This is a genomic window from Zobellia uliginosa, assembly GCF_018860745.1.
GTDB lineage: Bacteria > Bacteroidota > Bacteroidia > Flavobacteriales > Flavobacteriaceae > Zobellia > Zobellia uliginosa_B.
This window is the reverse complement of the sequence record NZ_JAHKPY010000005.1, coordinates 1-57,671: the sequence shown is the minus strand read 5'-3', so window position 1 is coordinate 57,671 and position 57,671 is coordinate 1. Positions and strand designations below refer to the sequence as shown.

Annotated in this window: 48 protein-coding genes (1 of these 48 running past the window's edge); 20 read left to right on the top strand and 28 right to left on the bottom strand. The window is 37.4% G+C overall.

What is annotated here, in order from left to right:
• Both KO521_RS09785 and der read left to right on the top strand, forming a co-directional pair.
• On the top strand, positions 1–1,513 hold the 3' portion of the coding sequence (locus KO521_RS09785) for a choice-of-anchor I family protein (RefSeq protein WP_215939748.1). The gene continues 20 nt to the left of window position 1, outside the view; the window shows 1,513 of its 1,533 coding nt (coding positions 21–1,533); its start codon lies beyond the left edge, outside the window; its stop codon occupies positions 1,511–1,513.
• Positions 1,514–1,656: 143 nt separating this feature from the next.
• Positions 1,657–2,961, top strand: coding sequence for a ribosome biogenesis GTPase Der (gene der, locus KO521_RS09780; RefSeq protein ID WP_215939747.1), 1,305 nt, complete (start codon positions 1,657–1,659; stop codon positions 2,959–2,961).
• A 254-nt stretch (positions 2,962–3,215) separates the two neighbouring features.
• Here der and KO521_RS09775 read toward each other — a convergent pair whose 3' ends face one another.
• From KO521_RS09775 to KO521_RS09750, 6 genes are all read right to left on the bottom strand, one after another.
• Complete coding sequence (locus tag KO521_RS09775; RefSeq protein ID WP_215939746.1) at positions 3,216–3,488, bottom strand: hypothetical protein; 273 nt, start codon at positions 3,486–3,488, stop codon at positions 3,216–3,218.
• Between the two features lie 68 nt (positions 3,489–3,556).
• Positions 3,557–4,354 carry a TPM domain-containing protein gene (locus KO521_RS09770; protein ID WP_215939745.1) on the bottom strand — a complete coding sequence of 266 codons (798 nt, stop codon included), beginning with the start codon at positions 4,352–4,354 and terminating at the stop codon, positions 3,557–3,559.
• Positions 4,335–4,772, bottom strand: coding sequence for a TPM domain-containing protein (locus tag KO521_RS09765; protein WP_215939744.1), 438 nt, complete (start codon positions 4,770–4,772; stop codon positions 4,335–4,337). The genes KO521_RS09770 and KO521_RS09765 overlap by 20 nt, the downstream gene beginning before the upstream one ends.
• 3 nt (positions 4,773–4,775) lie before the next feature.
• On the bottom strand, positions 4,776–5,375 hold the full coding sequence (locus KO521_RS09760; RefSeq protein WP_215939743.1) for a LemA family protein: 600 nt from the start codon (positions 5,373–5,375) through the stop codon (positions 4,776–4,778).
• 83 nt (positions 5,376–5,458) lie between these two features.
• The gene (locus tag KO521_RS09755; RefSeq protein ID WP_215939742.1) at positions 5,459–5,788 is read right to left on the bottom strand and encodes a MerR family transcriptional regulator; all 330 of its coding nucleotides are present in this window, start codon (positions 5,786–5,788) and stop codon (positions 5,459–5,461) included.
• Positions 5,788–6,765, bottom strand: coding sequence for a M23 family metallopeptidase (locus KO521_RS09750; RefSeq protein ID WP_215939741.1), 978 nt, complete (start codon positions 6,763–6,765; stop codon positions 5,788–5,790). Before KO521_RS09750 ends, KO521_RS09755 begins: the two co-directional genes overlap by 1 nt.
• A gap of 101 nt (positions 6,766–6,866) precedes the next feature.
• Here KO521_RS09750 and alaS point away from each other — a divergent pair, with 101 nt between their 5' ends.
• Both alaS and KO521_RS09740 read left to right on the top strand, forming a co-directional pair.
• Positions 6,867–9,482, top strand: coding sequence for an alanine--tRNA ligase (gene alaS, locus KO521_RS09745; RefSeq protein ID WP_215939740.1), 2,616 nt, complete (start codon positions 6,867–6,869; stop codon positions 9,480–9,482).
• Between the two features lie 78 nt (positions 9,483–9,560).
• Entirely contained in the window at positions 9,561–10,487 is a 927-nt protein-coding gene (locus KO521_RS09740; RefSeq protein WP_215939739.1) for a hypothetical protein, read from the top strand.
• A 232-nt stretch (positions 10,488–10,719) separates the two neighbouring features.
• Here KO521_RS09740 and KO521_RS09735 read toward each other — a convergent pair whose 3' ends face one another.
• The gene (locus tag KO521_RS09735) at positions 10,720–13,983 is read right to left on the bottom strand and encodes a ligand-binding sensor domain-containing protein (protein WP_215939738.1); all 3,264 of its coding nucleotides are present in this window, start codon (positions 13,981–13,983) and stop codon (positions 10,720–10,722) included.
• A gap of 511 nt (positions 13,984–14,494) precedes the next feature.
• Here KO521_RS09735 and KO521_RS09730 point away from each other — a divergent pair.
• From KO521_RS09730 to KO521_RS09720, 3 genes are read left to right on the top strand one after another with little or no spacing between them, the layout of a single operon-like run.
• Positions 14,495–14,947, top strand: a complete 453-nt coding sequence (locus KO521_RS09730; RefSeq protein WP_215939737.1) for a tetratricopeptide repeat protein — start codon at positions 14,495–14,497, stop codon at positions 14,945–14,947.
• On the top strand, positions 14,944–15,921 hold the full coding sequence (locus KO521_RS09725) for a GSCFA domain-containing protein (protein WP_215939736.1): 978 nt from the start codon (positions 14,944–14,946) through the stop codon (positions 15,919–15,921). The genes KO521_RS09730 and KO521_RS09725 overlap by 4 nt, the downstream gene beginning before the upstream one ends.
• Positions 15,922–15,971: 50 nt before the next feature.
• Positions 15,972–16,586: a DUF4230 domain-containing protein gene (locus KO521_RS09720; RefSeq protein ID WP_215939735.1), complete on the top strand. Its 615-nt coding sequence runs from the start codon at positions 15,972–15,974 to the stop codon at positions 16,584–16,586.
• Positions 16,587–16,603: 17 nt separating this feature from the next.
• On the opposite strand, the gene KO521_RS09715 is transcribed toward KO521_RS09720, so the two are convergent.
• The 4 genes from KO521_RS09715 to KO521_RS09700 form a co-directional block, all read right to left on the bottom strand.
• Positions 16,604–17,860: a glucuronyl esterase domain-containing protein gene (locus KO521_RS09715; protein ID WP_354668199.1), complete on the bottom strand. Its 1,257-nt coding sequence runs from the start codon at positions 17,858–17,860 to the stop codon at positions 16,604–16,606.
• A 37-nt stretch (positions 17,861–17,897) separates the two neighbouring features.
• A complete protein-coding gene (locus tag KO521_RS09710) occupies positions 17,898–19,661 on the bottom strand; it encodes an aromatic amino acid hydroxylase (protein ID WP_215939734.1) in 1,764 nt (587 codons plus the stop codon).
• Positions 19,662–19,803: 142 nt separating this feature from the next.
• Positions 19,804–20,364 carry a DUF4136 domain-containing protein gene (locus tag KO521_RS09705; protein WP_215939733.1) on the bottom strand — a complete coding sequence of 187 codons (561 nt, stop codon included), beginning with the start codon at positions 20,362–20,364 and terminating at the stop codon, positions 19,804–19,806.
• 80 nt (positions 20,365–20,444) lie between these two features.
• The gene (locus KO521_RS09700; protein ID WP_215939732.1) at positions 20,445–20,603 is read right to left on the bottom strand and encodes a DUF5522 domain-containing protein; all 159 of its coding nucleotides are present in this window, start codon (positions 20,601–20,603) and stop codon (positions 20,445–20,447) included.
• A 205-nt stretch (positions 20,604–20,808) separates the two neighbouring features.
• On the opposite strand from KO521_RS09700, the gene KO521_RS09695 reads away from it, so the two are divergent.
• From KO521_RS09695 to hemL, 4 genes are all read left to right on the top strand, one after another.
• Positions 20,809–21,144, top strand: a complete 336-nt coding sequence (locus KO521_RS09695; protein ID WP_215939731.1) for a hypothetical protein — start codon at positions 20,809–20,811, stop codon at positions 21,142–21,144.
• A 67-nt stretch (positions 21,145–21,211) separates the two neighbouring features.
• Positions 21,212–22,123, top strand: coding sequence for a 1-aminocyclopropane-1-carboxylate deaminase/D-cysteine desulfhydrase (locus tag KO521_RS09690; protein ID WP_215939730.1), 912 nt, complete (start codon positions 21,212–21,214; stop codon positions 22,121–22,123).
• Positions 22,120–22,977 (top strand): glucosaminidase domain-containing protein, encoded by an 858-nt coding sequence (locus KO521_RS09685; RefSeq protein ID WP_215939729.1) that lies wholly within the window; start codon positions 22,120–22,122, stop codon positions 22,975–22,977. Before KO521_RS09690 ends, KO521_RS09685 begins: the two co-directional genes overlap by 4 nt.
• The gene (gene hemL / locus KO521_RS09680) at positions 22,978–24,258 is read left to right on the top strand and encodes a glutamate-1-semialdehyde 2,1-aminomutase (protein WP_215939728.1); all 1,281 of its coding nucleotides are present in this window, start codon (positions 22,978–22,980) and stop codon (positions 24,256–24,258) included.
• A gap of 6 nt (positions 24,259–24,264) precedes the next feature.
• Here the strand turns inward: hemL and KO521_RS09675 are convergent, their stop codons facing one another.
• From KO521_RS09675 to KO521_RS09650, 6 genes are all read right to left on the bottom strand, one after another.
• Complete coding sequence (locus KO521_RS09675) at positions 24,265–24,507, bottom strand: DUF1059 domain-containing protein (protein ID WP_215939727.1); 243 nt, start codon at positions 24,505–24,507, stop codon at positions 24,265–24,267.
• Between the two features lie 29 nt (positions 24,508–24,536).
• Positions 24,537–25,025, bottom strand: a complete 489-nt coding sequence (locus tag KO521_RS09670; RefSeq protein ID WP_215939726.1) for a MepB family protein — start codon at positions 25,023–25,025, stop codon at positions 24,537–24,539.
• Positions 25,026–25,130: 105 nt separating this feature from the next.
• Positions 25,131–25,574, bottom strand: coding sequence for a hypothetical protein (locus KO521_RS09665; RefSeq protein WP_215939725.1), 444 nt, complete (start codon positions 25,572–25,574; stop codon positions 25,131–25,133).
• Positions 25,575–25,750: 176 nt separating this feature from the next.
• A complete protein-coding gene (locus tag KO521_RS09660) occupies positions 25,751–25,906 on the bottom strand; it encodes a hypothetical protein (RefSeq protein WP_215939724.1) in 156 nt (51 codons plus the stop codon).
• Between the two features lie 399 nt (positions 25,907–26,305).
• Positions 26,306–27,292 (bottom strand): DUF6252 family protein, encoded by a 987-nt coding sequence (locus KO521_RS09655; RefSeq protein ID WP_215939723.1) that lies wholly within the window; start codon positions 27,290–27,292, stop codon positions 26,306–26,308.
• A gap of 97 nt (positions 27,293–27,389) precedes the next feature.
• Positions 27,390–29,885, bottom strand: coding sequence for a zinc-dependent metalloprotease (locus KO521_RS09650; RefSeq protein ID WP_215939722.1), 2,496 nt, complete (start codon positions 29,883–29,885; stop codon positions 27,390–27,392).
• 460 nt (positions 29,886–30,345) lie between these two features.
• Between KO521_RS09650 and KO521_RS09645 the strand changes: the two genes are divergently transcribed.
• Positions 30,346–30,753, top strand: coding sequence for a hypothetical protein (locus KO521_RS09645; RefSeq protein WP_215939721.1), 408 nt, complete (start codon positions 30,346–30,348; stop codon positions 30,751–30,753).
• 93 nt (positions 30,754–30,846) lie between these two features.
• On the opposite strand, the gene KO521_RS09640 is transcribed toward KO521_RS09645, so the two are convergent.
• Both KO521_RS09640 and lysS read right to left on the bottom strand, forming a co-directional pair.
• Positions 30,847–32,277 carry an SLC13 family permease gene (locus KO521_RS09640; RefSeq protein ID WP_215939720.1) on the bottom strand — a complete coding sequence of 477 codons (1,431 nt, stop codon included), beginning with the start codon at positions 32,275–32,277 and terminating at the stop codon, positions 30,847–30,849.
• Positions 32,278–32,434: 157 nt separating this feature from the next.
• On the bottom strand, positions 32,435–34,126 hold the full coding sequence (gene lysS, locus KO521_RS09635; RefSeq protein ID WP_215939719.1) for a lysine--tRNA ligase: 1,692 nt from the start codon (positions 34,124–34,126) through the stop codon (positions 32,435–32,437).
• A 218-nt stretch (positions 34,127–34,344) separates the two neighbouring features.
• On the opposite strand from lysS, the gene KO521_RS09630 reads away from it, so the two are divergent.
• From KO521_RS09630 to lipB, 3 genes are read left to right on the top strand one after another with little or no spacing between them, the layout of a single operon-like run.
• The gene (locus tag KO521_RS09630) at positions 34,345–34,500 is read left to right on the top strand and encodes a YqaE/Pmp3 family membrane protein (protein ID WP_081889202.1); all 156 of its coding nucleotides are present in this window, start codon (positions 34,345–34,347) and stop codon (positions 34,498–34,500) included.
• A gap of 11 nt (positions 34,501–34,511) precedes the next feature.
• On the top strand, positions 34,512–35,249 hold the full coding sequence (locus KO521_RS09625) for a hypothetical protein (RefSeq protein WP_215939718.1): 738 nt from the start codon (positions 34,512–34,514) through the stop codon (positions 35,247–35,249).
• 27 nt (positions 35,250–35,276) lie between these two features.
• On the top strand, positions 35,277–35,993 hold the full coding sequence (lipB, locus tag KO521_RS09620) for a lipoyl(octanoyl) transferase LipB (protein WP_194551318.1): 717 nt from the start codon (positions 35,277–35,279) through the stop codon (positions 35,991–35,993).
• 40 nt (positions 35,994–36,033) lie between these two features.
• Here the strand turns inward: lipB and KO521_RS09615 are convergent, their stop codons facing one another.
• From KO521_RS09615 to KO521_RS09600, 4 genes are all read right to left on the bottom strand, one after another.
• Positions 36,034–37,218, bottom strand: a complete 1,185-nt coding sequence (locus tag KO521_RS09615; RefSeq protein WP_215939717.1) for a Kelch repeat-containing protein — start codon at positions 37,216–37,218, stop codon at positions 36,034–36,036.
• Between the two features lie 127 nt (positions 37,219–37,345).
• Positions 37,346–38,659, bottom strand: coding sequence for a Kelch repeat-containing protein (locus tag KO521_RS09610; RefSeq protein ID WP_215939716.1), 1,314 nt, complete (start codon positions 38,657–38,659; stop codon positions 37,346–37,348).
• Between the two features lie 126 nt (positions 38,660–38,785).
• The gene (locus KO521_RS09605) at positions 38,786–39,451 is read right to left on the bottom strand and encodes a collagen-like protein (protein ID WP_215939715.1); all 666 of its coding nucleotides are present in this window, start codon (positions 39,449–39,451) and stop codon (positions 38,786–38,788) included.
• Positions 39,452–39,568: 117 nt separating this feature from the next.
• Positions 39,569–41,302, bottom strand: a complete 1,734-nt coding sequence (locus KO521_RS09600; RefSeq protein ID WP_215939714.1) for a hypothetical protein — start codon at positions 41,300–41,302, stop codon at positions 39,569–39,571.
• A 482-nt stretch (positions 41,303–41,784) separates the two neighbouring features.
• Here KO521_RS09600 and KO521_RS09595 point away from each other — a divergent pair, with 482 nt between their 5' ends.
• The gene (locus KO521_RS09595; RefSeq protein ID WP_215939713.1) at positions 41,785–42,354 is read left to right on the top strand and encodes an RNA polymerase sigma factor; all 570 of its coding nucleotides are present in this window, start codon (positions 41,785–41,787) and stop codon (positions 42,352–42,354) included.
• On the top strand, positions 42,354–43,097 hold the full coding sequence (locus tag KO521_RS09590; RefSeq protein WP_215939712.1) for a tetratricopeptide repeat protein: 744 nt from the start codon (positions 42,354–42,356) through the stop codon (positions 43,095–43,097). The genes KO521_RS09595 and KO521_RS09590 overlap by 1 nt, the downstream gene beginning before the upstream one ends.
• A 1-nt stretch (position 43,098) precedes the next feature.
• Here the strand turns inward: KO521_RS09590 and KO521_RS09585 are convergent, their stop codons facing one another.
• The 5 genes from KO521_RS09585 to KO521_RS09565 all read right to left on the bottom strand — a co-directional run bounded on the left by KO521_RS09585 (position 43,099) and on the right by KO521_RS09565 (position 50,382).
• Complete coding sequence (locus tag KO521_RS09585) at positions 43,099–45,801, bottom strand: CHAT domain-containing protein (protein WP_215939711.1); 2,703 nt, start codon at positions 45,799–45,801, stop codon at positions 43,099–43,101.
• 236 nt (positions 45,802–46,037) lie between these two features.
• A complete protein-coding gene (locus KO521_RS09580; protein WP_215939710.1) occupies positions 46,038–47,429 on the bottom strand; it encodes a S8 family serine peptidase in 1,392 nt (463 codons plus the stop codon).
• Between the two features lie 71 nt (positions 47,430–47,500).
• Positions 47,501–48,199, bottom strand: a complete 699-nt coding sequence (locus KO521_RS09575) for a TapB family protein (protein WP_215939709.1) — start codon at positions 48,197–48,199, stop codon at positions 47,501–47,503.
• 17 nt (positions 48,200–48,216) lie between these two features.
• Positions 48,217–49,557, bottom strand: a complete 1,341-nt coding sequence (locus KO521_RS09570; RefSeq protein ID WP_215939708.1) for an OmpA family protein — start codon at positions 49,555–49,557, stop codon at positions 48,217–48,219.
• 234 nt (positions 49,558–49,791) lie between these two features.
• Positions 49,792–50,382 (bottom strand): ribonuclease HII, encoded by a 591-nt coding sequence (locus KO521_RS09565; RefSeq protein WP_215939707.1) that lies wholly within the window; start codon positions 50,380–50,382, stop codon positions 49,792–49,794.
• 220 nt (positions 50,383–50,602) lie between these two features.
• On the opposite strand from KO521_RS09565, the gene KO521_RS09560 reads away from it, so the two are divergent.
• The 3 genes from KO521_RS09560 to KO521_RS09550 all read left to right on the top strand — a co-directional run bounded on the left by KO521_RS09560 (position 50,603) and on the right by KO521_RS09550 (position 57,383).
• On the top strand, positions 50,603–53,707 hold the full coding sequence (locus KO521_RS09560; protein WP_215939706.1) for a SusC/RagA family TonB-linked outer membrane protein: 3,105 nt from the start codon (positions 50,603–50,605) through the stop codon (positions 53,705–53,707).
• Between the two features lie 11 nt (positions 53,708–53,718).
• The gene (locus KO521_RS09555; protein WP_215939705.1) at positions 53,719–55,224 is read left to right on the top strand and encodes a RagB/SusD family nutrient uptake outer membrane protein; all 1,506 of its coding nucleotides are present in this window, start codon (positions 53,719–53,721) and stop codon (positions 55,222–55,224) included.
• 158 nt (positions 55,225–55,382) lie between these two features.
• Positions 55,383–57,383, top strand: a complete 2,001-nt coding sequence (locus KO521_RS09550) for a putative porin (RefSeq protein ID WP_215939704.1) — start codon at positions 55,383–55,385, stop codon at positions 57,381–57,383.
• Positions 57,384–57,671 lie beyond the last annotated feature (288 nt).

Below are 57,671 nucleotides of genomic sequence, written 5' to 3'. Positions count from 1 at the left end.
TCCGCTTATTCTTATTGCATTGGCTATTTTTTCTTGCGAAAAGCTAGAAGATGTAGTAGGTCACCCAATTGAAGATGAAATCGTAAATCCGTCAGAACTTACCTTTACAAAAATAGGTGGGTTTGTAAATGGTTCCGGTGATGAGGGTTTTGCTGAGATCAGTGCTTACGATGCCAAGACCGGCAAACTATTCGTAGTAAATCCTGTTGAAGGTGAAGTTTCCGTTTGGGACATCAATCAACCTTCTGTCCCGTCAAAACAAGCATCTATCGCTTTAAGCGGTATTCCAAATAGTGTAGCGGTTCATGATGGACTTTTGGCTATCGCTGTAGAGAACGAGAACAAGCAAGCAGATGGTACAGTTGAAGTTTATGATACGGCCACTATGACATTGGCCAATTCGTATCCGGCGGGGGCATTACCGGATATGGTTGCTTTTAGTCCTAATGGAAGATATATTGTTGCCGCTAATGAAGGGGAGCCAAATGATGATTATACAGTAGATCCAGAAGGATCCATTTCCGTAATCGATGTAGAGAATAATGAAGTGAACACCTTGTTTTTTACCAATTATAATGGGCAAGTTATCGGAAACGACTTCCGGGTTTTTGGGCCTAATGCGTCCGTGGCACAAGATATAGAGCCAGAATATGTAGCTATTTCCGATGATAGTAAATATGCATACATCAGTTTACAGGAAAATAATGGTATGGCCGTGGTTGATTTAACTACAATGACCTTAACGGATGTTTTTGGATTGGGTGTTAAAGACCATTCTCTTGTTGAAAATGCTATAGATGCCAGTAATAAGGATGATATGGTAGGGAATTTCCAGACTTGGCCCGTTCTTGGCTTCTATATGCCGGATGCTATTACCTATGCTAAAATAGGTGGTGCAGGTTACATCATTTCTGCCAATGAAGGAGATTCTCGTGATTATGATGGATACTCCGAGGAAGAAAGGGTAAAAGATTTGGAATTGGATGCAACGGCTTTCCCTAATGCAGAAGAACTTCAGGCAGATGAAAACTTGGGTCGTTTGAAGACAACAACAGCAAATGGCGATACGGATGGCGATGGAGACTTTGATAAAATCTACTCCTACGGAGCTCGTTCGTTCACTATTTGGAGTCCTCAAGGGCAGATCGTTTATGACAGTGGAGATGAAATTGGAAGAAAAACATTGGAAATTGCTCCAGCTTTATTCAATAACGATGAAGGTGAGGCAGATGATAGAAGTGATGATAAAGGGGCGGAACCAGAGTCCGTAACTACATTAAAAATAGGAGAGTCTACCTTATTGTTCGTAGGTCTTGAGAGAACCGGAGGTGCTATGGTGTATGACATTACCAACCCATCTGCTCCTGAATTTCTAAAGTGGATTTTCAATACACAAGATGTTGCCCCAGAAGGTCTTTTGGTAATACCGGCAGATGAATCGCCTAACGGAGAAAATCTTTTGGTAATTACCAATGAGGTATCCAATACAGTTTCTATTTATGAGATAAGATAGTTGGTTCTAGAAGATTAAAATATGTAAATCCCCAAATCTCAGTATGAGATTCGGGGATTCTCTTTTTAATTTACTTACGATTAGTTGTTTAGAATTACGATAGCATCGGGATTAATACTATTTTTGCAGCAAATTTAGGAAGTATGAGTGCTATTGTTGCCGTTGTAGGGAGGCCAAATGTGGGAAAATCAACGTTTTTCAATCGATTGATTCAAAGAAGAGAAGCTATTACCGATGCTGTTAGTGGGGTTACGCGTGACCGTCATTACGGAAAAAGTGATTGGAACGGAAAAGAGTTTTCGTTGATAGATACGGGTGGTTACGTACAAGGTAGTGATGATGTTTTTGAGCAGGAAATAGATAAACAGGTAGAGCTTGCCATTGATGAAGCTGATGCCATTATCTTTATGGTAGATGTAGAAAGTGGTATTACCGGAATGGATGAGGATGTAGCCAAATTGCTACGCAGGGTTAAAAAACCAGTTTTCTTAGTGGTCAATAAAGTGGACAATGCCAAACGTGCCGAAGATGCGGTTGAGTTTTACGCTCTAGGGTTAGGAGACTACTATACGCTATCTAGTGTAAATGGTAGTGGCACCGGTGATTTGCTGGATGATCTGGTCAAAGTACTTCCAGAGAAAGAAAAAGAAGAAAGCGAGTTGCCAAGATTTGCTGTAGTAGGGAGGCCAAATGCCGGTAAATCATCATTTATAAATGCGCTTATTGGTGAAGACCGATATATTGTTACTGATATAGCCGGTACCACAAGAGATAGTATTGACACTAAATACAACCGTTTTGGCTTTGAATTCAATATTGTTGATACGGCAGGTATCAGGAGGAAGGCCAAGGTAAAGGAAGATCTGGAGTTTTACTCCGTAATGCGTTCCGTGCGTGCTATTGAACATTGTGATGTTTGTATTTTGATGTTCGATGCCACTCGTGGGTTTGATGGTCAAGTAGAGAATATCTTCTGGTTGGCTCAAAGAAACAATAAGGGTATTGTTGTTTTGGTGAACAAGTGGGATTTAATAGAGGACAAGGAGACCAATACAATGAAGCAGTATACCCAACGCATTCAAAAAGCTATGGAGCCTTTTGTAGATGTTCCTATTCTGTTTGTATCCGCATTAACCAAGCAACGTATCTATAAAGCTATTGAAACAGCTGTTGAGGTGTATCAACGTCGTTCCAAGAAAATAAAAACGCGTCAGCTTAATGATGTTATGTTATCCGTTATTGAGCGTACGCCGCCACCGGCGTATAAGGATAAATACGTTAAAATCAAGTATATTACTCAGCTACCTACCAACTATCCGCAGTTTGCATTCTTTTGCAATTTACCGCAGTATGTTCGTGAGCCGTACAAAAGATTTTTAGAGAACAAATTGAGAGAAAATTTTGATTTCACAGGGGTCCCTGTAACTATTTACATGAGAAAGAAGTAAGTGAAGTTTTAAACTTCCATTTTCTTCGTAAGCATTATTATCCCTATAAGTAATTTAGACTAGTCTATGTTATTTATAGGGATTTTATATGTTAGATATGTATCTTCTTCTTGAACTTTTCCATCAATCTCAAAAGAATCTAGCAAAAGGGTGTTTGAGCAGCAACCTTCACCGCCTGACCGTTCTAATTTTAAAGTTAGGTCAAGACTATTTTCATTTCCAATAGATAAAACATAATCATAGGTTCCAGTATCTCATTCGGAATCGGAAAGGGTCAAAACTGATTTTTCGGATACAACTTGAATTGAAAATTCTATAGTTTCATTTCCCGATATTGTAATATCGGAAGTGGGATAAGTTTCGTTTGCTAGGAGATTTTCACCGCTTTCATTATCTATAAGCTCTAAGTATAGATTAGAGAAATTAGGTGCGCAAGTCACTGCGGAACAATCATAATCCGTTACATCATCAGATGTACACATCGAAAGAATTAAAAATAGGGGTATAGCAAAAAGTAACTTCTTCATAGCGATTTTCTTGTAAGATGTTTTTAGGAAAAATGGTTGCGTCTAACCAAGCTGCGATTCTTAAAGTGTTACCATCCACCAGATGCGCCGCCGCCGCCAAAACCGCCGCCTCCGAAGCCTCCGCCAAATCCGCCACCGGAACCTCCTCCAAAGCCACCACCTCCAAAGCTTCCGGAACCACCACTACGGCCCATATTGCTTAGAATGATAATGTCCCAAAGGTCCAATCCACGACCGCGCTTACCTCCGTTGTTGCCTCCGCCACCGCGTTTGTTACGATTTGATAAAATCATTAAAATAATAAAGAAGATGATAAAGGGTAGGAATTTGCCAATGGGAAAGCCGCCGCCATTGTCAAAAGAACGGTCTTCTGTAAACTCGCCGTTCAGGGCTTGAAAAATAGCATCGGAACCGGCGTTTAATCCTCCGTAATAATCGTTTTGTTTAAATTTAGGTAGAATAGCCTGATCAATAATTCTACGGGATAGGGCGTCTGTAAGTCTAGATTCTACACCGTAACCTGTATTTATGGCTATCCTTCGGTCATCTCTAGCTAAAAGTACTAGGATGCCGTTGTCTTTATCGGCCTGACCAATTCCCCATTTATCTCCCCATTGTGCACCTAAGAAATTGATGTTTTCACCTTCTGTAGAACTAATGATGGCAATAACTATTTGCGTAGAGGTACTGTCTGAGTAGCGAATCAATTTTTGCTCTAATTTCTGTTTTTGACCAGAGCTTAAAAGATTAATATAATCATAGACACTTGTCTCTAGTTTCGGCTTATCGGGAATTTGATACTGAGCCGTAACCAGAGTAAAGCAAAAGAGTAAGATTGTAAGTAGACTACCCTTTAGATACTTCATCGCTAAGTTCATTTTTATCACCGTGCTCCCAAGGAAAATGGGCTTGCAGTTCCTTTCCGGCTTTTAATATGCCGTCTATTATACCTTGTTTGAAGTTTCCCTTTTTAAATTGGTCTTGAATTACATTTTTGGTAGTGTCCCAAAAATTATCGGGTACCACTTTGTTGATACCGCTATCTCCGAATATGGAAAATTTTCTATCGTTTACTGCTACGTAAATCAAGACACCGTTAGCTTCTTTGGTATTTTCCATTTTTAAGAGTAGAAACACTTCTTTAGCTCTTTCAATAGGCTCCAAGCGGGTGTGAGGTTCAATATGAACCCTGATTTCACCAGAAGTGTTTTTTTCGGCTACATGAATAGCCGAAACAATTTCTTGCTCTTCTTCTGCCGTTAAAAATGCTTCTACTCTTGACATATTCTACTTAAAATCAAATTCTACATCAGGAGCGTTTTCAGAACCTGCATCTGCTTTGTAGCGGGCCATATCTTCAAATCCGAATATGCCTGCCAAGAACGAACCTGGAAACTTGGAAATATGTATATCGTAAATGTTAACCGTTTCATTAAACTTGTTGCGCTCTACGTTAATACGGTTCTCCGTACCTTCTAATTGCGCCTGAAGCTCTAGAAAATTTTGGTTCGCCTTAAGGTCAGGGTAGCGTTCAACAACCACCATCAATTTACTTAAAGCACCTGTAAGTCCGCTTTGTGCCTGTTGAAAATTGGCCATATTTTCTGGGGTCAAGTTGTTGGCATCAATTGTAGTTGAGGTTGCTTTTGCGCGGGCTTCAATAACATCTGTTAATGTACCACGTTCAAAATCTGCAGCACCTTGTACTGTTTTTACCAGGTTGCCTATTAAGTCGTTTCTGCGCTGGTAAGCACTTTCTACGTTAGACCAGGCAGTTTTTGCATTGGCTTCCAATTCTACCGCGGTATTGTTAAAGCCTACGGCCCATTGATATATACCTACGGCAATGACTCCTAGTACAATGAGTACGATTAATCCTTTTTTCATTTTAAAAATATTAGGTTATGGTTAATGTGCTAATAAAGCAAAAAAGTGTATTCAGATTATTAGACCGTAAACTGGCAAAAATGTTACAGTTGATCTTTGATTTTGGTCAATTCTACTTTTATGCGCTCTAATTTATCAATGATATCAAAGTTGTTGAGCGTTTTTTGACGGTTCTCCTTTAGATGCGTTTTTGCCCCGTCTAAAGTGAAGCCGCGCTCTTTTACCAAGTGATAAATGAGTTTTAGGTTGTCTATGTCCTGCGGAGTGAATTTGCGATTGCCTTTCGCATTTTTCTTTGGCTTGAGCGCATCAAATTCTTTTTCCCAGAAACGAATCAGGGAAGTGTTTACGTCAAAAGCCTTGGCGACTTCGCCAATGCCATAGTACCTTTTTTCTGGGAGATCTATCTGCATTAGTCTAAAGATTGATTTTCTTGAGCTGCGTATTTAAGCATGTTTTCAAATTCTTCTGCGGTTAAACTGCCGTAGTAGAAGTTTATTGGGTTGATGCGTTCCTCATCTTTCCAAACCTCATAATGTAAGTGTGGTGCTTCTGAACGACCTGTATTACCTACAAAACCGATTAAATCTCCGCGCTTTACTTTTTGACCTTTCTTTACATTGTATTCGCTAAGATGCCCATATAGGGTTTTATATCCGTAACCGTGATTTATACGAATGTGTTTGCCATAACCAGAAGATCCGTTATCCGCACGCGTAACTTTGCCATCACCAGGTGCGTAGACCGGTGTGCCTTTTGGAGCGGAAAAATCCATTCCCCTATGTAATTTACGTGCCTTTGTAAATGGGTCTGAACGCCATCCAAATCCGGAAGCCATGCGTTTAAGACTTTCATTGGTAACCGGCTGTATGGCCGGGATGGCCATTAAGAATTTTTCTTTTTCCTCCGCTAATTTAGTGATTTCATCCAATGATTTAGATTGAATGGACATTTGCTTTTTAATGATATCCAAACGTTTTGTGGTTGCAATGACCATTTCGGAGTTATTGAAACCCTCTAAGGATTTATAACGGTTAATACCACCAAAACCAGCTCTACGCTGTTCCTCGGGTATTGGGTTTGCTTCAAAATATAATCGGTAAATATTGTTGTCCCGTTCTTCAATATTGGCCAAAACATCTTCGATCTGACCCATTTTTCTATTTAATAGTTCAAACTGAAGCTCGTAGTTTTTTACTTCCCGCGAAAGCGAAAGTTCTCTTGGGGTATTGATAAGGTTGGTATTCATTAAGAAAACCAAACACATCAGCCCAAAAAGAAAGGAACCTATAAAGAACAGGGCTATATTGCGATAGCGCTTCGATTTTTTAGCTTCGATTTTGCGATACGACAGCGTATCTGGATCGTAATAATACTTTACCTTAGACATGTATCTATTTTATCCTATTTTTGTGCTGTTTTAGCGGGATAAACAAATATAGAAATACTTTCCTTTAAAACGCTAATTTTTGTAAAACCTTATAATTCTCTATGACTTCCAAGGAAATCCGATCTCAATTCTTAAATTTTTATAAAGAAAAAGAGCATAAAATAGTGCCATCTGCGCCAATGGTCATTAAAGATGATCCTACACTTATGTTCACGAATGCGGGTATGAACCAATTTAAGGAGTTCTTTTTGGGGAATAGTGTTGCTAAAAGTCCAAGAGTGGTTGACAGTCAAAAATGTTTGCGTGTTAGCGGTAAGCATAATGACCTTGAGGAGGTAGGTAAGGATACCTACCACCATACCATGTTTGAAATGTTGGGGAACTGGAGTTTTGGGGATTATTTTAAACCTGAGGCTATTTCGTGGGCATGGGAGTTGCTTACAGAGGTACTTAAGATCGATAAGGATTGTTTATATGTGTCCGTTTTTGAAGGAAGTAAAGATGCGGATAACCTATCGTTGGATACGGAAGCTTTTGATTTATGGAAGGCCATTGTACCCGAAGACCGGATTATATTAGGTAATAAAAAGGACAATTTCTGGGAAATGGGCGATCAGGGCCCATGCGGACCGTGTTCGGAGATTCACGTAGATATTCGTTCTGCGGAAGAAAAGGCGAAGGTATCCGGGGCATCGTTAGTAAATGAAGACCACCCGCAGGTAGTAGAAATATGGAATTTGGTTTTCATGCAATACAACCGTAAAGCAGATGGCACATTAGAACCGTTACCAGCAAAACATGTAGATACCGGTATGGGTTTTGAACGTTTATGCATGGTACTTCAAAATGTAAAATCTAACTACGACACAGATGTTTTTAAACCTATTATTCGTGAAATAGAAATCATAACACATAGTAAGTACGGTAAAGATGAAGAGACAGATATAGCTATTCGTGTAATAGCCGATCATATCCGTGCTGTATCGTTTTCTATAGCAGATGGTCAGTTGCCCAGTAATACGGGGGCAGGATACGTAATTAGACGTATTTTAAGACGAGCCGTTCGTTATGGCTTTACTTTTTTAAATACAAAAGAACCCTTTATGTATCGTTTGGTCAGTGAGCTGACCGAAAGTATGGGCGATGCTTTTCCGGAGTTAAAGGAGCAGCGCCAACTTATTGAAAATGTAATAAAGGAAGAAGAGTATTCTTTCTTAAAAACGTTAGAGCAAGGTCTTGTTCTTTTAGATCAGGTTATTGCCAACGCAAAAGGAAAAGAAGTGGATGGTAGAAAGGCTTTTGAGTTGTATGATACCTATGGTTTTCCAATAGATTTAACCGCTCTTATTCTTTCTGAAAAAGGTTTGGCCCTAGATGAGAATGGTTTTGAAGTGGCTATGCAAGAGCAGAAGAACCGTTCAAAAAAGGCTTCTGAGATTTCAAAGGACGATTGGGTAACTATTTCTGATGATTTAAAACAGGAATTCGTTGGTTATGATATGCTTGAGGCCAATGTAAAGTTGGTTAAATATAGAAAAGTAACCTCTAAAAAAGCGGGAGAACAATATCAATTGGTGTTTAACTTAACGCCATTTTATCCAGAAGGAGGAGGGCAAGTAGGAGATAAGGGCTATTTGGAAAGACCTAATGGAGATGTGGTTTACATTTTAGACACTAAAAAAGAAAACAGTGAAATTATTCACTTTACCAAGAACTTACCCGCAGATATTAACGGCACATTTAAAGCGGTAGTAGATAAAAAGCAACGGGAAAGGACCCAGGCGAATCATACGGCGACACACTTGTTGCATCAAGCTTTGCGCGAGATATTAGGTACTCATGTAGAACAAAAAGGTTCTGCGGTGCACTCTAAATATCTGCGATTTGATTTTTCTCATTTCTCTAAGGTATCCCCAGAAGAGTTACGTGAGGTAGAAAGCTTTGTTAATGCTCGTATAGAGGGGCAGTTACCGTTCGTTGAACATAGAAACATTTCTATGGAAGAAGCTTTAAAAGAGGGGGCTATGGCTCTTTTTGGTGAAAAATACGGAGATACGGTACGAACAGTTCGTTTTGGGCAGTCTATTGAACTTTGTGGCGGAACCCATGTAAAGAATACAGGGGATATCTGGCACTTTAAAATTAAATCAGAAGGTGCGGTTGCTTCAGGTATACGTAGAATTGAAGCAATTACTTCTGATGCTGTCAAAGATTTCTATGATGAGAATGATAGGATTATTCTAGATATGAAAGGGCTGTTGAACAATCCTCAAGATACGGTTAAGGCGGTATCTAATTTGCAGGAAGAAAATGCAAAATTAAAAAAAGAAGTAGAAGAACTTCTAAAAGACAAAGCAAGGAATTTGAAAGGCGATTTAATAAACGAGCTGAAAGAGGTGAACGGTGTTCGGTTTTTAGCCAAGAAAGTAGATTTAGACGCTTCTGGAATTAAAGATCTTAGTTTTGAAATAGGTCAGAACAAGGATAACTTGTTTCTTCTTTTTGCTACAGTCCAAAATGGCAAAGCATTATTGTCTTGCTACATCTCAAAAGAATTGGTGGCGTCAAAAGATTTGAATGCCGGTACCATTGTAAGGGAGTTAGGTAAATTCATTCAAGGTGGTGGTGGTGGCCAAGCATTTTTTGCCACGGCAGGCGGTAAGAAACCTGAAGGTATAGAAGAGGCCTTGTCCAAAGCTAAGGACTATTTGAAGTAAAATAAAAACGCCTCGCTATTTATAGTGAGGCGTTTTCTTTTAAGGAGTTATGTACTGTATAATCTAAAGTTTGGCAAAATGAAGTATTTCCTTGTTTTATTATCTTTTCTCATATATCAATTTGGGTCTTCTCAATCTGTTGAGAAAATAGTATTGGATGAAGAAGATGAAACCAGTGGGTACTATTTGGCTGTAGTACCAGCCGAAAATAAAATTGAGGGCGTGTTAGTTTTGCTACCTGGTTTTGGACAGCAGGCTGAAACCATTTTCACTGAAACCCAACTTCATAAAGAAGCATGTACAAATAATATATTGACTATTGGTTTTGCTGCTGGTCCCAGATTATTGTTAGAGCAAAGTATTCAAGAGAAATTCACCAAGGTCTTACAGGATGTTATAGAAAGATTTTCCGTGGATAAAAATATGTTTGTATTGGGTGGATTCTCTGCCGGCGGTACCATAGCGTTACGTTATACGGAATTGTGTTTGGAAGCTCCTGAAAAATATCCCATTAAGCCCAAAGGTGTATTTATGGTTGATTCACCAATAGATATTTTTCATTTGTGGGACGGTTTTGAGCTAACTATAAAAAACAACAGTTCCGAAATAGCTGTGCAAGAAGCAAAATATGTAAAGGATTTACTGCGTAATAGGTACGGTAACCCTAAAGACAATGAGCCTGCCTATGAAAGGATGACGCCTTTTTCCATGCGTTCGGAGCGTACTGGAAATGAGGCGCTATTGAAAGATATCGCAATTAGAACCTATCATGATGTAGATATTTCATGGCGTTTACAAAACAGGAACCAAAGTGTACAACATCAAAATTTTGTTGCTACTTCGGAGCTCATTAATAGATTGCTCTTAATGGGGAACGATAAAGCGCAATTTATTCAAACCTTGGGTACCGGTTATCGTAGTAATGGGGAAAGGCACCCCCATTCTTGGTCTATTGTAGATGAAATAGAGTGTGTGGAGTGGCTTAAGGCTGTGCTCAGTCAATAAAGACCTTATTCTTTCTTCTTTTTGTTTAGTTTGTAAATAAGCCAGATAAAGCCAACAATGAAATGTAGTATAATTATTCCGGCAACAACATAAATCAAAGTATTGGAATTACCTCTCATTTTATATGTATCTTAAATAATATTCCAAAGCTAAGTAATAGATTGAAATAGAAATATGATATGAATCAATTACTAAATAAATTGTTTTTAATTGTAACTACAGTCAACGGCTCTTAAGATTCAACTGTTATTTCTAATAGATTTTTAGCGTTTTCTTTCGCTATTTCGGCATTTGGCAAAATGAGTTTGAAAGTTGTTCCTTTTCCCTTGCCTCCGGATTCTGCAACTATAGTTCCGCCATGGGAGATGGCAATTTCTTTTATCATGTAAAGCCCTAAACCTGTTCCCTTTACGTTCTTATGAAAACGTTCAAACGGTGTAAATAGCTTCTTTAGGGCTCTGTCATCCATGCCGGATCCATTATCTCTAATCAAGAAACTATTTGTATCTCCATTGTTTATGAACTCCACAGCTATTTCAGGATTTTGCTGGTCTCCCATATACTTTACTGCATTATCTAAAAAGTTGCCAAAAACTTGGATTATTCTCTTACGATCTCCGAATATTTCGGGTAGATCGGGAGCAATATTGAGCTCAATACGTTCTTTTTGAAGTTTTCCTTTGATAAGGTCTTTTGATAAATTCAGTATTTCATTGGTGTCCAACATCTCATTATTATTTTTGATTTTACCAAGTTTTGCAATCTTGGTGATGTCCGAAATGAGTTCGTTCATGTTATCACAAGAAATGTCTATTAAGTTTAAGTACTCTTCTACCGTATTGAAATCTTCTGTCTCAATAGCCATTGGAACCAAGCTTGCAATTCCTTTAATATTGTTAAGCGGACTTTTTAAATCATGGGAGACAGCAAATGTAAAGCGTTGAATCTCTTCGTTTTTTACTTCTAAATTATTTGCAACTTCTACAAGTTTGTTTTTTTGATATCTTAATTCTTTCGTGCGTTCTGCTACTTTTAGTACTAGTTTTCTTTGATTTTTTTTGAAGCTTCGAACTTTAATGTCGTAAGCAAGGTAAAAAAGCAATAAAACGAATGCTACTACTAAAGCCCGGAACCACCAAGTTGCCCAATATGGAGGAGTAATGGTAATATGAAGATCTAATTCATTGTCCCCCCAAACTCCATCGGAATTGGTAGATTTGATTCGTAACGTATATTCGCCCGGATTAAGATTGGTATAGGTTGCCCGTGGATTGTTACCTACATATTTCCAGTCCTTTTCAAAACCGTCTAAATAAAAGGCATAATCTACACTTTCCGGATGCCTAAAGGTAAGTGCCTTAAAATCAATATTTATAACAGATTGGTCATAGTTAAGGGTAATGGAATCTACTTGACTAATATCTTTTTCCAAAATACCGAAATCATCATTGGGTAAAACCGACTTATTGAATATTTTTAAATCCGAAATAAATAAAGTAAGCTTATCTCTTTGTTTGGCTACATCTTTTGGGGTAAATATGTTAAACCCGTTTACACCTCCAAATATGTACTCACCTTTACTGGTAACTAAAGATGAATTTGGATTAAATTGGTTAGCCTGTAGACCATCGCCAACATTATAATCAATTGATCTTCCGTTGCTTGTGTTATACCTGATAATGCCTCCTTCTGTACTTAGCCATAGGTGTTTTCTTTTATCATCTATAATTTCCTTAATAGCTTCATTTTTTAGTCCATCTGTCTTTGTTATGGCTTTAAAGGAATTCGTTTCGGGTATATATTTGTTGAGCCCTCCTTGAGTGCCAACCCAAAGAGTATTGTTGTGGTCTTGTATGATGGAATTTACGAAGTCATTGCTCAACGAATTATTAGTATAGTAATGGTTGGTATTCCAAGTTCCATTGTTTTCTGTTAACTTAAGTAATCCTGAATTTAGAGTGCCAACCCATATATTGCCTTGGTTATCTTCAAATATCCTATTTAGCGAATTAATTTCGGAGCCATCCAAATTAGAAGTGAGATTAATGTTTTCATGGTTTTTTGTTTGAGGGTCGTATACTTGTAGCCCTGTAAAGTAGTTCACAATCCAAATACGACCTTTTTTATCTTTTAAGAGATTTACTATGGTATTGGATTTTAAAAAGGAATTATCAGTATTCAATTCCTTAAATGTCTTGTTCTTTGTATTAAAGACCGTAATTCCATTTGTCCATGTGCCGGCCCACAATTCTTCTTTTTCTGTTTGTAGTAGAGAAAGAACTACATCACTGCCAAAATTTTTATCTTTTAACGAATAATGCTCAAAAGTATCCAGAGTTCTGTTCCAATGATTTAAGCCGCCCCCATCTGTTCCTATCCAAATATTTCCGTTCGCATCCTCACTAAAGGAATTGACCAATTTATTGCTCAAGGATTGAGAATTAAAAGGGTCTGATGTATAGTGTTTAAATTTAAAATATCCAGGGTCATAAAAATTAAGTCCGCTTTTATAGGGAGCCACCCACATAACTCCATTTCGCGTGTATAAAAGTGACCAAATAGAATTACCTGATATAGAATTTGGCCTAGTTACACTATACTCTATGTGTCTTATGGGCTCTAAAGTTTTAGTGTAAATGTACAAACCATCATTTTCAGTACCTATCCACAATTCGTCATTAGCGTTCTTTGCTAAGGAACGTATACTAAAGCCAGAGCTTATAGTTTTTTTGTTGGTAATTAGCTGCGAGGTACTATCTACTTTTAATTGAATTAAAATACCATTAATGGTACCCAATAAGAAATTTTCACCCTCTAATGGTGTGGCAGAAACAATCTCATCTGTTTCCTTGAGCTCACTTAGGACCTCCATTTCCTTATTAATAACCAAAATATTGTAAGTAGAAATTACCAGCATGCGGTTTTTATCCAAAGGCATGACCTTAATAATTTTATCTACTCTTCTATTTTTAACTTTAATATGGTCATTAGGAAGCTTAAAGTGTTTTAATTCTCCAGTTTCTGGTTGATATCTATATAAGCCGTCTTTTTCCGTACCTAACCATAAATAGCCATGTAGTCTAATAGTCCATTCAAACCTTTTAGTTTCTATTTTCTGTGCCTCTTTCTTAAATGGATATGGAATAACTGTGTTTAAACTACGGTCATAAAAACTTAAGCCATGGTTGGTGCCAATTAGTAAGTTGTCCTCATCCTCATATAAAGAGACTATATATTCGTGGGTAAGACCTGTTTTGCCATCTAAGGTTTTATTAAATATTTCAAAGTCTTTACCATCGTATCTATTCAAGCCATTTCGGGTGCCGATCCAAATAAAACCATAACTGTCTTCCAAAAGTATAGTAGCCGTACTATGCGATATTCCTTTTTCAATATGGTGAAAAGTAAGAGGTTCAGTATGTTGGGACTGAACCGTATATAAGGAAAGGTAGAGGATAAAAACCTTAAGAATTATAAAGAAAAATCTAAATACCATTTGAACTATACTTAATTTAGGCGCCTTTAAAGGTAAGAAATTACGTTCAATTTTAACTTATTATTAAGTATTTAGAAAGCAATTATTAAGAGTCAGATATTTTTAAATCGCTAAAACCTATTGTAAAATCCTTAATCTAAAAGATATAATGAATTGATCTTTGTATTTGTTTAGAAATCCTTCTCTATAATTTTAATAAATTTTATGAAAGGTGATATGTAATAAAGTCGTTGCCAGAATTCTTAATTTAAAGGTGTATACGATAAATAACCTTAATACATTCGCTCGCGAATGTATTAAGAAATTAGATAAACTGAAGCTTGTTATTCTTCATGTTTTTGTTAATTCATTGGTATAGTATGAGATGTAAAAAAGGAGTTATATTTACTTTATGGCAAAAATAGAGCAAAACACCAATGGTTTATTAAGAGCCTAAGCAAAATGTATGATACTGGATTTTTAATCGTTAAGTGTAATTGGAAAATAAGAAATGGTAGGTAGTTAAATAACGATGAATCATAATGAAATATCTCATACCTACAATTTTTATATTGCTTTAGATTACTTACAGTTGAACCGTTTTGATGAGGCCAAAGCTTTTCTTTTAAAAAGTAAAGAGCAGCAATTTGAAGGTTTTCCTGATGACCCGCCGCATGAAGCTTGTCATTATATGGATTGGTTTTATTTGGGAATAACGGAAATGGAACTTAAGAATTATGCAGAAGGCATAAAGATGTTTGATACTTCTTTACAGGTTTATAGTAATTTTGATGATGCCATGTTCTATAAGGCTATTTGTTTGAATGGGCTTGGAAAAAAGGAGGAAGCTACGGCAACATTTGATAAGGCAATTGAGAATAAAGAAAATACGATAAACGAAGATCAGGTGTTCTACGAGATTTATCCATATCAGGCATTTCATCGGTTAAGTTCATCTTCTAGACAGCAACCACAAAACAAATGACATTAAAACTCCAAACCCAAATACCTTTAGAAAAGGCTGAAAACCAAATCGATTATGGAAGTCGATTGGTTTTATTGGGTTCTTGTTTCTCGGAAAATATAGGGGAAAAATTCAGTTATTATAAGTTTCGGTCTTTTCAGAATCCGTTCGGGATTTTGTTTCATCCATTGGCTATAGAGAATTTGGTGTCTCGAGCCGTTTTACATACGAAGTATACTGAAGAAGAGGTCTTTTTTTACAATGATCGCTGGCAATGCTATGATGCCCATTCAGATGTAAGTGCTGTTTCCAAAGAAGAACTTTTGTATTCACTTAATCAAGGAATGGCGCATACAATGGAGTATTTGCTAAAAGCAACTCATATCTGTATAACGCTAGGTACCGCTTGGGTATATCTACATCTTGAAACCCATAAAAGAGTGGCAAATTGCCATAAAGTGCCTCAAAGGGAATTTAAAAAAGAGTTATTGGGGGTTGATGAAACAGTCATAAGCCTGAAAAATATAGTAAAGGCTATAAAATCAATAAATCCGAAGGTACAATTCATTTTTACAGTTTCGCCCGTACGTCATATAAAAGATGGCTTTGTGGAAAATCAGCGGAGCAAAGCACATTTAATAACTGCAATACATGAGTTGATGGATAATTCTGAGTTCAATATGAACTATTTTCCATCATATGAATTGCAAATGGACGAGTTGCGGGATTATCGCTTTTATAATGAAGATATGGTACATCCCAGTCAATTGGCTATAGATTATATATGGGAGAAGTTTATTTCCGTTTGGATTAATAAAGAAGCCCAGGAATCTATGATATTGGTTGATGCCATTCAAAAAGGGCTAAATCATAGACCATTTCATCCAGAATCAAAACAGCATTTAAAATTCTTAAAATCATTAGAGCTCAAAATAACGAACGTTCAAAAGCGTTTTCCTTTTATGGATTTCGACCACCAAAACCTAGAGTCTTAGATTCCCTTTTTCTTTTTCGTCAATTTCAATATGTATTGTAACTTCATCTTATGAAAAAAGTATTTGTAGGGGTTCTTATTACCTTGGCAGTAGTTTTAGTGTTCCGTTCGTGCGCGGAGGATAGGGAAGATAAATCTATTCTCAAGGAAAACAGCATGCTAATACAGACTCAAATAGACAATGTTAGTAAGTTAATTGTTACAGAGGGTCACTTTGCGGAAGTCTATAACTACAAAGATTCTAAAATGCTTTTCGGACCCTTTATTTCTGCTGAAAAGAAAGCATTGGTAGTCGTTAATGCTGATGTTACCATTGCTTATGACTTAAGTAAAATAGATTTTGAAGTAGATGAGTCTTCCAAAACATTATATATTAAAAGCATACCGGAACCCGAAGTGAAAATTAGCCCTGATTTTGAATATTATGATGTAAGCTCGGATTATTTGAACATGTTCGAAGCCAGCGATTATAATAAAATCAAGAAGAACGTAAGTGCTTCACTAATGAAAAAAGTTGAAGCATCTGCTTTGAAAACCAATGCGGAAAACAGGTTGATAAGTGAGTTGCAGAAATTTTATATACTAACCAATTCCTTGGGTTGGACGCTGGTATACAACAATGAAACGGTAAACCGGAACCTGCCGGAGGTTCTTTTTAAAGAATAGAAAACTTGACTTACAGATTACTTGGCAAAAGTTTCTGCCCAAGTTATGTATTGATCCCAATCATATTCTAAAACATCATGCTTACCACTTCTCATATGGTATGCCATAGTTCCTAATATAGGGTGATCAACCTCATGGGTATCTGTCAATGTAATTCCTTCTTTGCCATATAGCTCATACACTTTACTTGCATATTGAGCAGATATAAACTCGCCTAATGGGTCGGCCCATTCATCCTCAATAGCACTTGCCACATACAGAGGTCTTGGAGCAATTAATGCCAATAGCTGATGTTGGTCTACCGGTAAAGTTTCTTCTCTATTACTGTATTTTTTAAAACTTTCGGAAAACCAATGGGGAAATGAATTATTAATATCACCAATGGTCTCCCCGTACTTACGCTTGGATAAAGCGGCACCGCCACAACCGGAATTATTACTAATTACCCCAGCAAAGCGCGGGTCTGTTGCACCTGCCCATAAAGCGGCTTTACCTAATCTAGAGTGTCCAAAGACAATTACGTTAGATATGTTCGTGTCATTTTCTAGATAATCCATCGCACGGCTTAGACCAAATGCCCAAGCGGCAATACTGCCCCATTCATTGGTTTTGGGTTTGGTCTGCCCTTCATCATAAAACAAACTATGCAGACCATCTGAAAAATCGTTTTTGTCAGGGTCGATCTCACCATAATAAACGGTAGCTAATCCATAACCGTTGTCCAGCATTTTATCTATGGCCCATCGGTTGGTGCGTAAACCTCTGGAAGTCTCTGTAGCTTTGTTATCCGTAATTTGTAAATCCTTGCTATTCTCGTTCCATACATCCGTTATAATCACGTTGGGGTCATCCGTTACGGTATGGTTGCCATGAAAGTTATAACCTAGGAACACAGGGGCATTTTCATTTCCTATAGGAAGATACAGTAGAATGTTGAAGTTCAAAGAGCGGTCGTTTTTTTTAAGGCCAACAGCTATTTGTTTGCGTTGCGCTTTCCCGTCCAGTGCATTATTGTCTTGTTCTATGACCTTAAAGGAATATTCATCTAACAGGGCAGGTACTTTACCGTAAATCTGTTTTTCAAAAAACTGATAGATTTCCAATTTTCTTTTTTCTTCCCATTGCAAGCTGTCCGTAATGGTTTCTCCTCCAAAAGTAGTAAGAGGGTCGGGAACCGAAAATTTGGGTACTTTTGTTTCATCATAATTTGCTTGAGGCTGAGCCTTAAGTGCTGATGTGGTCAGTGCAAATAATAGAATTAATAGTGGTCTCACGATTTTTGGTTTGGGATTGGTTAAGAGGTTATTGGTTTTAATTCAATTTTTCAGTTTTACATTTTTGGTTTACCAGGTCTAGGCCATCATCTATTAAATGGCCTACCTTTGGGTTATTCAATTTTACGGTCTGTAAATGCACCGAGATTTCATGGCCAAATTCATGATCGCCATTTTCTTTTGCCAGTTCATAAAGCTCCACTGGCAGTAACCAATCAGTAGGAAAATTATCTCTGATGGCCTCAAATACTTTATGCCTGGAAATGGTACTATTTTTACCTTCCCTAAAATGCCGTATCTGCTCGTAATATTGTTCCAATTGGTCCTGAGATGCATCACCTTCTTTTTTGATGGTGGTGGAAGATACCTCATGGGTGACCAAATCAAAACTATCCAAATCAGCAGGGCCATTGTAGGCAGAAGCAATTTCTTGACCTACGGCCATACTATAAAGTTCGTTTTTACTTTTAAAGAGAACGCTGTCATTATGCGTAACACAGCAATTTTTAAAAGTGACCAAAATGATATCTCCTTTTAAGTTGCGTGTTCCGGTTATAATTTCTCCGGTGATTTTTATGTGACCTTCAAACTCTAGCGTAACTTGTTGCCCTTCAAATATATTATAGGCTTTAAGGTCTAAAGGGCTCATATCTTCAATGGCCAAATTCATTCCTTTTAGTTTGCCTATGGGAGAACCAAAGCCAGTAGCATGTTTTTTAATACTGTGTCCTACTAATTCCTTATCACGAAAAGAGAGTGCTGTAGGGCCTGTAGTCTGAAAAAATGCAGGCTTGCCCTCGTGCGCTATGACACTATCAAAATTACCGGAAATTTGAAGTCCGGTACTCAGTTCAATAGTTCCCAATTCTTTTGAGGCGATAAGTTTTTGAATTCCACTTAAACCACCACGCCGTAAGGCCATAGTATTGGCGAATTCTTCCAAAACCTGACTTAAATAGGCAAAATCTGGTGTTACAAAAAGCTGAGGCTGGGGTTGGGTAATATCAAAGGATGTATATGCCGCATCTATAGAATAGGGTTTTTTCTTAACGTCGTCCGTCATGCACCAAGCACTCTCTCCAATAGAAGAAAGTAATCCGGCACCATATATTTTGGGGTTTTCGGGAGTGCCTATCAATCCGTATTCAACGGTCCACCAATGTAGATTTCTGATGAGTGCAATTTCACTGGGTTCGCCCATATTGTTTTGCAAGTCTTCAATATGTTTTTCGGCTTTATCAATTTCATCTTGTGGTGTACCGTTCGCTTCTTTTATAATGGAAAGGTGGCGTACAGCTTCATATAGTTCATAATCCTTGGCATTCGAAATAGCCTTAGAACCAATTTCACCAAATCTTCTTAGGTATTCAGAGTATTCAGGGTTTGCTATAATTGGGGCGTGTCCTGCTCCCTCATGAATAATGTCCGGTGCAGGGGTATATTCAATATGGTCTAATTGGCGAATGTCAGAAGCAATAACAAGAACATTATAGGCCTGGAATTCCATAAATGCAGATGGAGGAATAAAACCATCTACCGCAACTGCCGCCCAACCAATCTCCTTTAGAATACGGTTCATTCCGTACATATTGGGAATGTGATCTATGGAAATCCCCGTTTTTTGTAATCCTTCTAAATATGAAGCATGGGCCACCTTACTCAGGTAATCCACGTTTTTTCGCATTACATAACGCCAAACCGCTTGATCAATAGGCGTATATTCACCATAGTCTTGAGGTTTAATATACTGCTGCAGATGTACAGGTAGTTTGTCAAGAACAGGATTACTGGTGTAGGTCATATTAAAAAAGGTTTCTTTTATAAAGATACAAAAAAGGAAAAAGAGGTATTGCTTTTCGTCTCACTAGCTAAGAATGGTGCATAAAAAAAGCTCTTTAATTTAAAGAGCTTTTATTAATGTGTTTAAGCAAATTACAATTTTGTTACTTAGCGGCTACCACATTGGGTGGGTATTGCATTAAAATCTCGGAAACAAATTCACGTATGCGCTGTTCTTTTTTCTCTATATTGCTAATGTTGTTCAAATTACCAACACCTTTGCCCTGCCATACCAATTCTTTAGTTTTAGAATCTATTAGGTCAATATATAGCGACCCTTCGGTGCGAGTGCTTACATTATTACCTCCGCCCCAGCCAGGACCCCAGTAATAAGGGTTCCAGCCCCAGCCCCAACCACCACCCCAGTAGTTGTTGTAGATGTCCACCTGTTCTTTTTCTTTAGTAAAAATACTTACCATAATGTCCGGGTTATCGGATTTTGAAAAACCGCGATTGGTCATCTCGGCCTCAATGGCCCTAAGAATCCGTTTTTTGTCCAAATCGGAAATTTGGGCTTTGTCAATTCCCGTTTTGTAAAAGGCGTACGTTTTGTAGCTATTGAAATTGGCCTCTTTGTCGTAATCCGAAAGCACACGCACAGATGTACAGGAGCTTAGGAAAAGTAGTACTAGCATAGGTACTATAAGGATTTTGATTTTTTTCATAACAAATTTTAGTATTTGGTGTTAATACATTCTTTTTCTAAGAAAATAGTCTCAAAAATCATGCCGAACAACCTGTTTTTCTATTGTCGGTTTGTTTTTCGGTCAAAGCCATATGGGCAGTGTCTACAGCCGCTTTCACAACAGTAACCTCTCTTTAGATGGTATTGCTGGGTAAACACTCTATACCCTTCTTCAGACAGGTAAAAGTCACCTTCTTCAGGCTGTATTATTTTTTTCATTACCTCTTTTTCTGTTGTTTTCGGCTTGTATAAAATTACTGTATTTTGACCATAAACAACCAAAAACGGGTTTAAAATCGTACATTTTACAGGTGTTTGGGAGTGTTTTAACGAATCATTGCAATTGTTGGCAGAAAAGTTGTGTTATCGAATATGACGGCTTAATGACAATTAACTCTATTAAGTACCGTTTAAACCTTTGATTATGATCTTAGTCTTTAAACATTTTTTTTATAAGAACTATGTTGGTCTATCACTTTGGCCCTTCATCATTTTAAAACATGATGAACTCAAAGAAGATATTGTATTGATCAATCATGAGAAGATTCACTTAAAACAACAGCAAGAACTGTTGATTGTTTTTTTCTACTTTTTCTATATCTCAGAATGGCTTATACGAACTGCTATCTATTTTGATAGTTACAAGGCGTATCAGAATATCAGTTTTGAACGTGAAGCATATATAAATGAGAATAATCTTAACTATACGAATGAGCGTAAGGCTTTTAGTTTTTTTAAATATATATTTCAGGTAAGCTAAAACTTGTACCGGTCATAATCCCCTCTTTGCTTTAATGGCATTTTTTTTCGTATTACTTTTGTTAAGTATGCAAGAAACTACTGAGAATCAACAAGTACATTTAGATATACTTGCCCAAAAAGGGGTAGATCTTTTTCTTAAGCGAGAAGATCGTATACATCCTTTCATCTCAGGTAATAAATATAGAAAGCTCAAATACAATTTGGAGGAAGCCAAAACACAAGGTTTTGATACACTTTTAACGTTTGGAGGTGCTTTTTCCAATCATATTGCAGCCACCGCTTATGCCGGAAAAATACATGGTCTGAACACTATAGGCATTATTCGTGGAGAAGAACTTGCCAAAAAATGGCAGGAAAACAGTACTTTAAAACAGGCTCATTCTCATGGAATGAGATTTAAGTTTATTTCTAGAACTTCCTATCGGGAAAAGAGTAATCCAGAATTTTTAGAGCATCTTAAAGAAGAGTTTGGAGCTTTCTATTCTTTGCCAGAAGGCGGTACAAACCCCTTGGCCATTAAGGGGTGTGAAGAAATTTTAAGAACTACGGATGCTGATTTTGATATAGTTTGTTGTGCAGTAGGAACAGGAGGTACTATTGCCGGGATTAGTAATGCTGCTTTTGATTCGCAAAAAGTTTTAGGGTTTCCAGCACTTAAAGGGGATTTTTTACAAGAAGATATTTGTAAATTTGCACTGAAGGAAAATTGGGAGTTGATAACAGGTTATCATTTTGGAGGTTATGCAAAGATTACCGAAGAGTTGATACATTTCTTGAACGATTTTAAAATAGAGACCCATATACCATTAGACCCGATCTATACGGGTAAAATGATGTATGGCATTTTAGATTTGATTCAGAAAGATTACTTCCCTCCTCAAACAAAGATTCTGGTCGTTCATAGTGGAGGGCTTCAAGGAATTAACGGAATGAACCGTAACTTGCAAAAGAAAAATCTACCATTAATAAACATATGATACGTAGGCTTGTAGTATTGTCTCTTTTGAGCATATTTTTTATTGGGTGTAAAGCAAAACGAACGGTTTCGTCTAGAACCGAATCTCCAAAAAAGAAAGCAGAAGTAGTAGTTAAAGAAGAGGTTAAGAAAACTGATGACGGTTTATACCCAATGCCTGAGGATACAGGGAGATTTTTGCGCTTTAGTATAGGTTCTCCAGAAGAATACGTAGAGACTTTTTCCGAAGTTGCCCAAATGGAAATGAAAGCTTTTGGTATTCCTGCAAGTATAACTTTAGCTCAGGGTTTACTGGAAAGTGGACTTGGAAAGGGAGCTTTGGCCCTTAAAACCAACAATCATTTTGGAATTAAATGCCATACCGGTTGGCAAGGCGATTTTGATTTTCATGATGATGATGAAAAAGGGGAGTGTTTCAGAAAATATAACCACCCCATGTATTCTTACCGTGATCACAGCTTGTTTTTAAGAGATCGATCCCGTTATGCTTTTTTATTCGATTATAATAATGATGATTATAAAAGATGGGCAAAAGGCCTAAGACAGGCGGGTTACGCCACAGATAAACGCTATCCTCAGAAGTTGATTTCGCTGATAGAACGTTATGAACTTTATAAATATGATACGGAGATAGTAAGCCAAGGCTATGGCAAACGAAAGGAAGAGCCTGTAATTGCCTCCTCTTCTCGGAGCCAGAATAAAGTACATGTGGTACAAAAAGGAGATACATTGTACTCCATTTCTAGAGCCTATTCCGTTTCCGTTGATGAATTAAAACGATGGAACTATATGTATGATAACAATTTAGCCATTGGTCAAAAAATTACCGTTAAGACAGAAAATTTCAATAAATAGATGTTATACCAAAGAAGTAGCGCCCTTTTTGCCGAGGCGCAAAAATATATTCCAGGAGGGGTTAACTCACCAGTTCGTGCTTTTAAAGCCGTAGGTGGAGACCCTATTTTCGTGAAAAAAGCAAAAGGTGCTTATCTCTATGATGAGGATGGCAATAAATTAATTGATTATATCGCTTCTTGGGGCCCGCTTATTTTAGGCCACGCCCATGAACCGGTAATCAATGCGGTAATTGAAAAGGCCAAGCAAGGTACCTCTTTTGGAATGCCAACTGAAATTGAAACGCAGCTGGCGCAACTGGCGGTATCTATGGTGCCAAATATTGATAAAATAAGATTTGTTAACAGCGGGACGGAAGCTTGTATGAGTGCCGTACGCTTGGCTCGTGGATATACAGGAAAAGATAAAATCATAAAATTTGCGGGTTGCTATCATGGTCATTCAGATTCATTTCTTATACAAGCGGGTAGTGGTGCGGTTACTTTTGGTAGTCCCAATAGTCCTGGCGTAACACAAGGAACAGCAAAGGATACACTGTTGGCTACTTATAATGATATTGAAAGTGTTAGGGCTTTGGTTGCTGCAAATAAAGGTGAAATAGCAACGGTAATTATTGAGCCGGTTGCAGGTAACATGGGATGTATTGTTCCTTCGGATGATTTCATAAAAGGTCTTCGTGAACTTTGTACTCAAGAAGGAATTCTATTATTGTTCGATGAGGTGATGACCGGTTTCCGTTTAGGAAAAGGAGGGGCTCAGGAAGCTTTGGGTATTGATGCGGATATAGTTTGTTTTGGTAAAGTAATAGGTGGCGGTTTGCCGGTTGGTGCTTTTGCCGCCAAAAATGAAATCATGTCTCATCTGGCTCCTGAAGGGCCAGTGTATCAAGCAGGAACATTAAGCGGAAATCCATTAGCTATGGCTGCAGGTCTTGCTATGCTTACCGAATTGAATAGTAAGCCAGAAGTTTTTGAAAGTTTAGCTAAAAAGACAGCTTATCTTCATGAAGGTTTGGATGCTGTTTTAAAAGGAAAAGACGTTCCTTATCGGATTAACCGGTTTGGAAGTATGATATCAGTACATTTTACCGAAGAAGGCGTGGTTGATTTTGCGAGTTCTGCGAAAGGTAATAATGAAACTTTTAAAAAATACTTTCACGGAATGTTAGAGCATGGGGTTTACTTGCCTCCAAGTGCCTTTGAAAGTTATTTTTTGAACGATGATTTAAGCTATGCAGATATAGACGAGACTGTAAATGCCCTTAAAAAAGTGAATTTGTAAAACCTTTTACAGCGTATTATCTGGTAGTGACGCAAATTCTTTTCTTTTGTTTTCGAACCAATTCTGCATGCCATTAGGGCTTTGCATAAGGTCTTGCATTTCTTTCATCGCTTTTAAATGGGGTGCATCTCCTTTTTGGAACATTACTATGCCGTGACTTTTACTTAATTCGGCCATTTCCTCAAAAGTATTTGCTGAGAATTCCATGTTGCAGGCGCCACCTAGTTGTTTGCATGTCATTGTTTTCATAATTACAGCGGTTTTATAGTTATTGTTACCTAACTGAAAAGATTGGATACTTTGATTAAATTGATTTTACTATCTATTTGATAAAAGTAATTCAGTTGCCATTTCTGTGTGTTCTTGGCTTGTTTACTTATTGCGGTATCCCATAACGGATATACGCGAAAACCTCTTTTACCTTCTTTTACAGATGTGGAAACTAATCCCTTTTGTAAAAGTACTTTCTTAGGAAATACAAATTGGCCTTCTAAATTACCTTTTCGGACGCTAATAACAAAAAAATCAAATTCATCGGTTTCCTCTAGTGGAGCTATAGTACCATTTTCTGTTCGCTTCCAGAAAGTAACGAATTGGCCAACTTTTTTAGGTGTTATTTTGGCATGCCTGTAAATTACTTTAGTATTGTTTAGTTGGAATTTGGAGGCTTCATACGCTTTGCTCTCTGGTTCCAACTCAAATTTTGATACAACTAACTTGCATGGCGTGTACACTTTAGAGGTAATGCTTTTAAGACTTTCGGTCATTTACAGTTTTTAGTATTTTATAAAAGTAGGAAATAAGTAGTAAGACAAAAAAATAAAAAAAGGGCAGCACATAGGTGCTGCCCTTTCTTACCTAAAAAGTTACTCTCACTTTTTTGACTTGCGTTCTCCTTTTTTCTCTCGGGAGTTTCTTTTGCCTCTATGCTCTTGCATTTTTTGCCATTTCTCGTATTGCTCGGCAGAAAGAATTTTCTTCATCTCGGCTTTACGGGCAATCATCTTATCCAACTTTTCATTCTGCATAGCGTATTTCTCTTCTGAAGTTGGTTTTTTACGTTCCCCTTCTTCTTTTTGGGCTTTACGTTTTTCGAATTTCGCTTTACGCATTTTTGCTTCCTCCAAATTAATGGCATTTACTTGTTTCTGTTGGGTAGATGTCAAATCTAAGGCCAATGTCATTTTCTTGGTGTGAAGTGTTGCTATTTGCTCAGCAGTCAAATCTTTCATACCATCTCTTCCATGTCCTTTTTCTCTTTGGGCCATTGCGGTAAGGCCAACCATACATACTAATGCTACAATTATCTTTTTCATGTTATTTTTTATTAAGATTATACTCCTTAGAACAGAAAAGAAAGCTAAGGTTTAACCGAGCTATGGACTTTATGGAATAATTAACAGCTTGGAACGACATAGTTGCGGGCATAAAAAAAGGGCAAAGAAGTTATTTCTTTGCCCTAACATAGTAGGTCGTTCAATGTTAATGTATTTTAATCCAATGCCTCAGGATTGATAACTTGTTCCATATCTGCCGATGCCATTTCTACAGTCTGGGGAGACTGTTCGGAATTTGTTTGATTGTAATATACTACGGATGCAATTACGAAAGCGGCTAGGTATAATGAACTTTTAAGTTTTTGAGACATGGTATATAATTTTTGATTCTGATACTAATTTAGAAAAAAGAAGAAGGCAAGACGCTAGGTTGTTGTAAAGCGGTCTAAGGATGTGGTAAAGTTGTCCATAATTGTTGTTTACGAAATCACTTCGCCGAAGTTTGATGTATTTCGTCGATGGTAAAGTCTAGTTGAGCCTGATATTTATCAGGGTTAAGACCTTTTTACTATAATAATTCGGGTAGTGAAATTCAGATAAAAAAGAGGGCTTTTTATCCGGTCTTTCATACTATTGAAATAAATATCATCTGTATGATATGGACTGGGGCCAATTAAACTAGCTTCCAAAACCTTCAGAGGATTCCTTAAAAAAGGATTCGATTAAAAATTTAAATAATAGATATGGCTTTACTTAAGACGTAGCTATCATTAATATGTAGAATAGACCAAGTTGAAGGCGCCATTTGTTATTTCTTTTGTACTGTTGTCAAGAGCAGTGGCCGTGAAGCTAAACTCACCTTTGATTCTTGAAAGCTGAGGGCCGACTGTTTTTTCGGTAATCACCAATGTTCCTGAAGTTTCGTAGGTAATAAATTCATGGTTTTCAGCGTCATACCGCAAAAGCTTAACGGAATTTAAATTGCTATCTGTATTAAAACTGTAGCTTCCTTCTGTGGTAGTATCATGATTTACAGTTATAGAAATCGCATTTTCAGAATCATTTAATCTTATAAAGGTTACATCAGAGTCCTCAAGAAAACCTCCATTTTGTAAACTGCTCGTACCAAACCAGTCTTTTCCATCTATAACCGCTTGAGTTCCTAGTTGAGCAATGCTAGGATCCGTCTCTAAGTAGCTAACGATAAAGTTGCCTTGTACTTCATGAAAGTTAGATTCTATATCATAAGAATCCTCATATAGCTTTCCCGAAAATTCAACCTGTACTTTTTTATTTTCCTCATCAATATTGATCAATTCAAAATCTATGAAATTTGAACTGAAATAAGCAAAGCTTCCTGATGATGGAAAATCAAAATCGGTTCCGGAATATGAGCTTATCTTGCCCAAATTACCAGCGGTGTTGAATTCTAGGTGAATAGAATTTCCATCTGAAGCCGCAGCTAAAATACTAAGGGTGTTTTCTACCTTTTGTCCGGTCCATTCGTTTATAGACACTTCATTGCCGTCATAGGTATAATTAAAAGAATCCTCATCTGTAATGGGTACGTTATTGTCTTGTTCTTCTTCCTCTTCAATAACTTCATCATCTGCAGATTCTTCCTTCTGAGTATCTTCCTCATCAACAACCTCTTGATTGTCTGTTTCATTGTCCTCAACCAAGGTTTCAATATCGTTAGAACATGAGAAAATTGTGAAGATAAAAAAAAGGGAAAAAAATAGTTTGCAGGTTTTCATAAGAACAGGTAAAGTTATTTTTAAATCTGGGCGTTATCGTAATTATAACGTTTTAAAGATTTATCTATTGCTTTACCTGTAGTTGGGTAATAATGTCCTATTTGGGATCTAAAATCTGCTCAATACGGTCATTTACATCCTGTAAATGATATTTGCTCATACTGTCCGATGTTCGTGCAATGGCACTTTTAATGTTTCGCTGTAAGATTTGTAGTTCCGCTCGCGCAACCGAACGAATATCAGATTGACTAGTGTGCACGATTGTTGATTTCTGATAGCCACCAAAATCAGGTTGCTTCTTTTGGTCTTCTGCTGTCATCAGATAATTCAAACGTTCCACGTGTGCCTTCTGAAGATTTCTTCTGTAGGTGTCAATGTCTTGTCCGTTTTTAAGTTCTGACCATATACCACCACGAAGCTCGTTCATCATATCCGTTAGATGATATGCTTCGGCGGGATTAGCAGTTTCGTTTTCCAACAAGCGTTGCAACTTTCCTAAGCTCAACATGTTATTTAATGTTCGTGTTTGCATTGCCCTGATTTTTTCGATAAATCCAGAATATTCGATCTTATTAAAAATGTTCTGGTCTATTAACCACTTAGGTGTAGCAAATAGTTGTTCTTGCAAAAATGCCATACAATCTTGCTGATGTTGTTTTGCCACAGGTATATAAACAGCACCCTCTTGGTCATAGGTTTTCTGATACTCGTAAACACCCCCAACATTGTTGGATACATGACCCATATAACGATTGAACTGTGCTATAACCTGGCCATAAAGCTTGTTGAGGTCTTCATAGGTTTTTCCATCTTCTTTGGTCCATGTAATTAGGTTGGGAACAATACGCTTTAAATTTTCTATGCCGTATAAACTGGCTTTAATGGCATCATCACCTAAATCCTCGGTTTGCGAGCTAGGGTCTACAACATCACCTACCTGTTGATGGCCAAACCGGTAAAGAGGGTCTCCCGCATGTTCCAGAATCCAACTATCTAAAACTTTATTTTCTTCTTCTGTAGTACTATCTAGAATAGGTCTGTAGCCCCATTTAATAGCATACTTATCGTAGATACCAATGTTGGGCATAAGGGCCACATTGCCATCTTCTGGCTGTGCAACGTAATTAAAACGAGCATAATCCATTATAGACGGGGCCGTACCATACTTTTTAGTGAAGGAAACAGATCGGAGTGAATCCACTGCATATGCCACACTGCTACCCATGTTATGAGGTAATCCTAAGGTATGGCCTACTTCATGGGCGGAAACAAAACGAATTAGCCGCCCCATGATCTCATCTTTAAATTCGGTAGTTCTTGCATCGGGATTGATAGCCGCGGTTTGTACAAAGAACCAGTTGTGCAATAAGGTCATTACGTTATGGTACCAATTAATGTCCGACTCCAAAATTTCACCAGTACGGGGATCGCTCACATGGGGTCCGTTAGCGTTGGGAATAGGTGAGGCTAAATAACGGACTACGGAATACCTTACATCCTCGGGAGACCATTCAGGGTCTTCTAGAACGGTAGGAGGTTCTTTCGCAATAATGGCATTTTTAAAACCGGCTTCTTCAAAAGCTATTTGCCAATCTTCAATACCTTGCTTTATATAAGGAAGCCATTTTTTAGGTGTAGCCCTATCTACGTAATATACAATCTGCTTTTTAGGCTCTACCAGTTCCCCGTTATTGTATTTCTCCAAATCCTCATCTTTGACCTCTAGGCGCCAGCGATCAAGAAATTTAACGGTTTTACTTTTCTGGGCATCCAGACCATAATCTGTTTGGGCACTGGCAAACCATCCTACGCGCTCATCAAAATAACGCCGTCTCATAGGTTCCGCTGGCAAGAGTATCATAGAATTGTTGATTTCTATTGAGATAGAACCTAAACTACTATTACTGGGCGGTTTTTTTGCCGCGTATGTTTTTACATGCCGCGCTTCTATATTTAAAGGATAGCTCTTAATAGATTCAATATAGCTTCTAGCCTCATCTAAGCGAGAAACCTTATACTGATCTCTAAGTGCATCCGGCATTCCAAAAGCTTGCGTGTCTTTTTCAAAAAGTTCATTTACTTGGATTACCGTAGTAGGGTTTACCGTATCCTTTTTTATCGCCATAATATCAAAAGCGAAAAGGACCGGCTCAAAATTAGAATTTACAACAGCCTCATGTACCGGTAAGGAATCTGCTGCAACAATTTCGTGACTAACAACACGTAGCAGCACCTTCTTGGGTTTTCTTTCCCATCTCAGTACTTGTGTGTTTATTTTTCCCCCGCCAAAACCAATACCAGTTGCCGTTTTAGAAATCCTGCTCACCATCAACATTTCTTTATTGAAAAGCGAATCTGGAATTTCATAAAAATGGTTTTCGTTTACCTTATGAATATCAAAAAGACCTTTATCGGTTTTTGCATCTTTGGTGATGACCTTTCCGTATGGTTTTATTTTATCTTTTTTATCACCCTCTTTTTTGTCTGACTTTTCCGTATTGTCTTTTTTCTTTTTGAAAATTTGCGCTTCCGCTGATAAGGAGCTTATAACTAGTAAAGAGAAAATTAATTTGGTAAACACTGTTTTGGACATGTAAGCTTTGATTATGTTTTAGATATGTAATGAAATGCCGTAAGACCATGATTACATGACATTCTTACTAATTGTGGTAAATATAACATTTTGTTCCTTTACCTTTTAAGGTCTGTTCAGGTTTTATAAGACAAGATTTAAGGGGTTTGATCTTATTTTTAGATACTTGTAATTTTTTGGAACATCGGTGAGTAACACAAAATAACGATGAGCCGTACTGCAAAATTTAAAAGTATGTATTGATATAAAAAAAACGCAAATTTTTCTGTAATAAAAATGTGTGGTAAAAGGTGCGTGTCTAGCAAATTATTTAACCGGATAATGCGAACTTCATATAGTTTCCCTATGCATTTTGTGAATTTGATTATTTCTTCTTTTTAAAGAAAGCTCCCACAAAATTTAAAGAACAATAAAGAGATCTTTCCACGTTATATAGACTCGTAAATAAATTTACAACGTTATGAACAACAAGAGTTTAAAAATAAGTATGATATTGGGTCTTATATTTGCAAACGGAGTTTTTGCAGCAGATCCATTAACCGAAAAAGATGAGACGGTTATTCATTCCATTAATTATATTGATGAAGATACCGATTTTGATTTAGGCTTTGATACTGCAGATTATTTGCCTGAAGATTTTGATGCCAATGATATTTATGTAAATCTAGGTGCAATTGAATTTATTGAGTCTGATGCTAAAGTCATTTTAAATACTAAAAAATATCTTCCGGAAGACTTTAACGCGTATGCATTCCCTACGGATGTAGAAGGTTTTAATTACATTGATGCAAATGACGAAATTTCTTTCGATTTTGACACAAAGAAACATCTACCAAACGGCTTTGATCCGTATATAAGGAACAATTAACCATTGTAAATTATTTGAATTAGCTAGCTGAACCTCTGTTTAAAACAGGGGTTTTGTGCTTTTCTATAGTTTTTTTATGGTGTAAGCTAAACTTCAAAATAACAACGGTACAACAAACTGAAACATAAGTACGAGTAGAGCTACGGCTATAATATTCAGAATTACACCTACACGAGCCATTTCTCCCACTTTAACGTAGCCACTTGCAAAGACAATAGCATTTGGTGGTGTGGCCATAGGAAGCATGAACGCACAGCTACTGGCTATGGTAACGGGTATTAATAAATAGAGTACGGGAACGTTTAATCCAATTGCAATTCCGGCTACCACTGGAGCAAGTACGGCAATTAAAGCTACATTGCTCATAAGTTCCGTCATAAATAACATAAGTGTGATCAAAAGTATGGCGGTGAATAGGACGCTCACATGACTGTCACCAATAGCAGCGGACACCATATCTACAATACCGCTTACGGACATGCCTTTGGCCAAGGCCAACCCTCCGCCAAAAAGAACTAATATGCCCCAAGCCAATTTTTGAGTGTCCTTCCAAACAAGAATAAAATCTCCTTTTTTCATATTATAGGGAATGGAGAACATGGCTATGGCGGCCATGATACTGATCATGGTATCATTTAATTTAAGGGCAGGGAATAAACCGTTAATAACCGTTCTAAAAATCCATAAGAAAACAGTGACCCCAAATATGGCAAGTACCATTTTTTCTTTTCCACTCATAGTTCCCAATTTTTTCAACTCAGCACTAATGACATCTTTTGATGCGGAAAACACGAGGTCGCGATTAGGATACATCCATTTAACCAAAACCAAATAACTGATCCATATCATTAAAGCAGAGAAAGGAACACCAAGAACCATCCATTTCAGAAAAGAGATTTCAATATTGTATTCATTTTCAAGAAGACCTATCATGACGGAGTTGGGCGGTGTGCCTATGACCGTCGCTACACCTCCGGCATTGGCAGAAAAGGCGATTCCCAACATCACCGAAAGGGCAAAATTTTGGTCGCTTTTGGTAAAACCGTCCGCATCATTGACCAAAAGATTTATAACTGACATGGCAATAGGCAGCATTACTACAGTGGTAGCGGTATTGCTTATCCACATGCTTAAAGATGCCGTGGCGATCATAAACCCCAGTACTACTTTATTAGGCGTAGTACCTGTAATTTTAATGATGTTCAGGGCAATGCGTTTGTGCAAGTTTACTTTCTCCAAGGCCAAGGCGAGAACAAAGCCGCCAAAAAAAAGAAAGATGATCGGGCTTCCATAGTTAGCACCCACATCTCCAATATCCATAATTTTGAGAAAGGGGAATAGGAGTAGGGGTAGCAGCGCGGTAACTGAAATGGAAACAGCTTCTGTAATCCACCAAATAACCATCCAAACGGCAACGGCAATTACGGCATCTCCTTTTTCGGAGACCAAATCAAAAGGTAAAAATCGAATTATAAAAAAAAGAATAGGGCCGATAAAGAGTCCGGCTTTTTTACTGAGTTCCATGGTATTGAATTAGGACTCCTAAGCTATGTTTTTTCTTTTTCTTTTGAAAATTAATAGCGGTAGTTAAGAATCTTTGGAGGGAGAATTGGGGAAAAACAAAAAAAGCCCAATTCATTTTGATGAATTGGGCTCAAATAAAATTAAAATTTATAATGTTTTATGACTTCAACTGAACGGTTTTAGAATCACCATCAACCACAACCGAAGTAAGGCCGTGCTTTGCCAAAGCCTTCATAGACTTATCCCATTTTTTACCGCTAAGTCCAGCTTTTGTTTTTAAGTCTGCTAATTCCATAGCACCGGAGGGTTTAAGTAGCTCCACAATTGCTTTTTCTTCATCAGTTAATTCTATTGCTTTCTTTTCAGGTCTCATTTGCGGGAAGAACAACACTTCTTGAATAGAAGAATTGTTGGTCATTAACATTACCAAACGGTCAATACCAATACCAATACCGGATGTAGGAGGCATACCATACTCAAGGGCACGTAAGAAATCCTGGTCAATGAACATTGCTTCATCATCGCCTTTTTCAGAAAGTTTTAGTTGCTCTTCAAAACGCTCACGCTGTTCAATAGGATCGTTAAGCTCAGAATAGGCATTTGCCAGTTCTTTACCGTTAACCATTAATTCAAAACGTTCCGTAAGTGCGGGATTATCTCTGTGCTCTTTGGTAAGCGGACTCATCTCTTTTGGATAGTCGGTAATGAATGTAGGCTGTACATAATGATGCTCACATTTTTCACCAAAGATTTCATCTATCAACTTGCCGATACCCATAGTTTCATCAACTTCAATACCAAGACCTCTTGCAGTTTCCCTAAGTTCATCTTCGGGCATTCCTGCAACATCTTTACCGGTATGAATTTTTATGGCTTCTAAAATAGGTACTCTGGCATATGGAGCTTTAAATTCAATTACGTTATCACCTACGGTAACTTTGGACGTTCCGTTGGCATCTAGAGCAATCTTCTCTAGTAATTTTTCGGTGGTGTCCATCATCCAGTTGTAATCCTTATAGGCTACATAGAGTTCCATTACGGTAAACTCAGGGTTGTGGGTACGGTCCATTCCCTCATTACGGAAATCCTTGGAAAACTCATAAACACCATCAAACCCTCCAACAATTAGTCTTTTCAGGTAAAGCTCATTCGCTATTCTTAAATATAAAGGAATGTTCAATGCATTATGATGCGTTAAAAACGGTCTAGCAGCGGCACCACCAGGTATAGGCTGAAGTATAGGAGTTTCTACTTCCAAGTAACCTGCTTCATTATAAAACTCACGAATACTGTTCGTAATCTTGGTACGCTTTATAAAGGTCTCTTTTACTTTTGGGTTGACCACCAAATCTACATACCGTTGGCGGTATCTCATTTCCGGGTCATTAAATTCATCAAAAACCTTGCCTTCAGAATCTTTTTTGGGTAAAGGTAATGGGCGTAACGATTTGCTTAAAAGCGAAAAGTTTTTGACCATAACCGTTTTCTCTCCAACTTGAGTAGTGAAAAGTTCACCTTCAATACCAATGATATCACCTATATCTAATAATTTCTTATAAACGTCATTGTAAAGACCTTTATCTTCTCCGGTACAGATTTCGTCCCGGTTAAAATAAACTTGAATGCGGCCTTCACTGTCCTGCAACTCGGCAAAAGAAGCCTTGCCCTGAATTCTTCTAGACATCAATCTACCTGAAATGACCACCTTCTTACCTTCCTTATAATCGGATTTAATTCCCTTGGAATTTGCATCCACAGGGTATAAAGCAGCGGGATAGGGGTTAATGCCCAATTCGCGCAATTTGGTCAATTTTTCTCTTCTAATAATTTCTTGTTCCGACAGTTGCATTTTTTACTATTTAAGGCTGCAAATATAAGCTATCGGAAGTTTACTATATGCATCTAGTAATATGAAATTATAAGCTTGGCATTCTGTTTGTATGAATGTGATAAATGATTAGGATGAAATGGCGAGTAGTTGCCTATCAATTTTTAGTTGAAATTTGTAACAAGTTGATTGTTATTGCGTCATATAAGTACATCATCAATCAATAAAATAAAATCAAAATGAGTTTTTTACGTGTGTTATTAGCTATTGTCTTTCCTCCGCTTGCGGTTATCGGTAAAGGTTGTGGGTCTTTTCTAATTGTTCTACTTTTGACTTTCTGCGGCTGGGTCCCTGGTGTCATTGCTGCATTGGTCATATTGAACAACCCCAATTAAAATAATATTCTATGAAGTTATTTAGAATCTTGGCAACGGTGTTTATCACTGTGCTTTTTGTAGCCTGCAATTTTACCGAAGAAATCCATTTTAAAGCAGATGGAACAGGAAAGATGAACATTGGCTTTGATGGGGGAGAGATGTTACAGATGTTGCCTTCATCAGATTCAACCCAATTAGAGGAGGTAATTGATTCCACTATTGTTTTTAAAGATTTGCTGCGGGAGAAAAAGGATAGTATTGCCCAATTATCTCAAGAACAACAAGCAGAACTTAAAAAGTTAGAACCTTTTAGTCTTCACATGATGATGGATGCTGAAAAGGGTATTATGAATTTTGAAATGTTTACGGATTTTAAGGATGTATCCGAAGTGAACGATGCTTTCAATGCTTTCCAGAGTGCTAGTTCCATAGGTCCTGCAGCTGGTAGTAAGCCTATGCCAAAAAATTCCGCTAATGAAGCAACTCAGGTTGATTATACTTTTAAAAAGGGCAAGTTTGAGCGTAAGGCGACGATAACGGATACTGAATTGTTTCAGAAAAGTATAGATAGTCTTGAAACTGCGGAAATGTTCTTGTCCAGCTCTACATACACCTTTAAATACCACTTTCCAAAACGGGTAAAGTCTACCAATGTGGAAGAAGCCACTTTTTCTATGGATGGGAAAACCATGATCTATGAGGTTAACTTTTTAGATATGATAAAGGACCCGGAGTCAATTTTGATAGAGGTAGAGTTAGAAAAATAGGCCATAACCTTTTCTTATCTTTGTGCCATGAACAAGAAGGTGTATTTACAGGATTTAGGGTTGAAAGACTATAAGGACACTTGGGATTACCAAGAAGAGCTTTTTAAACAAACGGTAGATGTAAAAATCAGTAATCGTCGTGGGCCGGCTAATGAACCCACTCCCAATCACTTTTTGTTTGTAGAACACCCTCATGTGTATACTTTAGGGAAGAGTGGCGATTTTGCCAACCTCTTGATAAGCAAAGAGGAACTTGCTGCAAAAAACGCCAAATTTTATAAGATAAATAGAGGAGGTGATATTACGTATCACGGACCTGGGCAGATAGTTGGTTACCCTATTTTAGATCTTGATAATTTCTTTACCGATATCCATAAATACCTTAGATTTTTAGAAGAAATGGTCATTCTTGCTTTAGCCGAATACGGATTGAAAGCGGAACGCTCCGAAGGTGAAACCGGAGTTTGGTTAGATGTGGGCACGCCGTTTGCCAGAAAAATTTGTGCCATGGGCGTACGGGCCAGCCGTTGGGTAACCATGCACGGTTTTGCCTTAAACGTAAATGCCGATTTAGGTTATTTTGATCTAATGATTCCCTGTGGGATAAAAGGTAAGGCGGTTACTTCTTTAAATGTAGAACTAGGAATACAGGAGGTTGACTTGGAAGAGGTAAAGCAAAAACTTCAGAAACATTTTGAAAATCTTTTTGAGGCTGAATTGATAAAACAAAAAACCGAGGTTTAAACCTCGGTTTTTTGTTTAAATTTTGTTGCAATTTTAAAATCTATTCCAGTGCCCAAACATCGTTTTTAAAACTACCGGAGTCCTGTCCACCAATGACCCAAAGTTTGTCATCAAAAACCACGGAGGTATGGGATTCTCTGGGAGAAAAAGGCGCACTGGCAGTAGCTTCCGTCCACGTATTTCCATCCGTACTGAACCAAACATCGTTTTTAATACCACCGGCGTCCCATCCACCAATGACCCAAAGTTTGTTATCAAAAATCAGGGAGGTATGATGATACCTGGGAGAAAAAGGTGCACTGTCAGTAGCTTCCGTCCACGTATGCCCATCCGTACTGAGCCAAATATCGTTTTTGAAATTAGCTTCCCATCCACCAATGACCCAAAGTTTGTTATCAAATATTACGGAGGTATGATTATACCTGGGAGAAAAAGGCGCACTGTCAATAGCTTCCGTCCACGTATTCCCATCCGTACTGAACCAAACATCGTTTTTACGACCACCGTCGCCCCGTCCACCAATGACCCAAAGTTTGTCATCAAAAACCACGGAGGTATGGGAGCTTCTGGGAGAAAAAGGCGCACTGGCAGTAGCTTCCGTCCACGTATTCCCATCCGTGCTGAACCAAACATCGTTTTTGTAATTATCATCAATTCCACCAATGACCCAAAGTTTGTCATCAAAAACCACAGAGGTATGTCCATATCTTTCTGAGAAAGCCGCTTTGGTAGAGACGGGTTCTGTTGGTAAGTTTAGGCCCCTAATGGTAATTTCGTTGGTTTCGCTACTTATCGTAGCGTTTTCGGTGTCTTTGGCAATTACTTTCCAATAATAGGTATCATAGGTGTTTAAACGGTTTATTACTTCAAATCTCGTGTCACTTAGGTTTTCTGCATAGATTTCTGTAGGGTCTTCTGCCAAACCCAAATATAGGTCATAACTTACGGCATCATCATCAGGGTCTGTAGCGGCCTGCCAGCTAAAAGTAGGATATACATCTACGCCCACGGCACCGTCCGTTACCTCTATTAAATTAAATGGCCCTGGTGCATTATTGGCGACTTCTTCTTCTTCTTCTTCTTCTTCTTCTTCGATTGCCTCTTCCTCAGTGGTTTCTTCCTCGGCCACGGGATCGGGTGTTGATGGCCCATCGTCATTTGAGCAGGAGCATAGAAGCATTGTACCGAATAAAAAAAATGTAAAAATCCAGTTTGTATTTCTCATAATTGTCGTTTCAAAAATTGATTGGTTTTATTATAATGTTAGAAGATTAAAAAGGTTAACATATAGCATAAAAAAACCAAGGTTTAAACCTCGGTTTTTTGTTTAAATTTTGTTGCTATTTTAAAATCTATTCCAGTGCCCATACATCGTTTTCCCTGCCACCGTCTTCATATCCACCAATGACCCAAAGTTTGTCATCAAAAACCACGGAGGTATGATAATATCTGGGAGAAAAAGGCGCACTGTCAGTAGCTTCCATCCACGTATTCCCATCCGTACTTGACCAAACATCGTTTTTAAAACTACCGGAGTCCTGTCCACCAATGACCCAAAGTTTGTCATCAAAAACCACGGAGGTATGGGATTCTCTGGGAGAAAAAGGAGCACTGGCAGTAGCCTCAGTCCACGTATTCCCATCCGTACTGAACCATACATCGTTTTTACGACTACCATCATATCCACCAATGACCCAAAGTTTGTTATCAAATATTACGGAGGTATGATTATACCTGGGAGAAAAAGGGGCACTGTCAGTAGCTTCCGTCCACGTATTCCCATCCGTGCTGAACCAAACATCGTTTTTGTAATTATCATCAATTCCACCAATGACCCAAAGTTTGTCATCAAAAACCACGGAGGTATGGGAGTTTCTGGGAGAAAAAGGCGCACTTGCAGTAGCTTCCGTCCACGTATTCCCATCCGTACTGAACCAAACATCGTTTTTACGACTACCATCATATCCACCAATGACCCAAAGTTTGTTATCAAAAATTTGGGAGGTATGATTATACCTGGGAGAAAAAGGCCCACTGGCAGTAGCCTCAGTCCACGTATTCCCATCCGTACTGAACCATACATCGTTTTTAAAATTACCATCATATCCGCCAATGACCCAAAGTTTGTTATCAAAAATTACGGAGGTATGATAACTTCTTTTTGAGAAAGCCGCTTCGGTAGAGACGGGTTCTGTTGGTAAGTTAAGGCCCCTAATGGTAAATTCGTTGGTTTCGCTACTTATCGAAGCGTTTTCGGTGTCTTTGGCAATTACTTTCCAATAATAGCTATCATAGGTGTTTAAACGGTTTATTACTTCAAATCTCGTGTCACTTAGGTTTTCCGCATAGATTTCTGTAGGGTCTTCTGCCAAACCCAAATATAGGTCATAACTTACGGCATCATCATCAGGGTCTGTAGCGGCCTGCCAGCTAAAAGTAGGATATACATCTACGCCCACGGCACCGTCCGTTACCCCTATTAAATTAAATGGCCCTGGTGCATTGTTGGCGACTTCTTCTTCTTCTTCTTCTTCGATTGCCTCTTCCTCAGTGGTTTCTTCCTTGGCCACGGGATCGGGTGTTGATGGCCCATCGTCATTTGAGCAGGAGCATAGAAGCATTGTACCGAATAAAAAAAATGCAAAAATCCAGTTTGTATTTCTCATAATTGTCGTTTTAAAAATGAATTGGTTTTATTGTTAATGTTAGAAGATCAAATAGGTTAACATATAGCATAAAAAAAAACCGAGGTGTTAGCCTCGGTTTTTTGTTGGATCGATATGTTATTATTATTAATAAACAAGATTAAAGTAGTCTATAACTTCAGAGTAGGTCATCTTTTCAAAATCAGGTGTATTTCCTTTTGAAGATATTAGTAGGTTTGGAGGAATGATAAGATAGCGTAACCTATTACCTCTATCTGGGCTGATAGCGAATTCGGTAAGAGCAGAGGTACTCGTTGATTTTGCACGTATATAGATATCTGCTGAAGCGGGGCTTCCAGAACCATAACCAAAGGTGAATTCGGCTCCTCTGAAATTAAGAACAGGTAGTTGGTATACATTACCATCGCCATAACCGGTGAAATAGACTAAAACAATATGGGTATTTTTTATTCTAAAGGCGGATTCCATCTCAGAAGGGAAATCGATTTTCATATATTTAGAGGTCTCTGAGGTGCCCGCAAATTCTGCAGGAATCCAATTGCTGTAATACACTTCGGCATTACCGTCTTCGCCATCTTCACCGTTTTCACCATCTTCACCGTTTTCACCATCTTCACCGTTTTCGCCAGCCGGTCCTTGAGGTCCTTCTGAACCTTGTTCTCCTTGTTCTCCAGCAAGACCCTGAACACCTTGCGGCCCTATTGGGCCAATATCCCCATCTTTTGAACAGGAAGTAATTAGTGCGGTGATACTTAAAAATGTCAAGAGTAAAATCTTCAGTGTAGTTTTCATAATGCTTGTGATTTATGTATTTGGTATTTTATGTTGTAGACTATACCAAGGTTAACATCTGGAATGAAAAAAACCGAGGTGTTAGCCTCGGTTTTTTACTTTTGTTCTGTTTTCTCCTTATTCTGTAAACACGTAGTCTACGTTTACAAAGTACTCGTACAGTAGATTATTTTGATCTGCGTCCCACATTTGAAACCTTATTTGGTCAACAACATGTGGGGTTATAGTCTCGGCAATACTGACGGTGAAATATCCACTGCCGTTTCCTTCTCCCACAGGATAAATGCCCGATGGATGTGCTTTGTAGCCAGGGGTAGGACTTCCGTTAGTAAACGGTCTGCCGAAGATTCTAACTCCACCAGGCTCATTTGTCTTATAATGGAAATCAAAATTTACCCTTTCTCCTTCCACTAATGTTGAATTCGTACCTGGTTCTAAATTATCTAGTACGACTCTATGAGCAAGGTATTGGTAGTCAACATCTACAAAGAACTCATACAAAAGATTGCCCTGATCGGCATCCCACATTTGAAATCGTATTTGGTCTACATGTTGGGGATTCTCCTGTATGGTGAAATACCCATTAGAAGAGCCTTCGCCAGTGGCGTGTAAGGGTGACCCATGTGCCGCGTAGCCTGGTGTTGGACTGCCATCGGTCATTGGTCTACCGAATATTCTAACACCAGCGGCCTCGCTTGTTATATAGTTAAAGGTAAACTCGACCCTCTCTCCTACAAATAGAGTGGAGGGTGAGTCAGGACTGAGAGAGACAAGTTCAACATTCTCTTCTGACTCGCAATATAAATTGAACTCGGCTTTATTAGAGAAAATTTCCTCTGGGCTAATGATTTTTAGTTGTTGCCAGTAGCCCTCATAAGATTCTCCGCTTCCACCAAGAGTCCATGATGTAGTTACCTTTTTGGTCCCTGCTTCTTCAAATGTAATAGAGTTTTCCGGAGCAGTTGCCCCATCGCTTCTTAACCATGTATATGTTATAGTTGTTGGGCCGTCTGCATCTATCTCGGTCTCAAAATCAAATTTTTTGGAACAAGGTCCGGTAAAATTATTTTCTCCCACAACAGCGGTAGTTGCAGTGATGGTTACTGTATCTTCCTCACAATGTAAATCAAACTCGGCTTTATTGGAGAGAATTTCCTCTGGGCTAATGACTTTTAGTTGTTGCCAGTAGCCCTCATAAGATTCACCGTTTTCACCAAGAGTCCATGATGTAGTTACCTTTTTAGTTCCTGCTTCTTCAAATGTAATAGAGTTTTCCGGTGCAGTTGCGCCATCGCTTCTTAACCATGTATATGTTATAGTTGTTGGACCATCAACATCTATTTCTGCTTCAAAATCAAATTTTTTGGAGCAGGGCCCGGTAAAACTATTTTCTCCTACAACAGCGGTAGTAGTGGTGATTGTTACAGCTTCTTCTTCTTCTTCTTCTTCTTCTTCTTCACAGTGTAAATTAAACTCGGCTTTATTAGAAAGAATTTCCTCTGGGCTAATGACTTTTAGTTGTTGCCAGTAGCCCACATAAGATTCTCCGTTTGCACCAAGAGTCCATGATGTAGTAACCTTTTTAGTTCCTGCTTCTTCAAACGTAATAGAGTTTTCCGTAGCAGTGGCCCCATCGCTTCTTAACCATGTATAACTTATAGTCATAGGTCCATCTGCATCTATTTCTGCTTCAAAATCAAATTTTTTGGAGCAGGGTCCGGTAAAGTCAGAGACCGCCCCAAGCCTCACTGCAGTAACTTTTGAAGGCTCATCTACAGTATCATCGTCTGTACATCCTGTCATTGAAAATATAATTGCTAATAAGTAGATAATGGATTTTGCATTTTTCATAATTGTGGTTTTAAAAGAATATGCTTTAGTGTTAAAACTTTAGAGAGATATGCAGTTCAGTTATTAAGGACTACAAAATCTTGTGGATACATTTATATATAGGTGTAATGGCGTTCAATTAGAGTTCTGTATCTGAGATGAGTTTTGGGGGTTACTCGTATATCTAAGCATACTTTATGTAAGTAGCTTAAAAAGAACAAGCAGAGATGCCGTAAAGGCTAGGATCAATACTCTTTTTATGAGTTCTAATTTTTCGTAGGTGTTCATATTTTTCATTTTTATGGTTCCCCTATTTATGTTCAAAAAATGATAAAGGTTAACATGGATGGGGTATTTTACTTATTCACCACATAGGAAGTAGATTACTTCTTTGGTGGCGGATGTTCTGTTTTCTAAATAATCTTTAGTTTTTGAGACGAGGCGAACAAAAAATGTTAAATTAGATGCCACCACTGTTAACCTTCTCATTACATATACATTAAATGGAAAATACACAGGCAGAAATAACGCTTGAAGATTTACGAAAGGGCTCGGATGACTTGCTAAGGCTGGTATACGAATCTAATCGCCAAAAGTTTTTAAACTATGCTAGGCGCTACAACCTTTCGGAAGAAGAAAACATAGATGTGTATCAAGATGCTTATGTTATTTTTTATGATAACATTATGAGCGGGAAGTTAGAAAGCCTATCCAGTAGCATTTCTACATATCTGTTTTCCATTGGTAAATATCTAATCTTTGATAAGATGCGAAAAAACAAGAAAGTGGTAAGCGGTGATTTTGATTTGTCTAGGGTTGGAGAAACGGACGAGCTGGTGAATACATTTGAAATGGAACCACAAAGCTTAACCACGGAACAGGAATTATTAAAAAAGCACTTTGGCTCTTTAGGTGATAAATGCCAAGAACTATTGACTTTGTTTTACTACCGTGGTTTTACTATTCAAGAAATTATGGAAGCAAAAAACTACAATAATGAAAACGTGGTAAAGTCCGCAAAATCGCGCTGTATGAAAACTTTAAAAGAAAAAATCCAAGCAAATACCTACTAATGATGGATAAAGAACTTTTGTTATATAATTATTTTTCAAATCAATTGACTGCTGAAGAACAAAAGCAGTTTGATGATTTGTTAAAAACCGATGTGGAGTTCAAAGAGCAATTCGACTTTGAAAAAAACCTGAAGGAGGTTATTCGAGAAAAAGAAACCGATAGTTTAAAATCTAAATTAATCGGCTTTGAAAAAGATATTGAAGACACCGTTCCCGTTCGCGAGTTGCCAAAAAGGAATTATCAAAAATGGGCAATGGCAGCTTCTATAGCTTTATTAGTTGGCTTAGGTTGGTTGGGTTACAATAATTTTTCAGGTACGGATTATCAAGAATTGTACAATGACAATTTTCAAGAATACCCCAACACGGTATATGCCATAACCCGGGGTACAGAAACTGATAGTTCCCTGGAACGCGAGGCTTATGTGGCCTACGAGACAGACGACAATGCTAAAGCGATTCAACTTTTTACTGAATTAAAAGAAACCTATGATTCTGAAAGTGTCAATTTTTATTTAGCGCAATCTTACCTTAAAAACAATCAACTTACGGAAGCTAATACGCTTTTAAGTGAAGTGTTGGAAAAAGAAGGGGAATTTGCTCCTCAGGCATTATGGTATATATCACTTTCATATATAAAAAGCAAGCAGAAAGAGAAGGCTATAAAATCTCTTAATTTGCTAATTGCCGATGGAAGGTACAAAAAGAACGAGGCTGAGGTTCTCTTAGACGAACTGGATTAAACTATACGGTTTGCTTTCTTTTTTTTAATAGGTAGTAAAGAACTACCAATAGTAAAATGGCGAATATAAACCATAACAGGTAAGGTAGTAGATTTGCCTTGTCTATTAATGGGGAATTGTCTCCAATTACTATCAGGGCATTCCAGTACGCAGGAGCTATAGCGCTTTCACGGTATTTTTTGATGTAGTCTAATTTTGCATTTCGCATGGCTGCGGATTTTGTGCTACCTTCCTTAAGTGATTTGTAAAAAGAAGTCATTAACTCCTTGCTACTCTTGTCATAAGTAGACCATAAAGAAGATATGACACTTTTGGCACCGGAATGAAAAAAGCCTCTTGCCAAACTCATAGCTCCCTCACCTTTTTTAAGCTCCCCAATTGAAGTATTACAGGCACTTAAAACAACCATATCTGCTTGGTTTTTAGTGGCGTAAATTTCATTAAGGAACATTTTATCATCACTAAAAGCAATCCATGGGTCTTCGTTTTCTCCAATATCGGCGTGAGTAGAGAGATGTACAATTCTGTAATCCTCAAGATCGGTTGTAAAAGCCGCTTTGGTAGCTTCATTGTTCAGGGCAATATTTCCCGGAAATATCTTCTGAACGTCTTCTATTTCAGAACCGCTAAAAACTAGATCCGGTAGGCCCAAACTGGCAAATTGAACGGGGGCTACTGCATAAAGTTCTTTTTGAGGGGTTGATAGAACCTGTGTCTTAGCATCTAGGTAAGACATAGAATAGGCGTATCTAACCTCTGTGGTCTCAATGAGATATTTAGGAGGTGAGTTTTCAGTCACAAAAGCTTCAAACGGTATTTGTTGTAAGATATAGTCTGGTATAATAGTCAGTTTTTTGCCTTTTATATCATTATAAACCTGCTCAGGAAGTAGTTTGTGAAAGATGCTATTTGAATACTGATTGTAGTTTAATAGTTCAGCACGGTTCATAGTAAGATCCGTCAATTGTCCATATAACCTAATGATATCTTCATTTAAAGTCTTTACATTTTCCAACTTAAAAAATTGGGTGCCTTCAGCAGTGTTTAAAAGTCCATAGCCTTGTTGGTCGTTTAGAATGTATTGCAATACTACTTCATCATCTGAGATATAATTTTTTCTAAAATCTTTATAGGCCAGGAGCTCTGCTTTACTTTTTAGTTTTGCATATTCCGGTGATGTAACACTTAATGAATCCGTAAAATCATTGTAAGCTTTCTTGGCGTTATAAATTTTATTTTTAAATATCTTAAGTTCTGTTTTTTCTAAATCTGTATTGGTCTGTAATTTGTTTTCAGATAGAAATATGGCCTGTTTAAGATTAAATTCGCGTTGTGCAATAGAGTCTGGAAGTTTAGTAATAATTTTTGCTTGCTCATTTGATATGTCTTCAAGAAGAAGTAAGGCTTTGTTACGCTCCATAAAGTAAAAAGCTTCTTCTGGTTTAGTAAGTAAGAAACAAGCCTCTACCGCTTTTGTATATAATGAAGCTCCTTTTTCTCTCCAAAAAAGTTTTGATTGGAATTCGGTACTCTCGGATCGAATAACATCAACTAGCTGATCCGCCAGTCTAAATGTACTTAATGCCTGATTTAAATAGTCTTTGTTGTTTTCGAATTCGTAAAACTTCAACCAACCGTTTGCTTTGGCTATAATATGACTTAGAAGGAATAATTTTTGAGTTGAAAGTTCCAGAGTTTTAATACTGGGAAGTGTGCCAATTTCTAAATCTTCTCTAGTATCGATTTTTAAAAAAATTGCTTTTTGATAATTTTTTAACGCTTTATTGAAATTATTTTGGTCTAGATAAAGATCTCCCAAGTTTTCATATGGTAAGGAATAGTCTTCGGCAATAGCTATCGACTTGTTTAAATGCCTTAAAGCTTTTTCAGTGTTTTTTAATTTAAAGTAAGAATAACCAATACTGTTGTTAATATTTGCTATATCCTTTAGTTGTAAACTTACAGAGTCTTTAAGTACTTCTTGGTGTTTGGTGATTGCTAGTTCATAATTGCCAGTTTCCAGAAGTCTATTTCCTTCTAAATGGTCTATGCGTCTTTTAAACTGCTCGTGGGGTTCATTGTGAAGTTTGATAAGAGAGTCCGCTTTATTTGAATTAAACTGTATCTCATCTGAAAATTCGCTCAGTCCCATTTCGGCATACGTCTCCGCCATCATTATCCTGGCATCTATTATTTTTCTGGCATCTGTTGTTTTAAAGGAAACACCATCGTAAAGAGAAATCATCTCGGCCAAACGATCCAAAGCTTTATAGAAATCACCTGTTGTTAGATAAAGATAACCAAGCTCAAGTTTTGCATACCGTATCCATTCGATATCCGTACCATAATCATTAATATAATTAAAGGCTTCTATGGCATTATAAATCTCACCTTTTAAATCGTAAAAAACTCCAAGATTGTAATAGGTATTATCTAAAGAACCTTTTTCTAAATCCTTTAATCCTCTCTTTATTTCTAATGCTTTCTTTGTATAAGTGATTGCATTTATAATATCACCCTCTTTACCATCATTCCACCACTGTTCATGGTACCATTTATTGCCCACATCGTGATAACAATTTGCGAGTTCTATAGGAGATATTTTTTCTGAGCTAACAGAAAAAAATGAATCGATTTTTTTTTGAATGATTTCCTTACTTTCATCGGCGTTAATGATTTTAACCAACGTGTTCTGTTGAGCCATGCAGATATAACTGAAAAAGAATAGTAGAATACAGTTAAATTTAAGATTTAGCATAAAGGGAATCATTATTGCTATTACCGTGCTGGTTATAAAAATTAGTGTTTAAGGAAATTAATGCTTTAAATATATAAAGAATTTTATGGTGAAATACTTTTTCTTAAAATTGGGAGTAGGTGAAAAATGTAAAAGAGCCCATGTGTAATATGGGCTCTTTTTTGTTTTATGTTTATGATTCGTTAGTTCGTAGCTCTAGGAATCACCCTTCTTTCGTCAATCTTACCATTAAGCTGAGGTGCATCTATGGCTAAGTTGAAAATTAGATTCTTTAATTCTTCAGCAGGTACTCTACCTACCTGATTAATTACTGATCCCGCAATTCCCGACATGGCTGCTGTAGCATATGAGGTACCCTGTAGGGTAACTCTATTTTTTAAAAAGGGATCGGAATTATCTAAAATAATTCTGTAATCATTAAACGCTAAAGCGATATCTATACTTCCTTTACTGCCGTAATTAGAAAGCGGATGCAATCTAATAGGCAATGAACCAGGATTTAATGTGTCGTACTCATAACCACCTACGGTAAGTATGTTGGTCTCCCTAAATGATGAAATAAAGTCTCCATTTGACCCTTGATCAACATCTTTATTGTCATTACCTGCGGAAGTTATAACTAACGCACCGGCGCTGTTAAGATCCTCTATAGATTGTGCGAAGATATTTTTTTGCTCACCTGGTGCAGGATCTTCAAATATTTCTCGTGGCATTTGTCCTCCAAAACTTGCATTGACAATACTGATGTTAGCGCCATTTTCATTTAGTTGTTTAATATAAGAAAGGGCGCACAGAACATTCCAATAGGAGCCTTTTCCGGCATCATCAAATACTTTTAATGGTAAAATAGAATAATTGAGGTTTTTGCTATCAAGTTCATCGGTAATAATTTTTGTAATATAGGTGCCGTGTCCATTGCCATCAGCAAAAAGTCGGTTATTAGGTTGTTGGGTAAAATTCCAACCAGATGTTGTTGGGTAACAACTTCCAAATTTTCCACTTGGGAAAAGGAATCTCTTAGGTTCATTTGTAAATAGATACCTGTAAAAATCAAGCCCAGTGTCTATAACGGCAATATTTATTTTAGAATTACCTGCATTTGCTATGAGCGCTTCCTCTTCCCCATCAACACCTTGACCTTGAATTGTATAAGGGCCAACTGGTGAAAGCACTATATCAAAAGACCTTTCTCCACGTGTTGTACCTCTCTGGCTTGTTCTTGAAAGGCGTTCTACCACACCCTCAATTTCTACTTCACTAATGTTCGGGTCAAAAATCCATAACTCAATATTAGTTTCGCCACAGTTACATTGTTTAAATTCTATAATGGGATAATTATCTCTAATGGCCTCGCGTTCTTCAGGTGTAACTTGTGGTTGATATTTTACGATTACATTATTCGGCGAGATAAAAATATTTGTTTCTTCACTGCTAATACCTTCGTCTACGTTTATGTCTTGATATGTGATATTAGAGTTAGGCTCGTCATCATCGGGTACTTGTCCATAGGGTATCTTTGTACAAGAAGATAGTATGATAAACAATAGTAATAAAAATGTAATTTTCGTTTTCATAATTGAGGGTATTAAGGTTGATTATTGTTTTATTTTTATGTTCTAGCTTGGGTAAAGGTTAACAGATAATCTTACTCATTATAAGCGCTTAGCTCAGACCGGCTGATGAGGTTGCCATTGCCTTTGTAAGATTCTTGTTTTATCATACCTACACCTTCCGCAAGCCAAAGTTTAGATTTCATTTCAATAGTAGCACCCATAGTTTTAGTGATGCTGTTTTCGGTAATCAAATAGCAATCAAAAGTACCTGCGGATGTAGTAACGTTTTCTTTTTTCTCTACCTTTCTGTTCGTTTGATCAACGGTTACATTCATTTTCATGCCAGACATGTTCATAGCAACCGTAACATTGGCGTCATTCAATTGTTGACCTACGCTTAGGTTATTGGGCAGTTCTATATCAGTTCCTGAAATATCCATCTCCAAACCCATTTCTGAATATTGTTGCATCATTTGTGATGGAAAAAGAGATTGGTAGTCAATCTTGACCAATCCGTCTTCACAGCTAAAGGAATAGTTGGTTTCAAATAGTTCTTTTCCTTTCTTGTCTGTAAGCTTCATGTCAAAAGTAGCTACGGAAGCAGAGCCTTCGGAACGAACATCAGATACAGTATAATTTACAGTACCATCAGATTTGCCCTTCTTGTCATAATTGGTATATTGAAAAGTACTTCCTTCCTTTAAAGGATAGAATTTACTGCAACTGTCTTGTCCAAAAGCAAAACCAATAAAGAGAAGAAATAATAATGTAAAAAGCAGAGGGTTTTTCATAGTGTTCTTTTTAAGTTTTATACTTTAATAAATTCTACACGTCGGTTTTGAGCTTTGCCGTCAACAGAGGTGTTATCGGCTACGGGCTCCGTTTCTCCTTTACCGTTAGTGGATAGGCGTTCTGATGATACCTTATATATAGAGACTAAAGCATTCTTAACAGCTTCGGCCCGGTTTTGAGATAATATCATGTTTTTAGTATCGTCTCCATCAGCATCAGTATGACCAACAATTTTTAACTGTATTGATTCGTCCTGTTGAAGAACCTGATAGATCTGTCTGATAATACCCATAGATTGAGGCTGAATAATGTCCGATCCACTATCGAATAAAATTCCGTTGGTAGATATTTTTCCATCAGCTAGTAGTTGTCTCCTTAAGTCAACCCCTCCTTTGGCAACTTTCATATTACCTATAAGTATAGACTCCTTTTCTGTGTCCGTTCCTCGAAGCGTAAATTTTATCCCTTGCATCTGTACATTAGAGGGTAGTAGCCTTGGGACGTCAATAAATTTATTTTCATTTATCCATAATCTAAAGCGCTCTTTGTTTACTGCTACGGAAACATGGTGTTTTTGATTGACCACATTCCGTATATCGGCACCTACTTCATTTCTAATTATCCGTTTTGAGGAGATGTTGTTTTCAACTATAACACCGCGGTCTATAAATTGACAGAAAGAATATTCTACCCTCCCCAGGTTGGCACCTTTTTTAAAGGTGTTGTTATCACTCACCACAATACCTAAATAAGATTGAGAGGAGGTTTTATTATCCAATCCTGTTGCAACAACATCAAATTCTAAAGTAAATTCATCCGGTAAATTTGTTACATCTGGAATGTATGCAGTAGTATGCCCTGGTAAAAGTTTTAGCCATTTGTTGGGATGTTCTTCTATAGTAACAAGTTCACCACTTCCGTTGGTGTTCCATCTAGAGGGAAAATCGCCAATGAATTCATCTGAAAAATCATCAACAAAGATAGGCTTGTCTCCCGGCACAAAATCAAATTTACTATAGACCTTAATAGATTGTGGTCCCGACTCACTAGAAGTTTGCGTATTGGGATCGATTTCTTCATTGGATCTGGTTATTTCATTTTCATTAGAACTAGTACCACTTTGTTGGGAATTTCTTTTCTTTTTTTTCTTTCCACTTCCAGGTTCCAAAATACTATCAAGAGCTTGATCTGTTTTCTCTGAGGTCTCTTTTTCTACCCTGCGTTCAACAGTTCTCTCGGCTGCTCGTTCTGCTACCTTACCTAATTTTCGTAAAATTTGGGCATTACTATTCTGGTAAGTAAAAAGTATACATGCAAAAGGCAAAATGAATTTTAATAAGTGTCCTAACGTTTTCATGTAATTATTATTTAGTAAAACAATAAGTGTAGTTTTTGGTCAAGTTTAAAAATTGACATGTTACCTAACTTAATGCATACTCCTTTTTAAAGGTTAACATCAAAACTAAACGAAAAGACTTTTTGGAAATAAAATCTTGTATTAGCTGGTATTGAAAATTGTATGAATGGTACTAATAACTTTATAAATGGAAAAAAGTGATCTGTTCTTACGTGTAGGAAAAGAACTTCTAGATTATTTTTCAGTTGTTTGGGGTAGTAGACGAAAACTCATACGGTGATATTTAGTAACACCGTACTTTCTAATGGCCTCCCTGTGTTCTTTAGTAGGGTAGCCTTTGTTTTTTTTCCAATTGTACATGGGGAATTCGTCATGTAGCTTATCCATATAGGCGTCGCGATATGTTTTTGCCAATACGGAAGCTGCCGCAATATTCATATATTTTCCATCTCCTTTAATGATACACTCGTGAGAAATATCCTTATATGGTTTAAACCGGTTTCCATCAACTATGATGAACTCAGGTGTTATTCTAAGTTTTTCAATAGCCTTATGCATGGCTAATATTGATGCGTTCAAAATATTGATTTCATCAATTTTTTCGGGGAATATATGGGCAATGCCATAAGCGGGGCATTCAGTTTCTAAAATGGGCCTAAGTATTTCTCTCTTGCGGTGAGATAGAAGCTTGGAATCATTTAGTATGGAATTTGTAAAACCCTCGGGTAAGATAACGGCAGCTGCAGTAACAGGTCCTGCTAAGCAACCTCTCCCGGCTTCATCCGTTCCTGCTTCGTTATCGAATTTGTATTTTTCTAGTAGCATGTTCCAATATAAAATGTAAGGATGAAAAGTAAAATTACTTTTTGCAATTTACAATTGCCTAAAGTAATTTTTTGTAAGAAAATAAGCCGTATTTGTTAATGTTGTTTATTTAACAAAACAAGTGTATAATTAACGTTTTATAAACAAATTTTGCAATAACATTTGGTTTATTAACAATTTTTTTGGTTTTTTGTCTAAACTAATTCATAAAAACTCTTACATGAAACAGAAATTTAAATGGATTTTAGTGCCATTGTTGGTACTATTTTCGGGCTATTCCTATGCTCAAGAAAAATCAATTTCCGGTAATGTGACCGATGAAGATGGTCTTCCTTTACCAGGGGTTTCCGTAGTAGTAATAGGTACTACCAACGGAACTCAAACCGATTTTGATGGTAATTATACCATAAATGCAGAGGAAGGGCAAAGCTTGAGATATAGCTATATTGGTCAAAAAACGGTAAAAAGGGAAATTGGTACCGCAAATTCGATAAATGTTGTAATGCAATATAGTGCCCAGGCTTTAGACGAAGTAGTTTTGACCGGTGTTGCTCAAGGTACTTCCAAAAAGAAACTGGCATTTAAAGTAGAGACGGTGCCGGTAACCGGGACTCAAAATGTACCAACTCCTGATGCGGCTTCGGCATTGATCGGAAAAGTTGCGGGAGCGCAAATTGTTCAAGGTGGTGGTAACCCATTACGAAACGCAGCTGTAATATTAAGAGGGGCTAGCTCTATAGAAGGAAGCACGGCACCTTTAATAATTGTAGATGGTATTATAACCCAAGGTGGTCTTAATCAGATAAGTACACAGGATATTGAAACAATAGAGGTTGTTAAAGGAGCAGCAGCTTCTTCTTTATATGGATCATTAGCGGGTAACGGTGTTATACAAATTATAACTAAACGAGGTACTACTGATAAGCCAAAAGTAACATTGCGTTTTGAAAATGGTTTTTCTAATGCTCAAAGAGATTATCCTTTGGCAAAGAAACATGATAGACTTTTGGATGCTAATGGTAATTTTGACCTTAGTAGTGGAGCAATAGTTGCTGATCCTGACGGGATTTTTGACAACGCCTATCCAGGAGAACTGATTAATAATGTAGATGAGTTTATAAGCTCACAGCCTTACAGTCAAATTAGTGCATCCGTTTCTCAAAATTTGGATAAGGTTAATTATTATATTTCTGCAGAACAAACAGAGGTGCAGGGGATTATTACAGGCCTTGATCCATTTAAACGACAAAATGCTCGCATAAATCTAGATGTTAATTTGAGTAGTAAATTTAAGTTAGAGTTAACAAACTATTTGGTGAGACAAACAGGAGCAGAGGTAACTCAGGCAGGACAAGGAGACAATGTATTTTTTAACTTGTTAACTGCTAATCCTACTGTAAGGCTAGATCAAAGGGATGCAAGTGGAAACTATATTCCTTTCTTTGATGGAAATGGTTTTATCAATGAATATCAAAATCCATTATATGTAGCTTCGAATCAAAAGTTCGATAATGAAAACACCAGATTAGTATCCTCCATTACAGGTAAGTATAGCATTACTGATAATTTAGTTTTGGAAACTCATTTATCTACAGATAGAGGCCGTAGTGAGTTTGTTAACTTTTTTCCAAAAGGATACGTATCCGGATCTCAATTTGATCCTAATACTAACAACGGCTTTATTTTAAATATCGACAGTGATTACGCACGTGTTAATTCGTATGCCCAATTAAATTACAATACAAGTTTTGGAGATTTTAATTTTAAATCTTCTTTACGGTATTTATTTGAAGATTTTGAAGGTTCTTTCAAAACTGCACAGAGTTCTAATTTCTTGACTGAAGGAGTTACTAACCTACAACAGGGTACTGAGAATATTAGCGTAAACTCAGGAGAGTTTCAAGAAAAAACACAAAACGTATTTCTATCCGCAGATTTGGATTGGAAAGATAAATTAATAATTGGGGGACTTGTAAGATCAGATAGAAGTTCTCTTTTTGGTGAAGACAATCGTGATCAAATTTTCTACAGAGGTTCTTTTGCCTACCGTTTAGGTGAGGATATTGACGCGGAATGGTTGGATGAATTGAAGTTTAGAGCGTCTTACGGTACTGCTGGTCTTAGACCTGATTTCGGTGATATTTTCGAAACTTTTTCAGTTAGCCAGACAGGTATAACACCTTTGCAAATTGGTAACCCAGATTTGCAATCGCCTACAATTAAGGAATTGGAAGTAGGATTGGATTTCCAAGTTTTAAATAAGTATACGTTGGCTTTTACTTATGCAAATTCTAATACGGAAGATGCGTTAATCACTGTTCCCTTATCTGGTGCGGTTCCCGGTAGAGTACAAGTTCAAAACATAGCGGATACTTCTTATGAAGCTTATGAAGTTGCGTTTAATGGTACTCCTTTTGAAACCGAAGACTTTACTTGGGATTTTGGAATAACATTCTCAACAGTTGAAAATTCAGTTGATGATTTAGGTTCGGTAGCTCCTTTTAATAGGGTTATTCAAGGTTTTGGTGCTGGAAGCAGTAACCAACAACTAGATGCGGATCCAGCTGTAAACGTTTTTAGAGTTGAGCCAGGACAGCCATTTGGGGCAATGTTCGGAAATCAATTGGCATCGTCTTTAGATGATTTAACGGTTGAAAATGGCGTAGTAATTAATGAAGGGCTTAATCTGCCAATATCGGATTTTTCGGTAAATGAATTTGGTCATGTTATTGTTACGGCCAATGAAGATCAAGCCGGTCTTGTAAATGCAGGAGGAGAACAAGCAATTAGAAAGTGGAATCCAGAAACTAATCAGTTAGCAGTAGACCTAATTGGAGACACTAATCCTGATTTTAATATGGGTTTTAAAAATACGCTTACCTATAAGAATCTAAGTCTTTACACACTTATAGACGCTCAAATTGGTGGAGATGTGTATAATTATACAAGACAATTCCTGTATTTTAATGATAGACATGCAGATTTAGATACATACGGAGCTGCGGGTCAGCAATCTTCTTATGCTAATGCTAGTTCAACCATATACAATGGCGCCGCTCCTATAGACTACTTTGTTGAAGATGCAACTTTTGTAAAGATTCGTGAAATCTCATTATCATATACTTTAGATGATAATGTATTGGGACCTAAAATTCCTATTGATGCTATCAAATTCACTTTATCAGGTAGAAACTTGCACACATTCACAGACTATACGGGTTATGATCCAGAAGTTGCCTTGAGCGGAAGCCCAATCTTTAAATTGGATGAGTTTTCTTTTCCGAACTTTAGAACATTTGCCGCTGCGGTACAGATAACTTTTTAAAAAAAATAAGCATGAAAAAAATAATTTATTTTGTGATGGCCATGACAATACTGTCATGTACACAAGAGGAATTCAACATAGGTAATTCCAATGAGGCTGATGCGCAAAGAGTATTGGCGAACGGACCGGATTTTCAGAACTTTAATATATCTAATCACTCAGCATTATTTGATAATCAAATCGAGTTTCAAGGTATTTACTTTAGAGGGTTAGCAGATCAATTTTCAACAACCAATGCTTTTAGTGGTTTTTGGGATTTTTGTGATCAACCTAGAAGACAAATTATCAATTCTACGGCTAATGATGATCTTCCGTCTCAAGCGGGCGGCCCATGGGACAGTTTTAACTCTGTTATAAACAATGCCAATATAGTAATAGGCAATATTGAGAATGATGGTAACCAGGTGATGGTTGGAGATAGTGACCTTACACAGCAAGAATTGGCCGCGGCCTATTTTGATAAAGGTGTTGCTCAAGGTTATCTGGCTTTGATTTATGATAAAGCTTATATTGTTAATCCGGATACTGATCCAGGTGCATTAGAGTTTTCTACATATCAAGAGGTTTTTGCTGATGCTGTAAAGAATATTGAAATAGGTATTCAGATGGCTAGTGCTTTTAATGGATTTCAGTACAGTGTATATCCTGGGGGAGAGATGTTAGATGGGCCTAAATTCCTAGAATTGGCTTATAGCTACTTAGCACGCCTTTCCATTGGCCTTCCTAGAACGGATGCAGAAGCACAAGGCCTAGATTATACTGCTATTTTGGCTTATGCCGAAAAAGGTCTAACAGCAGATTTTAGCCCATTAGCCGAAGAAGATGTGTTTTTTAATAACTTTCAGGACTGGTCTTTATTTGATTTGGGTGATGCAGGATATATGCCAACGGATTTAAAGATTTTACACCTTTTTGATCCTACCTACGATACAGATTATCCAGAAGATGAGAGCATAGTTTTAGGTGAGGTAACAACAGATGACCCGAGACTTGATGAGTATTACCAATATGTTGGTGATGATTTTGGGTTTCTTAGAGCTTCCAGAGGAAGATACTTATTCTCAAGTTATAAAACCGTGAAGTTCTTTAACGATAATGATCAGAATTCCACCGGTTTACCCACGAATATTTTTGCTAAAGCGGAGATAGATTACATAATGGCAGAATGTTACTATCGTTTAGGAGATTTTGGAGCGGCAGCAGCTGCGCTAGATGCTTCCCCTCGTATGGCTAAAGGTAATCAGGCTACTACTGTAGCAGGCCCTAACGTTTTGAATGCATTGCTATATGAGGTGTCTATAGAACTTGATCTTGCTTCAGGTATTTGTATAGAATGGTGGTTTATGAGAAGACATGATATGTTACAGGCGGGTTCTCCTACCATGTATCCTGTACCTGCTTCAGAACTTGAGATTTCACAAGATCCTATTTATACTTTCGGAGGACCTGCAGCAGCTGGTGAGCCAGGTACTGCTTCCGGTGCAAACGACTGGAGAAATATTGATTTGGTGTACTAATATTTTATTTGAATTTTGCTAGGAAAGGCCGTCATATTGTATGACGGCTTTTTTTCTTTTTAAAAAGTATACTTTTGGGCTTCTATTTCACAACTAAAAAGATTTTCACATTTAATTACGAACTAAAAAAATTAACTTTACCGCTGTAATTAGCTTCAATGAAATATTTCTTTCTCATTTTTTTAATGCACTTTTCATGTATACAACTCTTCGCTCAAGAAGATTCTATTCCTCCTCAAAGAGACATAGATACTTCTTCAGTGCGGCGCATGCCTAGGCGGTTGGGGCCTAAAGAAGACGAGAAGGAACAGGAACCTGAGGAAATTACCATAGAAGATTACAAGATTATTACTCATGCAAGGGATACGACTATTTTGGATACTACCCTCACCATTCAAAAAGAGTATCAATACAACTACCTTAGAAAGGATGATTTTGAACTTATGCCTTTCGCCAATGTTGGTAAACCTTATAATAAGCTAGGAGTAGATTTCAATTCAAATAATTTATATCCGGCCTTGGGGGCCATAGCTCTTCACGGTAATTATTTTGAAAAAGAAGATATAAAATACTACAACGTTATTACTCCAATGACCGACCTTCTTTTCAAAACAACCTTTGAGGAAGGTCAGTTATTAGATGCAAGTTTAGCCCTGAATACTTCAAAAAGACTCAATTTCTCTATAGCCTATAAAGGATTTCGGTCTTTAGGCAAATACCAATATAACCAAGCGGAATCCGGTAATTTTAGGACTACTACCAATTATGTTACAGAAAATAACAGGTATAGCTTACGTGCGCATATTGCCGCTCAGAATTTAGAGAATATAGAGAATGGTGGTCTGGTAGATGAAGAAGATCAATTTGAGTCCGGCAATTCCGAGTTTAGTGACCGTGTAAAAATTGATGTTCGTTTTAGTGATGCTAATAGTAAAATATTGGGTAAACGCTACTTTTTCGATCACTTATATAAGTTGGTAAGAAAGGAGCAGGACTCTAGTAGTCAAGAAAAAACTTCTTTGGGTATTGGTCATCAATTTAACTATGAGACTAAATATTATGCTTTTAATCAAACCACACCCAATACATATTATGGGGATAACCTGGTTTCGCCAATTGAGGACAAGGCGAGTTTAAAAACAATGTACAATCAGTTTAATGCAGAATTTTATAATGCAACACTAGGTAGGCTTCAGGGTAATATCTCACTTTATAATTATAATTATTTCTTCAACAGTATTTTAATAAACGAAGAGGGCATAGAAATACCTAGCAGATTAAAAGGTGAAGAAATCGCTGTTGGTGCAGAATATGAAAAACGTATAAAAGGCTTTCAGTTAAAAGCGATGGCAAAATATAATTTGTCCGGAGAACTTGGAGGCAATCAAATGAATGCCTCCGCATCATATAATATTAGAGATAAGCATAAAATAACAGCCTCTGCATTTGGTTCATCAAAAATGCCCAATTTCAATTTTTTGCTGTACCATAGTGATTATACTAATTACAATTGGTTGAATGTTGATAGTTTTGAGAAAGAACAAGTCTACGGATTACGTTTTGATTTGGAGTCTAAGTTATGGGGTAATCTAATGGTGAGTTATTCTACGGTAGACAATTATAGTTACTTCGGAGCTGATTCCTCTATTATCATTACAGAAGGTTCTGAAAATGCCAACATACGGCCTTTGCAAGAAAACAATGTACTTAATCATACCAAGATAAAATACTCCAAAGAATTTAAAGTAGGTTCGTTTGCATTGAACAATACTATTATGTATCAAAATGTATCGCAAGCCAATCAAGTGCTTAATGTACCCGAACTAGTGACAAGGAATACCTTGTATTTCTCCTCTAATGTTTTTAAAAAGGCTATGTTTTTGCAAACAGGAGTAACTCTAAAGTATTTCACATCATATAATATGGATGCGTATAACTCGTTGTTGGGTGAGTTCTATTTGCAAAATAATCAGGAGTTGGGTAATTTTCCTATGTTAGACTTCTTTATAAACGCCAAAATACAGCAGACGCGAATCTATTTAAAGGCGGAACACTTCAATACTTTGTTCACTAGTGAACCGAATTATTACTCCGCGCCCAACTACCCATATCGCGATTTTGTGATCCGTTTTGGTTTGGTTTGGAATTTCTTCATGTAAACCCCATTTTTTCTCAGGCAACCTTAATTGGGTACTTTTAAAGTTTTCAATGAATTTTATAGAACAGTAGTGTTTTGAGCACTAGAATAAATAAATATTTGTCGTGCCTGATGAGTGAGGTCAGGTATGATATGTTATCTAAAGTTCATGTTAGTTGTGTTGGGAAGCAGGGGTTTTCATGGGTTTGTGTAAAAAAGCGGTATGTGTTTCGGTCTGATAATCAATGTGATGTGTAGGTAAGGTAAAAATATGGAAAATAATCATTGCAAAATGGTTGTGGAAACGAAA

Bases quoted from the DNA above. Each gene is read 5' to 3' on its own strand.
- der (WP_215939747.1), top strand. From the start codon at position 1,657: ATGAGTGCTATTGTTGCCGTTGTAGGGAGGCCAAATGTGGGAAAATCA.
- KO521_RS09775 (WP_215939746.1), bottom strand. From the start codon at position 3,488: ATGAAGAAGTTACTTTTTGCTATACCCCTATTTTTAATTCTTTCGATG.
- KO521_RS09770 (WP_215939745.1), bottom strand. From the start codon at position 4,354: ATGAAGTATCTAAAGGGTAGTCTACTTACAATCTTACTCTTTTGCTTT.
- KO521_RS09765 (WP_215939744.1), bottom strand. From the start codon at position 4,772: ATGTCAAGAGTAGAAGCATTTTTAACGGCAGAAGAAGAGCAAGAAATT.
- KO521_RS09760 (WP_215939743.1), bottom strand. From the start codon at position 5,375: ATGAAAAAAGGATTAATCGTACTCATTGTACTAGGAGTCATTGCCGTA.
- KO521_RS09755 (WP_215939742.1), bottom strand. From the start codon at position 5,788: ATGCAGATAGATCTCCCAGAAAAAAGGTACTATGGCATTGGCGAAGTC.
- KO521_RS09750 (WP_215939741.1), bottom strand. From the start codon at position 6,765: ATGTCTAAGGTAAAGTATTATTACGATCCAGATACGCTGTCGTATCGC.
- alaS (WP_215939740.1), top strand. From the start codon at position 6,867: ATGACTTCCAAGGAAATCCGATCTCAATTCTTAAATTTTTATAAAGAA.
- KO521_RS09740 (WP_215939739.1), top strand. From the start codon at position 9,561: ATGAAGTATTTCCTTGTTTTATTATCTTTTCTCATATATCAATTTGGG.
- KO521_RS09735 (WP_215939738.1), bottom strand. From the start codon at position 13,983: ATGGTATTTAGATTTTTCTTTATAATTCTTAAGGTTTTTATCCTCTAC.
- KO521_RS09730 (WP_215939737.1), top strand. From the start codon at position 14,495: ATGAATCATAATGAAATATCTCATACCTACAATTTTTATATTGCTTTA.
- KO521_RS09725 (WP_215939736.1), top strand. From the start codon at position 14,944: ATGACATTAAAACTCCAAACCCAAATACCTTTAGAAAAGGCTGAAAAC.
- KO521_RS09720 (WP_215939735.1), top strand. From the start codon at position 15,972: ATGAAAAAAGTATTTGTAGGGGTTCTTATTACCTTGGCAGTAGTTTTA.
- KO521_RS09710 (WP_215939734.1), bottom strand. From the start codon at position 19,661: ATGACCTACACCAGTAATCCTGTTCTTGACAAACTACCTGTACATCTG.
- KO521_RS09705 (WP_215939733.1), bottom strand. From the start codon at position 20,364: ATGAAAAAAATCAAAATCCTTATAGTACCTATGCTAGTACTACTTTTC.
- KO521_RS09700 (WP_215939732.1), bottom strand. From the start codon at position 20,603: ATGAAAAAAATAATACAGCCTGAAGAAGGTGACTTTTACCTGTCTGAA.
- KO521_RS09695 (WP_215939731.1), top strand. From the start codon at position 20,809: ATGATCTTAGTCTTTAAACATTTTTTTTATAAGAACTATGTTGGTCTA.
- KO521_RS09690 (WP_215939730.1), top strand. From the start codon at position 21,212: ATGCAAGAAACTACTGAGAATCAACAAGTACATTTAGATATACTTGCC.
- KO521_RS09685 (WP_215939729.1), top strand. From the start codon at position 22,120: ATGATACGTAGGCTTGTAGTATTGTCTCTTTTGAGCATATTTTTTATT.
- hemL (WP_215939728.1), top strand. From the start codon at position 22,978: ATGTTATACCAAAGAAGTAGCGCCCTTTTTGCCGAGGCGCAAAAATAT.
- KO521_RS09675 (WP_215939727.1), bottom strand. From the start codon at position 24,507: ATGAAAACAATGACATGCAAACAACTAGGTGGCGCCTGCAACATGGAA.
- KO521_RS09670 (WP_215939726.1), bottom strand. From the start codon at position 25,025: ATGACCGAAAGTCTTAAAAGCATTACCTCTAAAGTGTACACGCCATGC.
- KO521_RS09665 (WP_215939725.1), bottom strand. From the start codon at position 25,574: ATGAAAAAGATAATTGTAGCATTAGTATGTATGGTTGGCCTTACCGCA.
- KO521_RS09660 (WP_215939724.1), bottom strand. From the start codon at position 25,906: ATGTCTCAAAAACTTAAAAGTTCATTATACCTAGCCGCTTTCGTAATT.
- KO521_RS09655 (WP_215939723.1), bottom strand. From the start codon at position 27,292: ATGAAAACCTGCAAACTATTTTTTTCCCTTTTTTTTATCTTCACAATT.
- KO521_RS09650 (WP_215939722.1), bottom strand. From the start codon at position 29,885: ATGTCCAAAACAGTGTTTACCAAATTAATTTTCTCTTTACTAGTTATA.
- KO521_RS09645 (WP_215939721.1), top strand. From the start codon at position 30,346: ATGAACAACAAGAGTTTAAAAATAAGTATGATATTGGGTCTTATATTT.
- KO521_RS09640 (WP_215939720.1), bottom strand. From the start codon at position 32,277: ATGGAACTCAGTAAAAAAGCCGGACTCTTTATCGGCCCTATTCTTTTT.
- lysS (WP_215939719.1), bottom strand. From the start codon at position 34,126: ATGCAACTGTCGGAACAAGAAATTATTAGAAGAGAAAAATTGACCAAA.
- KO521_RS09630 (WP_081889202.1), top strand. From the start codon at position 34,345: ATGAGTTTTTTACGTGTGTTATTAGCTATTGTCTTTCCTCCGCTTGCG.
- KO521_RS09625 (WP_215939718.1), top strand. From the start codon at position 34,512: ATGAAGTTATTTAGAATCTTGGCAACGGTGTTTATCACTGTGCTTTTT.
- lipB (WP_194551318.1), top strand. From the start codon at position 35,277: ATGAACAAGAAGGTGTATTTACAGGATTTAGGGTTGAAAGACTATAAG.
- KO521_RS09615 (WP_215939717.1), bottom strand. From the start codon at position 37,218: ATGAGAAATACAAACTGGATTTTTACATTTTTTTTATTCGGTACAATG.
- KO521_RS09610 (WP_215939716.1), bottom strand. From the start codon at position 38,659: ATGAGAAATACAAACTGGATTTTTGCATTTTTTTTATTCGGTACAATG.
- KO521_RS09605 (WP_215939715.1), bottom strand. From the start codon at position 39,451: ATGAAAACTACACTGAAGATTTTACTCTTGACATTTTTAAGTATCACC.
- KO521_RS09600 (WP_215939714.1), bottom strand. From the start codon at position 41,302: ATGAAAAATGCAAAATCCATTATCTACTTATTAGCAATTATATTTTCA.
- KO521_RS09595 (WP_215939713.1), top strand. From the start codon at position 41,785: ATGGAAAATACACAGGCAGAAATAACGCTTGAAGATTTACGAAAGGGC.
- KO521_RS09590 (WP_215939712.1), top strand. From the start codon at position 42,354: ATGATGGATAAAGAACTTTTGTTATATAATTATTTTTCAAATCAATTG.
- KO521_RS09585 (WP_215939711.1), bottom strand. From the start codon at position 45,801: ATGGCTCAACAGAACACGTTGGTTAAAATCATTAACGCCGATGAAAGT.
- KO521_RS09580 (WP_215939710.1), bottom strand. From the start codon at position 47,429: ATGAAAACGAAAATTACATTTTTATTACTATTGTTTATCATACTATCT.
- KO521_RS09575 (WP_215939709.1), bottom strand. From the start codon at position 48,199: ATGAAAAACCCTCTGCTTTTTACATTATTATTTCTTCTCTTTATTGGT.
- KO521_RS09570 (WP_215939708.1), bottom strand. From the start codon at position 49,557: ATGAAAACGTTAGGACACTTATTAAAATTCATTTTGCCTTTTGCATGT.
- KO521_RS09565 (WP_215939707.1), bottom strand. From the start codon at position 50,382: ATGCTACTAGAAAAATACAAATTCGATAACGAAGCAGGAACGGATGAA.
- KO521_RS09560 (WP_215939706.1), top strand. From the start codon at position 50,603: ATGAAACAGAAATTTAAATGGATTTTAGTGCCATTGTTGGTACTATTT.
- KO521_RS09555 (WP_215939705.1), top strand. From the start codon at position 53,719: ATGAAAAAAATAATTTATTTTGTGATGGCCATGACAATACTGTCATGT.
- KO521_RS09550 (WP_215939704.1), top strand. From the start codon at position 55,383: ATGAAATATTTCTTTCTCATTTTTTTAATGCACTTTTCATGTATACAA.